The organism is Tepidicella baoligensis (assembly GCF_013432195.1).
Taxonomy (GTDB): domain Bacteria; phylum Pseudomonadota; class Gammaproteobacteria; order Burkholderiales; family Burkholderiaceae_C; genus Tepidicella; species Tepidicella baoligensis.
In genome coordinates this window covers 112,667-162,791 of record NZ_JACCDB010000005.1, presented here as the reverse complement: position 1 = coordinate 162,791, position 50,125 = coordinate 112,667, and the positions used below count along the sequence as shown (strand labels likewise).

The window sequence follows — 50,125 nt, the reverse complement described above, 5'->3', positions numbered from 1 at the left end:
TGGCTGCCCCCTATGCCGATGGGGCGCTCTCAACGCATGGGTAGGCCAGTCGGCTGTATCCAGCCCAGGTGGTAGCTGATAATCACGGCGATGAACAGCAACACGGACAGGCCGATGCGAACCGTCAGCGCTTTGGCCATGCGACGGGTCCGCCGCTCGTCACCGCTGGCAGAGTCCCCGCGCATCATGGCCACGAGGGCGCCGGCAAGTGACGCGATGATGAGCAGGAAGGCGACGATGATGAGCCATTTCATGGGGTGCATTATCCAATGAGCCGACAGCGGACGCGACGCGGGTTTTGGTGGATCACCCTGGCCGCTGTGGGGGCGATCGCGGTCACCTCGGCGCTCGGCTTCTGGCAACTCGGCCGCGCAGATGACAAGCGGGCGCTGTGGGCGCAGCGTGAGCAGCGCCAGGCTCAACCGCCGGTAGGCTGGGCGGAGCTGCAGCTTGCCGCTGCCGAAGGCGGGCTGGCCGGTCTGCACGATCGTCCGGTGGCGTTGCGTGGCCGCTGGATGCACGAGGCCACGGTGTTTTTGGACAACCGCACCATGGGTGGCCGGGTGGGTTTTGTGGTCGTGACGCCCTTGTTGCCGCTCGACGATGGCGCGGCGCTGTTGGTCCAGCGGGGCTGGGTGCCGCGCCGAATGGACGACCGCACCGCCTTGCCGCCTCTTGAGCAAGCAGACGGTGAAGTGGAGGTGCTCGGCCGATTGGCACCCCCGCCGTCCCGGTATTACGAGTTTGCCGGGGCGAATGAAGGCGCGATCCGGCAAAATATCGACCTGGATGCCTATGCGGCCGAATGGTCTCTGCGGTTGCTACCCGCTTCGGTACAGCAATTCCCTGCTCCCGAGGCCGATGAAGGTTTGTGGCGGGACTGGCCCGAAGTGGGCGGCGATGTGCACAAGCATTATGGCTATGCCTTTCAATGGTTCGGCCTGTCCTTCCTCATTCTGTTTCTTTATGTCTGGTTCCAAATCATCGTCCCCTGGCGCCGCCGTTGAGCCTACAGCGTCATCTGACGAGCCCCTGACCATGACCGTGCATTCCCTGCCCCGGCTCGGGCCGCAGGCTGCCCACGATGCCGAAGCGACTCGCCGCGGGCGCTGGAAAATGCTGCTGTTGCTGCTCATCTGTGCGTCCCCGGTCTTGGCGTCGTATGTCACGTTCTATGTCATACGGCCCGAAGGACGCGCCAATTACGGTGAGCTGATCGAGCCGCCGCGGGTGATGCCGGCTGTCAGTGCGACCAATGTGCATGGTCAAACCGTACCGCTCGTCACGCTGAAGGATCAGTGGTTGTTGCTGAGTGTGGCCGACAGCGCTTGCGATGCGCGCTGCGAGAGACACCTGTATCTGCAACGGCAGATACGCGAAAGCCTGGGCAAGGACAAGGATCGACTGGACTGGGTGTGGTTGCGCACGGGCAGCACCGAACTGTCCGATATCTTGCGCGAGGCGACCCGCGCTGCCGTCGTTCTGCATGTGGAGGAGGCCGACATCGCGGGCTGGCTGGCCCCGGAGCCGGGACAGCGGCTGGCTGATCATCTGTACGTGGTTGACCCGATGGGGCGCTGGATGATGCGCTTCCCCGTCGATGCCGACCCCTCGCGCATTCGCCGGGACCTGTCGCGTTTGCTGCGGGCATCGAGTTTCTGGGACCAACCGGGCCGTTGAGCATGGATACTCAGGCGCTCTATGATCTCTCGCCTTTGCTGTACCTCATGGCATTGGGCGTGCTGGTGGCGGCCGGTCCACTGTACTGGGTCTGGCTGCGTGGGCGGCGTGCACCCACGGCGACCCGACTGGCCCTGCTGACGGGCGTGACCTTGTTCCTGACCTTCGATCTGGTGCTGTTCGGGGCTTTTACGCGCCTGACCGATTCCGGTTTGGGTTGCCCGGATTGGCCGGGATGTTATGGCAAGGCCAGCCCGATCGGCGCGCGGGCCGAGATCGCCGCCGCCCAGGAGGCCATGCCGCTGGGGCCGGTGACATTCCCGAAAGCCTGGATCGAGATGATTCACCGCTACCTCGCCACGGGTGTGGGCGTGCTGATCCTGGTGCTGGCGGTTTTCAGTTGGCGCGAGCGGCAGCGTATCCAGCTTTCGGTGTTTTGGCCCATGGTGACGCTGTTCTGGGTGTGTTTGCAGGGGGCCTTCGGGGCGCTGACGGTGACGATGAAGCTGTTTCCCGCCATCGTGACCCTGCACCTCTTGGGCGGCATGGCGCTGCTGGCCTTGTTGCGCTTGCAGGCGGTGCGCTATCGGCAGGCCGGGCTCGGGTTCGAGGCCGCCGCGTCGGCGTACCTGCCGTTGCGGCCGGCCACTCGCCGCTGGTTGTGGGCCGTGTTTGCCGTGGTGTGGTTGCAAATGGCTTTGGGAGGCTGGGTCAGCACCAATTACGCCGTTTTGGCCTGCCGTGATTTCCCGACCTGCCAAGGCAGTTGGTGGCCCGATATGGACTTCGCCGCCGGTTTTCAGCTCTGGCGTGAGCTGGGCGTGCAACGCTCCGGCGAATCCATTCCCTTTCCCGCTCTGACCGCCATTCACTACACCCACCGGCTGGCCGCCTATGGGGTGTTGGCCATGCTGGCCTACCTGGCGTGGCGTTTCTGGCGCATCGAAGGTCGCGCCACCCATGCCCGCTGGTTGCTCGCGCTGGGCGGCTGGCAATTGTTGACGGGTTTGTCCAACGTGGTGTTGGAGTGGCCGCTGCTGGCCGCAGTGGCGCATACCGGCGGTGCGGCTGCCCTGGTGGTGGTCCTGACCGGATGGCTCACGGCGGCGTATCCCGCTGCCGACCGCCAGCCGGCCCACCAGACCGTCCTTCGCGAGCAATCGGCATGAGCAGTCCCCCCTTGTCCTTGTCCACGCCGCTGCCGCCCACCTGGCGGCAGTTCTATGCGCTCATGAAGCCGCGCGTGATCCAGCTGATCGTGTTTTGCGCGCTGATTGGTATGGTGCTGGCGGTGCCGGGCATCCCATCCTGGGAGCAGGTGCTGCAAGCCGCTGTGGCCTGCTTCGGTATCTGGCTGGTGGCGGGCGCCGCTGCGGCCTTCAATTGTGTGGTGGAGCAGCACATCGATGCGAAGATGAAACGTACCGCCTGGCGGCCCACGGCCAAGGGCGAGCTCACCAACACGCAGACGCTGACCTTTTCGGCCATTCTGTGCGCCATCGGTTCGGCGATTCTGTATGTCTGGGTGAATCCGCTCACCATGTGGTTGACATGCGCTACTTTTGTAGGCTACGCCATCATCTACACCGTGGTGCTCAAGCCGCTGACGCCGCAGAACATCGTGATCGGTGGGGCTTCGGGCGCCATGCCTCCGGTGCTGGGCTGGGCCGCCATGGCCAACACGGTGTCGGCCGAGGCGCTGGTGCTGTTCCTGATCATTTTCCTGTGGACGCCACCTCATTTCTGGGCGCTGGCGCTCTATCGGGTCGAGGACTATCGCCAGTCGGGTCTGCCGATGTTGCCGGTCACGCACGGTTCGGAGTTCACGCGGCTGCACATTTTCCTGTATACGTTGATTCTGTTCGCCGCGACCCTGATGCCCTTCATGCTGCGCATGAACGGCTGGTTCTACCTCGTCGTGGCGGTGGGTTTGGGGGTGGGCTTCAGTGCCCATGCCTGGGCCTTGTGGCGGGACTATTCCGATGCGCTCGCGCGCAAGACCTTTCGTTTTTCCCTGATCCACCTGTCGCTGCTGTTTGCGGCCATGCTGGTGGATCACTATCTGATGAGGGTGTGGTGATGACGGGTTTCTTTCAACGACGCCGCCGATGGCTGGCGGCTGCGGGCGCGGCCTTCTTGCTGAGTGGCCTGATGGGGTGCAGCGACCAGCCGGGCTTCGTGGGCATTGACATCACCGGGGCCGATTACGCCACCGGGTTCGATCTGGTCGATCACCATGGCCAGCGGCGTACCCTGGCCGATTTTCGGGGCAAGGTGGTGGTGGTTTTCTTCGGGTTCACGCAATGCCCGGACGTCTGCCCGACCTCGATGGCCGAAATGGCCCAGGCCAAGGCCCTGCTGGGTGATCAGGGCGATCGTTTCCAGGGCTTGTTCATCAGCGTCGATCCAGAGCGTGACACGCCCGAGATCATGCGCGAATACATGGCCAGTTTCGACCCCTCGTTCCTGGCGCTCTACACCGATCTGGAGCGTTTGCCAGAGTTGGCCCGTTCATTCAAGGTTTACTACAAAAAGGTCGATGGCCCCACGCCCACGAGCTACACGCTCGATCATTCGGCGGGCAGCTACGTCTATGACACACAAGGCCGTATTCGCCTGTATCACCGCTACAACAGTGGGGCCGAGGCCCTGGCCAGCGACGTGCGCCGCCTCCTGGCCGAGGCCGGGCGCTGAGTCGTTCGTCGACGCATCTGGCCTTCAAGCGCTCAGCTTGTCTTTTTCCGAGGTGAACGAGTCGGCGTAAAACTCCTCAGGGGGCAGGCCGGCGGCCGTGTAGTCGCGCTGGGCCGATTCGACGACGATGGGCGCGCCACAGGCATAGACCTGGTGGCCGGAGAGATCGGGGAAGTCCTCCAGCACGGCCCGATGGACGAAGCCGGTGCGGCCGGTCCAGCCATCTTCGGGCAGGGCGTCGGAGACGACGGGCACGTAACGCAGGTTCGACATGTCCGCGCACTGGGCGCGGATCCAGGCGTCTTCGTACAGATCGGCGGGACGGCGCCCGCCCCAGTACAGCACGGCCGGGCGCTGGATGTTCTTGAAACGCATGTGCTGGATCAAGGCCTTGATGGGGGCGAAGCCCGTACCCGAGGCGAGCAGGATCATGGGTTTGTCGCTGTCCTCCCGCAGGAAGAAGCTGCCGTAAGGCCCTTCGATGCGCAGGATGTCCTTTTCCTTCATGGAACCGAACACATGGTCGGTGAACTTGCCGCCAGGCATGTGGCGGATGTGCAGTTCCATGCTGGGAGCCTCGGCCTGCAAGTGGGGTGCAGTGGCCATGGAGTAGCTGCGGCGGCTGCCATCGCGCAGCAGGAACTCCACGTATTGCCCGGCGTGGTACTGGAAGGTGTCGTTGGCGGGCAGTTGCAGCTTGACGATCATCACGTCGTGGGAGACTTTATGCAGGCTGGTGACGCGCACCGGCATTTTCTTGATCGGGAAGGCGCCGGCTTCGGTGACCTGTTTCGATTCGAGGACGACGTCGCTGGTGGGGATGGCGCAGCAGGTGAGGATGAGGCCGGCGGCTTCCTCATCGGCGGAAAGCGCCTTGCTCTGATGTGGGCCATGTACCACGGAGCCTTCGAGCATCCTGCACTTGCAGGAGCCGCAGGCGCCGTCTTTGCAGCCATAGGGCAGGCCGATGCCTTGCCGGATGCCAGCGGTCAGAATGGCTTCGTCGGGGTTGACGGTGAAGGTGCGCCCGCTGGGCTGAACGGTGATCTGGAATGTCATACTTCGAAAGGGTGTGGCATTGGGGTGGTGGCAACCGGACGCCATGGGCCACCGGATCGACGCCCGATTCTCTCAAACTTGTGGAGGCACATGGTTGCAATGGGTGCTTTGCCCGCGCGATTTCGTCGCGAACGGGTGCTGATGGTGGGTTGCGGTGACGTGGGACTGCGCACGGCCCAGGTGCTGGGGCACGGGCGGCGCGTGCGTCTGCTGGCCCTGACCTCGTCGCCACAGCGGGTGGGCGAGCTGCGGGCCAGAGGCATCGTGCCCCTGCACGGCAATCTGGACGATGCGGCTACGCTGCGCCGCCTCAGCGGCATCGCCACCCGGGTGCTCCACCTGGCTCCCCCTCCGTCGGAGAACCTGGCCGACTGGCGCCAGGACCCCCGCACAAGGCACTTGACGCAGGCGCTCGCGTTGCGCAGCCGCCCGGTCAAGCTCGTGTACGGCTCGACGACCGGGGTGTACGGCGATTGCGGGGGAGCCTGGGTGGCGGAAACCCGGCCCACCCAGGCCACCACGCCACGGGCGTTGCGGCGCGTCGATGCCGAGGAGCGGCTGCGCTGGTGGGGCCGGGCGTTCGGTGTGGATGTGACCGTGCTGCGCATTCCCGGCATTTATGCCCCTGATCGAGCGGGCGGCCCGCGTGAGCGCTTGCTGCGGGGAACACCGGTGCTGCGGCCCGAGGACGACGTCTATACCAACCACATCCACGCCGATGATCTGGCCCGCGCTTGCGCCAAGGCGCTGTGGTGGAAGGCGCCTCAGCGGGTGGTCAACGTGAGCGATGACACCGACCTGAAGATGGGGGACTACTTCGACCTGGTGGCCGATCTGTACGGCCTGCCGCGCCCGCAGCGCATTCCCCGCGAGGGGGCGCAGCAGCACCTGTCGCTGATGGTGTTGAGCTTCATGAACGAGTCGCGCCGGCTGCGCAACGAGCGCATGAAGCGGGAGCTGGGGTTGCGGCTGCGCTACCCGACCGTTCGCGCAGGGCTCAGGGGCGACGCGGAACCGGGCTGAGCGGCTTCAGCGCACCGGACCCAGCGTGGTGATGAGCAGCCAGGCGGTGTAGCCCATGAAGCACAGCAGCAACAAGGCGCCCTCAGGACGGGAAATGCGGCCCGGCTGCCCGTGGCGACCATAGCCGAGTGCGAACAGCGCGAGGGTCAATACACCCATCACGGCCATGTCCCGATGCAGCACGGCTGGCTCTACGCTCAGAGGCTGGATGGCACTGGCCAGCCCGACCACGGCCAGGGTGTTGAACAGGTTGGAGCCCAGGATGTTGCCCATGGCGAGGTCGTGCTCGTTCTTGCGCGCTGCCGCGATGCAGGAAGCCAGTTCCGGCAGGGATGTGCCCACGGCCACCACCGTCAGCCCGATCACGAGTTCGCTCACACCCAAGCTTTCTGCAATGGTCACGGCCCCCCACACCAGCAGCCGGGAGCTGGCGATCAGCAGCACCAGTCCCACGGCCAACCACAGCCACGCCCGGCCGATGGGCATCGGGTGTGCGTCGAGTTCGGCCTCGGTTTCCTTGGACAGGGCGTCCTGTCCGTCGCGGATGCCCGCACGGATCGACCAGGCCATGAGGCCCGCAAACACCACCAGCAGGATGAACGCATCGATCCGGCTGATGGACAAGTCCCAGACCAGCACGAACGCCAGCAGGGTGATGGCGGTGAGGACCGGCAACTCCTTGCGCAGGATCTGCGATTGCACCACGATTGGGCTGATGAGCGCCGTCAGGCCCAGGATGAGGGCGATGTTGGCGATGTTGGAGCCGTAAGCGTTACCCAGTGCGATGCCGGGACTGCCTTCCATGGCCGACAGCACCGAAACCGCGAGTTCCGGCGCAGATGTCCCAAAGCCGATGATGACCACCCCGATGAGCAGCGGTGGCAGCGCGAAATGGCGGGCCACTGCGGCCGAGCCATCGATGAATTTGTCGGCCGACCAGACCAACACCGCAAGACCTGCCAGCACCGCCAGCAAGGGCAACCATAGGACCATGAAACGCCTGCCTTCGACTCAAGAGTGGGTACGCGAAAAAGGGCAACACCGGATCGATGTTGCCCTTTCGTATCTGGTGCCGGGGGCCGGACTCGAACCGGCACGGTGTGTTGCACCGGCAGATTTTGAATCTGCTGCGTCTACCAATTTCGCCACTCCGGCAGAGGAGTAAGCCAGAATTATGGCACAGTGTGACACGGGCTTTAGGCCGACCTCCCACCCGCATTCATTCTTCACGCACCGCCCCATGAGCAAGATCGCCGCCTCCTCGAAGAAGTCCAGCCCCCGCAAGAGCTACCCCACCATCGAGGCCGCCATAGGCCAGACACCGCTGGTGGCGCTGCAGCGCATCAACGCCGACGCCCACCGCGCGCGTGGCAATGTGGTGCTGGGCAAGTTGGAAGGCAACAACCCGGCCGGGTCGGTGAAGGACCGGCCGGCGCTGTCCATGATCCGGCGCGCCGAGGAGCGCGGCGAGATTCGGCCCGGCGACACGTTGATCGAGGCCACCTCGGGCAACACCGGCATCGCGCTGGCCATGGCCGCCGCCATCAAGGGTTACCGCATGGTGCTGATCATGCCGGAAGACCTGTCCATCGAGCGCGCCCAGACCATGAAGGCGTTTGGCGCCGAACTCATCCTCACGCCCAAGAGCGGTGGCATGGAATACGCCCGCGACCTGGCCGAGAAAATGGAAAAAGAAGGCAAGGGCAAGGTGCTCGACCAGTTCGCCAACCCGGACAATCCGCGCATCCACTACGAGACCACGGGGCCGGAACTGTGGCAACAGACGGGCGGGCAGATCACCCATTTCGTCAGTGCCATGGGCACCACCGGCACCATCACGGGCGTGTCGCGGTTCCTCAAGGAAAAGAACCCGGCCATCCGCATCATCGGTGCCCAGCCCAGCGAGGGGTCACGGATTCCAGGCATTCGCAAGTGGCCCCAGGAATACCTGCCGAAAATCTACGATCCGACCTATGTGGACGAGCTGGTGTACGTGAGCCAGGCCGATGCGGAAGAGATGTGCCGTCGCCTGGCCCGGGAAGAGGGCATTTTTGCCGGCATCTCGGCGGCCGGGGCGTGCTGGGTGGCGCAGCAGATCGCCGCGCAGGTGGAAAACGCCACCATCGTGTTTGTGGTGTGTGACCGGGGGGACCGGTATCTGTCCACGGGGGTGTTCCCCGCCTGAAAGGCGTGTGCAGCAAGCCATCGCCCCGAGGCTGGTGCAGGCAGTGCGCTCAGCCGCCGGAGCGGGGTTGGATGCAGGCCCGGTCTGCGGCCTGCAGGCCACTGCGCACGGCGCCTTCCAGCGTGGCTGGGTAAGGCCCTTCGATGTAGTCTCCTGCTGCCGTCAGCCCAGCCATGAGGTCTTGTCCTGGGCGTTGCAGACCGGGAGAACAGACGAAAGTGGCGCGTTTTTCTATCACCGTTTGCAGCAGCCGTGCATGGCGCAGCCCGAGCTGTTCCTGTGCTTGGGCCAGTACGGCAGCTTCCAGGTCGGGCCGATCCAGCCGGTATGCGCTGGCCACGAAGGCCAGCAGCGCTGTGTTTGGTTGCCCGGCCGGCCAGAGGGCTCCATCCAACTGGTTGCGGTGGAACACGTATTGCGCGGGCTCACCGGCATGGCGGCTGCGCAAAGCGAGCATGGGCTGTGGGCCGGGCCATCCCTGCTCCAGTTCGCCCTGAACATAGAGGGTGGCGATGGGTTCATGTCGGATGGCTCGGGCCCGGGTCAGCCAATCGGCTGGCACGCCAGCCACCCGCTGCAGCAAGTCACAGGCTTGCGGTGCCCCAGTGGCCACGATCACATGGTCCGCAGCATGGGTGAAGGCGGGTGTCGTCAGGTGCCAAGTGGTGCCCTGGCGCATCAGGCTGCGCACGCGCGAGCCGGTGTGCACGCTGGCGCCCTGGCGTTGCAGCCATTGGACCGCGGCATCCGGCAGGAGCCGGCCCAGATCGGCGCAGGGCAGCAGCAGGTCGGATGCGCGCCAAGGCGGCGTGCCCTGGCCCAGCAAAGCGTCGCGCAGCACGGTCAGGAACACCTGTCCGCTCGCCTCCCGGGCCGGGGTGTTGAGGGCCGCCACGCACAAGGGTTCGATCAGGTCTTCCATCACGCGCGGGGTGAGTCCCGCGCACAGGTCGGCGACGCTGGCCTGCGCGGGACACTCGAAGCCCTGGTGACGCCACCGTGCAGCGGCCAACAGAAACGACCATCGGTCACTCCACGACCAACCGCCTGCCTGGCAGACGGCCGCCAGGATGTCGAGTGGGGCAGGCCAGTGGCGTGCCCAGCGTGGCGTGGCCAGGCCCCCGCCGTCGGCAAAGCGCAGGTCCAGTGGCATGGGGCGCAGCACCTCCTGCAGAGGCACGCCCACGGTGCGCATCAGCGCCAGGGTTTGGCGGTAGGCACCGATCAGGATGTGCTGCCCGTTGTCCAGAGGCAGGACGTGACCGTCTGGATGGACGAGCTGGAGGCGCCGGGCACGTCCTCCCCACTGGCGTGACGCTTCGTACACGCTGACCCGTAGGCCCAGTTCGGTGGCTCGGACGGCAGCTGCCAATCCGGCCCAACCCCCGCCAATGATCGCCACTCGCCGGCTCACAGCCGTCCCAAGGCCTGCACTTTCCAGGCCAACCAGAACTTGCGCAGGGGCGTGAGGCTGACGCGCCGGCTCAGCACCAGCTGGGGCTCGGTGGCGATTTCGCGCAGCAAGGTGCGGTAGATGCTGGCCATCATCAGGCCCGGCTTCTGCGAGCGGCGGTCTGCGCCGGGCAGCAGGGTCAAGGCCTCGTCATAGCAGCCCAGGGCGCGTTCGATCTGAAAGCGCATGAGCGCCTCAAAGCGGCGGAAGAAGGTGTCGTCGCTGGTCTGCCCGCGTCGGAGCAGTTCATGGGCTTTGATGTCGAAGCGCTGCAGTTCGTTGACGGGCAGGTAGATGCGACCGCGCATGGCGTCTTCACCCACGTCGCGGATGATGTTGGTGAGCTGGAAAGCCAGCCCCAGCCGGTGGGCGTAGGCGGTGGTGGCCGGGTCGGTCTGGCCGAAGATGCGCGCGGCGACCTCACCCACCACGCCCGCCACCAAATGGCAATAACGTTGCAGGCTGGCGTAATCCAGGTAGCGGGTTTGCTCCAGATCCATCTGGCAGCCGTCGATCACCTGCATCAGGTGGGCGGATTCGATACCGTACACCGGCAGGTGCGGCCGCAGGGCGAGCAGGGCAGGGTGTTCAGGAGGGCCGTGGGCATCGTTGAAGCAGCGCAGCACCTGTTGGCGCCACCAGTTGAGCTTGGCCTGAGCGACCCCAGGGTCGTGTACCTCGTCCACCACATCGTCGATTTCGCGGCAGAAGGCGTAGAACGCCGTGATGGCCGCCCTTCGGGGGGGCGGCAGGAACAGAAACGCATAGTAAAAGCTGCTGCCCGAGGCCGCGGCTTTGTCTTGGGCGTAGGCTTCGGGTGTCATGCCCACTCCTTTCCCTGGGCCCAGACCTGCCGAAGACGCATGAAGCTCTGGAACAGCAGCGGCACCACGAACAGGGTGAGCACGGTGGACACGGCCAGCCCCCAGACGATGCTCGCCGCCACCGGTTCCCACAGCAGGCTCTGACCACCCAGCCCAAAGGCCAGCGACGAGAGCCCGCCTATCGTCGTCGAGCTGGTAATGAGCACGGGCACGACGCGCCGCCGGGCCGCATAGATGGTCGCGTGCATCACGCTCATGCCCTGCTTGAGCCGTTCGTTGGCCGCATCGATGAGCACGATGGCCGAGTTCACCGCAATACCGCTGAGCGCGATCACGCCGTAGAGGGTGTACAGCGACAGCGGGTTGCCCGAAATCGCGAGGCCGAAGGCCACGCCGGTGAAGGCCAGGGGGACTGAAACCAGAATCATCAATGGCTGGAAGTAGCTGCGGAATTGGGCCGCCAGTATCAGGTAAATCAGGCCCACTCCGAGCAGGAACAGCACGCCCATGGCGTTGAGGCTTTCTTCGATGTCCTCCAACTCGCCGGAGAAGTCCAGGTCGATGCCGGGGTGGTTCGCCCGAATGCGCTCCCAGCCGGCCTTGATCATGTCATTGGCGGCCTTGGTGTCGGTGATGTCTTTGTCGAGGTTGGCCTCCACGGTGATGGTGCGGCGCAGGTTGTAATGGCGGATGAACCCGCGGCCGGGCTGTACCTCCACATCGACCAGTTCGCCCAGTCGGGTGATCTGCCCATTGGGCAGGGCGACGGGCTCGTTGAGCAGTTCGGCCGGGTCTGCTCGCAGATCCAGCGCCGAGGCGCTGCGCACGCGCAGTTCGATCTTGTCGCCCTGGTCCCGGGTGAAGGCGACCGTCTCGCCGTCCACGGCCAGGCGCACCAGCCGCGCCACCTGCTGGGCATTGAGCCCCATGTCGCGCATGGCTTCGCGGTTGAGAGTGAGCTGCAGTTGGGGCCGGACCGGCAGGTTGTCGTCCTGGATGTCTTTCGTGCCGGGGATGGCCGCTACGAGTTCCTTGATGGCATTGGCCGCTTCCTGGATGCGGTCGAAGTCGTCGCCGCGCACCTTGATGCTGATGGCTTTGCCCGCCGGCGGGCCGCCAGAGAGCACGGTAAAGCTCTTGAGGCCGGGCGTGCTCATGGCCTCGATGTCGGCACGCATGGCTTCGACCACCTCCATCACCTCGCGGGCGTCGTCGGTGCGGGGGTTGAGCGAGACAAACACCAGGCCGTACTGGTCGCCATAGACCGGCTCGGTGTCGGTGAACTTCAGCCCTGCCGTGGAGGTGACGGCCCGGGCCTCGTGGCCTTCTTCGGCCGGGCCCACGCCCCGCAGGTGCCGACGTACTTCGCGTTCCACGGCCTCGGTGGCCGCCAGCGTTTCTTCCAGCGTGGCACTGGCGGGCATGTCCACGTTCACATAAAACGCGCGCACCGGATCGAACGCAAAGAACTGCACCCGAACGATGCCGGTGACCACCAGCGAGATGGCCAGCCCGATGATGCCCAAACCCACCAGGCCAAAACGCACGGGGCGGCGCAGCACGTAAGCCAGTGCCTGGGCATAGCGCAGGCGGATGGCGTGGTTGAAGGCGTTGCGCCAGCGCTGCACACGCGAGGGGTTGTCGAACCGCACGCCGATCACGCTCACATGCACCGGCATCATCCAGAACGCCTCGATGATGGAGATGAGCAGTGCCACCGTCACCACGAAAGGGATGACGAACATGAACTTGCCCACGATGCCGGGTAGCAGCATCAGCGGCAGAAAGGCCGCCAGCGTGGTGGCGATGGAGGCGATCACCGGCTTCCACACTTCGGCAATCCCGTCCAAACTGGCCTGCAGCACCTGCTGGCCACGCTCCATGCGGTAGTAAATGGCTTCCACCACCACCACGGCGTCGTCCACCAGCATCCCCAGCGCGATGACCACACCCAGCAGCACCGAGACGTTGACCGTGTAGTCCAGCGGGGCCAGCAAGGCAAAAGTGCCCATGAGCGAGAACGGGATCCCCAGGGCCACCAGCACGCCGATGCGCCAGCCCAGGAACAGCCAGCACACCGCCAGCACCAGCAGGATGCCGTACAGGGCGTTGGTCTGCATCACGTCGATGGCTTCGCGCGTGGGCACGGTCTGGTCATCGGTCAGCGCCAGCGTCAGCCCTTGCTGCGCGAGGATGGGGTTCTGCTCCTCGATGTAAGCACGCAAGCGGTCCACCAATTCCAGGGTGTTGACCCGGGCTTTTTTCGTGACCGCCATCGAGATGGTGGGGCGGCCGTCGGAGGAGGCGTATTGCGAGGCCGGCGCGCGCGCCTGCTCGATGCGGGCCACTTCGCCGAGCCGGGCGCCTGCCCCCGGGCGGCTGGCGGAGGCCACCGGCAGCGTGGCCAGGCTGGCCGGGTCCACTTGCACGCCGCGCAGACTGACCGACCAGGCCCCGTCCTGCGTCTTGAGGGTGCCGGCGGAGGTGTCGCGCCACCAGGCGCGCAGCGCGTCGGCCACGTCGGCTGCCGTGAGGTGGCGCGCGGCCAGGGCCGCCGGGTCGGGGCTGACGAGAATTTCCGGGTCGCGCAGGCCCGACGCAAACACCTGATCGATGCCGCTCATGCGCTCCAGGTCGGACTTGATGCGCCGGGCGTTGACGCGCAGGGTCTCGTCGTCGGCCTGCCCCATCAGGCGAATGGAGGCGGTCGGGAAACCGTTGGAGGTGGTGATTTCGAGGATGCGGGGTTCGCGGGCTTCGGCGGGCAGTTCGCTGGCCGCTTTGTTCTGGATCTCGCGCCGCAGATCGTTCATGCGCTTGTCGAAGGTGCGCTCGTTGATCTCGCGAAAGCGCACCAGCATGCTGGAGACGTTTTCGCGCGAGTTGGAGATGACGAAGCGCACGTCGGCCACGCCCTGGATGGCGTCTTCCAGCGGGTTGGTGATGAGCCGTTCGACGTCTTCCGCGCTGGCGCCGGGGAGCACCGTGGTGATGTTGACCCAGTTGAAGTTGATTTCCGGGTCTTGCTCGCGGGGCATCTGTAGGTAGCTCACCAGGCCGATCAGCATCACCACCACGAAGGCGATGTTGGCCAGCGGGTGGTTGGTCAGCAAGGCGCGCATGAATCGCATCGTGGGCTCCGCGTCAGTCGATGGATTGGCCATCGTTGAGCGCTGCCTGGCCGCGCACCACGATCAGCGTTTCGGCCGGCAGCGTCGTGGGTGCCGCACGGCCTTCCTGGGCCCCGGGCATGGGCACGAACCGCACCACACGGCCTTCTTGCACGAACACCCCCAGGGCATGGCCCCGCTTGACGATCAGGCTGGCCGGAATGTGCGGGGTCGGGTCCTGCCACAGCAGCAGACCGCTGGAGCCCGGTGGCCATGCGGTTGCCTCGGTGAAGCCCAGCCGCACGGTCTGGGTGCGGCTGCCGGTCTGCACGGTCCCCGCCACCCGCAGCAGCCGCACGGGATGGCGTTCGGTCTGACCCTGAGCCTGGAACTGGGGGGTCATGGCCCGGCGCAGGCCGGGCACGTCCGTGGGTGGGACACTGGCCTCCACCTCGGTCGGGCCTGCTTCGGCAAGCACCATGAGCGGCGCGCCGGGGGCCACGATTTCGCCCAGCTGTACCGTGCGCTGCACCACCGTGGCATTGAAGGGTGCCCGGATGGTGGTTTTCTCCAGTTGCCTCAGGGCCGAGGCCAGCTGCGTCTGGGCGGATGCCAGTTCGGCCCGTTGCAGGGCCACTTCGGTTTCACGCTGGGCCAGCGCCTCTTGAGAAAAAAAACCCTGGGCGACAAGTTCGCGAGCCCTGGCCAGTTGGGCCTCTGCGAGCCGCAGGCGTGCTTGAGCCGCCTGCACCGCCGTCTCGGCGCGCTGTACTCCAAGCTCGTAATCCTTGGGGTCGATCTGGACCAGCAGCGCCCCGCGCGTGACCGATGCCCCCACATCCACGGTCCAGCGCGTCACCGCGCCGCCCACTTCCGCCGTCAGTCGGGACTCATTACGAGCCAACACCTGAGCCGGGGCAGAGCGCTCGGGAAACAGCCAGACGCTGCCCAGACGCGCGGTCTGGACATCCGGTGCCTGGGCCCTGGCCGACCCCGGCCAGGGGGATGTCAGCGCAGCCGCCAGAAACAAACCGGTGAGGACAGGGTGCCGGAGATGGCGGGGTGTGAACCGGGTAAGCGCACGGATCATGGGCGATGGTGGGTGGGTGGTGCGGCAGCGGTGGATCCAACGGGCGGCGAGTGGCGCACCACACGCCAGAGCAGCAATGGCCCGTCGGCCAGGGTCAGGCGGGGTCGATGTAACCAGGTACGGCCGTGCAAAGTCTCGATTTTGTCAAGAATCCGCAATCCCCCCTGGATGACCAGCCTCAATTCCCACCCGACTCGGCCGGGCAGGCGGTGGGGCAGCGGGGCGCCTTGCATCATCAAGTGCCGGGCCTGGGCGCTCAGTGCTTGCACCATGGCCTCGGCGGCGGGGTAGGGCTGGCGCTGAGCCATCAACTGTGCAGGCTCCACGCCGTGGCGCTCCAGCGCATCGGCAGGCAGGTACAGGCGGCCACGCGGCAGGTCGATACTCAAATCCTGCCAGAAGTTGATCAGTTGCAAAGCGCTGCAAATCGCGTCACTTTGTTCGAGCGATATCTTGTCATCGACCCCGTACAAGTGCAGCAGCAGCCGCCCCACCGGATTGGCCGAGCGCGAGCAGTAGTCGAGCAGGGCGGGCATATCGGGATAGCGCAGGCCGGCCGCCGTGTGGCGCACGTCTTGCTCGAAGGCATCCAGCAAGGCGTGCAGCAGCGTAACAGGCAGCCGATGCTGCCGGATGACCCGCGCCAGCGGCTGAAAAATCTCTGGCCACTGTGAAGACGCCGCAGGCGTTGCAGGAGCGGATGCGCTCGCCTCCTCAGAAGCCCGCATCAATTCGGCGCGATAGGCGCGCAGACTGGCCAGCCGTTGCTCGGCAGGCGCGTCGCCCTCGTCGGCCAAATCATCGGCCGTCCGCGCGAAATGGTAAATGGCCGCGATCGGCGGGCGTAGATCCGGTGGGCACAGCCAGGAGGCGACAGGGAAATTTTCGTAATGATCGACGCCTTGCATGGGATTCACCGGTGCAGCGATTATGCCCGTCCCTCATATCGATCCCGTGTCGGCTCGGTGGCCCTTCTCAGAAGGCTTACAATACCCGGTTTGCTGCGCCTGCCTTCGGGTAGACGCATGGCATCGATGGTCCGCGCGGGTGGCGAAATTGGTAGACGCACCAGGTTTAGGTCCTGACGCCAGCAATGGTGTGGGGGTTCGAGTCCCCCCCCGCGCACCAGCAACTTGATACCCAAACCCCGAATTCCCAGTGGCAGCCGCTCGCTGCCCTGTGCCCCTACAGGAGAAAACCATGGCAGTGAACGTTGAGACCCTGGAAAAGCTGGAGCGCAAAATCACGCTCGAGCTGCCGGTGGAAGTCATTCAGAAGGAAGTGGAAAACCGCCTCAAGCGCCTGCAGCGCCAAGTCAAGATGGACGGTTTCCGTCCTGGCAAAGTGCCGCTCAATGTCGTGGCCCAGCGCTATGGTTACTCCGTGCACTATGAGGTCATGAACGACAAGGTCGGTGAGGCTTTCAACGCCGCTGCCCAGGAAGCCCGGCTGCGCATTGCCGGCACACCCCGCATCAACGAGAAGGAAGGTGCGCCTGAAGGCAAGGTGGCGTTCGAGGCCATTTTCGAGGTGTATCCCGAAGTCAAGATCGGGGACCTCGCCGAAGCTGAAGTCGAAAAGGTTTCCGCCGAAGTGAACGAAGCGGCCATCGACCGCACGCTCGACATCCTGCGCAAGCAGCGCCGCACCTTTGGCCAGCGCCCGGCCGACGAGGCCGCCCAAGACGGCGACCGCGTGACCATCGACTTCGAAGGCAAGATCGACGGCGAACCCTTCGAGGGCGGCAAAGCCACCGGTTTCCAATTCCTGCTCGGCGAAGGCCAGATGCTCAAGGAATTCGAAGATGCCGTGCGTGGCATGAAACCCGGTGAGTCCAAAACCTTCCCGCTGAGTTTCCCCGAGGATTACCACGGCAAGGACGTGGCCGGCAAGCAGGCCGATTTCCTGGTCACTCTGCACAAGGTGGAAGCCGCTCATCTGCCCGAGGTGAACGAGGCTTTCATCAAGTCTCTGGGCATTGCCGAGGGGACGGTGGAGGCCCTGCGGGCCGACATCAAGAAAAACCTGGAGCGTGAAGTCAAGTTCCGCGTGCAGGCCCGCAACAAGGCTGCCGTGATGGATGCGCTCGTGGCCAAGGCCGAGCTGGACCTGCCCAAAGCCAGCGTCGAGGCCGAAGTGCAGCGCCTGATCGAGGCTGCCCGCGCCGACCTCCAACAGCGTGGCGTCAAGGATGCCGACAAGGCCCCCATTCCGGCCGAACTGTTCCAGGAACAGGCCGAGCGCCGCGTGCGTCTGGGCCTGGTCGTCGCCGAATTGGTCAACGCCAACGGCCTGCATGCCAAGCCGGAGCAAATCGACGCCCATGTCAATGAGCTGGCCGCTTCCTACGAAAGTCCGGCCGATGTGGTGCGCTGGTACAAGAGCGACAACCGGCGCCTGGCCGAGATCGAGGCGATCGTGATCGAGAACAACGTCACCGAATTCGTGCTCTCCAAGGCCAAAGTCATCGACAAGACGCTCAGCTTCGAGGAGCTGATGGGGCAGGCCTGATCCGGTTGTGTCTGCCGGGGCGCTGGCTCTGGCGCCGGCCACACGGGGCGGAGCATTCCGCCCTTTTTTTGTCGCTGTCTCAAGGGGCGCACCCGCCTCGTCGACGCAGCTTTGCTGCATTGGTTACAGTAGCGTTGTTCAGCCTTTCAAACGGAGCACAAACAGATGAGCGCATTGGACGCACAGAACCTGGGCCTGGTGCCCATGGTGATCGAGCAATCGGGCCGTGGCGAGCGCGCCTACGACATCTACTCCCGCCTGCTCAAAGAGCGTGTGGTCTTTCTGGTGGGGCCGGTGAACGACCAGTCCGCCAACCTCGTGGTGGCCCAGTTGTTGTTTCTGGAGAGCGAAAACCCCGACAAAGACATCTCTCTTTACATCAATTCACCCGGTGGTTCGGTCAGTGCCGGCATGGCGATTTTCGACACCATGAACTTCATCAAGCCTGACGTCTCGACGCTGTGCGTGGGCATGGCGGCCAGCATGGGGGCTTTCTTGCTCGCAGCCGGCGCCAAGGGCAAGCGTTTTGCGCTGCCCAATTCGCGTGTGATGATCCATCAGCCCTTGGGCGGTGCACAGGGTCAGGCCACCGACATCGAGATCCATGCCCGCGAAATTCTGCGTCTGCGCGCCGATCTGAACCGTATCCTCAGCGAGCGTACCGGCCAGCCCTTGGAGAAGATCGAGCGCGATACCGAGCGCGACTACTTCATGGGCGCAGCAGAAGCTGCCGAGTACGGCCTGGTGGACAAAGTGATCGACAAACGCGGCGCTTGAACCCAGGTGGCTTGCCTGCCGTATCATCCCCTATCCGAACCTTTTTCCCGAGAACGTAGCAAGGCAATTCCACATGGCCGATAAAAAAGGCGCCTCCAGCGAAAAAACCCTGTACTGCTCTTTCTGCGGCAAGAGTCAGCACGAGGTCAAGAAGCTCATCGCAGGCCCCTCGGTGTTCATCTGCGACGAGTGCATCGACCTGTGCAACGACATCATCCGCGACGAGCTGCCGCCCACCACCGTGGGCAAGCAGGGTGACGGCGAAGCCCTGCCGACGCCGCTGGAAATCAAGCAGCACCTCGACCATTACGTGATTGGCCAGGAAGCGGCCAAGAAAACCCTGTCCGTGGCGGTGTACAACCACTACAAACGGTTGCGGCACAAGGACGCATCGAAAAAAGACGACGTCGAGCTGGCCAAGAGCAACATTTTGCTCATCGGCCCCACCGGTTCCGGCAAGACGCTGCTGGCCTCCACCTTGGCGCGCATGCTCAACGTGCCCTTCGTCATGGCCGACGCCACCACGCTGACCGAAGCCGGCTATGTGGGCGAGGATGTGGAAAACATCATCGCCAAGCTGTTGCAGGCTTGCAATTACGACCCGGAAAAAGCCCAGCAAGGCATCGTTTACATCGACGAAATCGACAAGATCACCCGCAAGTCCGAAAACCCCTCCATCACGCGCGACGTCTCGGGCGAAGGCGTCCAGCAGGCGCTGCTCAAGCTCATTGAAGGGACGCTGGCTTCGGTGCCTCCTCAGGGGGGGCGCAAGCACCCCAACCAGGACATGCTGCAGGTGGACACCTCCAACATCCTGTTCATTTGCGGTGGCGCCTTTGCGGGTCTGGAAAAGGTGATCGAGAGCCGCACCGAAGCGTCCGGCATTGGTTTTGGTGCCGCCGTCAAGAGCAAGCAGCAGCGCAGCCTGACCGAGGTATTCGCCGAGGTCGAGCCTGACGACCTGGTCCGTTTTGGCCTGATTCCCGAGCTGGTGGGTCGCCTGCCCGTCGTGACCGTGCTGGCCGAGCTGGGTGAGGACGCGCTGGTCGACATCCTTACTGAACCCAAAAACGCCGTGGTCAAGCAGTTTGCCCAACTGCTGCGCATGGAAGGTGTGGAATTGGAGGTGCGGCCGGCGGCGCTCAAGGCGATCGCGCGCAAGGCCATCAAGCGCAAAACCGGTGCCCGGGGGTTGCGTTCCATCCTGGAGCAGGCGCTCATGGACACGATGTTTGAACTTCCCAGCATACGAAATGTCGAAAAAGTGGTCGTGGACGAGTCCACCATCGAGGAGGGCAAACCCCCCTTGCTGGTGTATCGAGAAGCCGCCCGTCAGGCCTGACTTCCCGGGGTGAACGGCGCGTGGCGCCCCAACCCCTGTTGGCAAGCGGGTTGAACTGGCCGACTTCAGCCCCATTTGCCCGATTCAGATTGAGGTAAGAAGATGTCAGGACACCCCACTCTCTCCAGCCAGCCCGTGACGCTGCCCCTGTTGCCCCTGCGCGACGTGGTGGTGTTCCCACACATGGTGATTCCCCTGTTCGTGGGTCGCCCCAAGAGTATCAAGGCGCTCGAAGCCGCGATGGAGCACGAGCGCCGCATCATGCTGGTGGCGCAGAAGACGGCCGCCAAGGACGAACCCGCCGCCGACGACATGTTCGAGATGGGTTGTGTGGCCAGCATCCTGCAGATGCTCAAGCTGCCCGACGGTACCGTCAAGGTGCTGGTCGAAGGCGTGCAGCGTGCCAAAGTGCTTGGCGTACAGGAAGGTGAGACCCATTTTCATGCCGAGGTCATGCCCATCACGCATGAAGACGAGCTGGCGCAGGCCAACCCCACCGAGCTCGAAGCGCTGCGTCGCGCCGTGATGCAGCAGTTCGACCAGTACGTCAAGCTCAATAAAAAGATCCCTTCCGAAATCCTCACCTCGATCGCCAGCATCGACGATCCTGGCCGACTGGCCGATACGATTGCCGCGCATCTGCCACTCAAGCTGGAGGCCAAGCAGAGTGTGCTGGACCTCGACGTCGTCACGCAACGGCTGGAAAACCTGTTTGCCCAACTCGAGCGTGAGGTCGAGATCCTCAATGTGGACAAGCGCATCCGGGGCCGCGTCAAGCGCCAGATGGAGAAGAATCAGCGCGACTTCTACCTGAACGAGCAGGTCAAGGCCATTCAAAAGGAGCTGGGCGAGGGCGAAGAGGGCGCCGACATCGAGGAAATCGAAAAGAAGATCAAACAGGCCAAGATGCCCGCCGAAGCCCGCAAGAAGGCGGAAAGCGAGCTCAAGAAGCTCAAGCTGATGTCGCCCATGTCGGCCGAGGCCACGGTGGTGCGCAACTACATTGATGTGCTTACCAGCCTGCCCTGGAGCAAGAAGACCAAAATCAAGCACGACCTGGCCTTTGCCGAGCAAGTGCTCAACGAAGACCACTATGGGCTGGACAAGGTCAAAGACCGCATCCTGGAATATCTCGCGGTGCAGCAGCGCGTGGACAAGGTCAAGGCCCCCATTCTGTGCCTGGTGGGGCCGCCTGGCGTGGGCAAGACCTCGCTGGGGCAGTCGATCGCCAAGGCCACGGGCCGCAAATACGTGCGCATGGCACTGGGGGGCATGCGCGACGAGGCCGAAATTCGCGGTCACCGCCGTACTTACATCGGTGCCATGCCAGGCAAAGTCCTGCAAAGCCTGACCAAGGTCGGCACCAAGAACCCTCTGTTCTTGCTGGACGAAATCGACAAGTTGGGCATGGATTTCCGTGGCGACCCGTCGTCAGCCCTGCTGGAGGTGCTGGACCCGGAGCAGAACCACACCTTTGCCGACCACTACGTGGAGGTGGACTTCGACCTGTCGGACGTGATGTTCGTGGCGACGTCCAACTCCATGAACATTCCGCCCGCGCTGCTGGACCGCATGGAGGTGATCCGCCTCTCCGGTTACACCGAGGACGAGAAGACCCACATCGCGCTGCAGTATCTGCTGCCCAAGCAGTTCAAGAACAACGGCATCCAGGACGGTGAGCTGACCGTGACCGAGGACGCCGTGCGCGACGTGGTGCGTTACTACACCCGCGAGGCTGGCGTGCGCTCGCTGGAGCGCGAGCTGTCCAAGATCTGCCGCAAGGTGGTCAAGGGCCTGCTGCTCAAGAAGTACTCGCCGCCCGTGGTGGTGAACGCCGACAACCTGAGCGAATTCCTGGGCGTGCGCAAGTTCACCTACGGGCGTGCCGAGCAACAGAACCAGGTAGGTCAGGTCGTGGGCCTTGCGTGGACCGAGGTGGGTGGCGACCTGCTGACCATCGAGGCGGCCTTGATGCCGGGCAAGGGCAACGTCATCCGCACCGGCCAGCTCGGTGACGTGATGAAGGAGTCCGTGGAAGCGGCGCGCACCGTGGTGCGCAGCCGCGCGCGCAACCTGGGCATCAAGGACGAGGTGTTCGAGAAAAAGGACATCCACATCCACGTGCCTGATGGCGCCACGCCCAAGGACGGCCCCAGCGCGGGTGCGGCCATGACCACCGCCATGGTGTCGGCGTTGACCGGCATTCCGGTGCGTGCCGATGTGGCCATGACCGGCGAGATCACCCTGCGTGGCGAGGTGACGGCGATCGGGGGTCTCAAGGAGAAGCTGCTGGCGGCGCTGCGCGGCGGCATCAAGACGGTGATCATCCCCGAGGACAACGTCAAGGACTTGGCCGAGATTCCGGACAACGTCAAGCAAGGTCTGGAGATCGTTCCGGTGAAGTGGATCGATCAGGTACTGGAACTGGCCTTGGAGCGTCTGCCCGTACCGCTTGCTGAAGAGGAGTTGGCGTCGGCCTCAGCGGCGGAGCCGACCGTGGGCGCAACGGCGGAGACCATCAAGCACTGAGAAAATCTTTGCCGATTTTGACGAGGAGCTCTAAAAAACGGTATAGAATAATGGCTTCAGGCGATGCCAAGCACCATCGGCGGCAAAGCTTGAAACACGCGGGAATAGCTCAGTTGGTAGAGCGCAACCTTGCCAAGGTTGAGGTCGCGAGTTCGAACCTCGTTTCCCGCTCCAGTATCCTCAAAGGGAAGCCCGGGCTTCCCTTTTTTATCCGGTGTGAACCGGGTAAGCACCCCATAAGGCGCGGTAGCAAAGCGGTTATGCACCGGATTGCAAATCCGAGTAGGTCGGTTCGACTCCGGCCCGCGCCTCCAGTGCGCCAAGCCTCGCTTCGTGCAAGCGGGGCCATGCGGGAATAGCTCAGCTGGTAGAGCGCAACCTTGCCAAGGTTGAGGTCGCGAGTTCGAACCTCGTTTCCCGCTCCAGTATCCTGAAAGGGAAGCCCGGGCTTCCCTTTGAGGATACTGGCGCGGGAAACGAGGTTCGAACTCGCGACCTCAGCCTTGGCAAGGTTGCGCTCTACCAGCTGAGCTACTCCCGCATGGCCCCGTTTGCACGAAGCGAGGCTTGGCGCACTGGCGGCGCGGGCCGGAGTCGAACCGACCTACTCGGATTTGCAATCCGGTGCATAACCGCTTTGCTACCGCGCCTTCTGGGGTGCTTACCCGGTTCACCCCGGATAAAAACGGGAAGCCCGGGCTTCCCTTTTTTATCCGGTGTGAACCGGGTAAGCACCCCATAAGGCGCGGTAGCAAAGCGGTTATGCACCGGATTGCAAATCCGAGTAGGTCGGTTCGACTCCGGCCCGCGCCTCCAGTGCGCCAAGCCTCGCTTCGTGCAAGCGGGGCCATGCGGGAATAGCTCAGCNTGTGAACCGGGTAAGCACCCCATAAGGCGCGGTAGCAAAGCGGTTATGCACCGGATTGCAAATCCGAGTAGGTCGGTTCGACTCCGGCCCGCGCCTCCAGTGCGCCAAGCCTCGCTTCGTGCAAGCGGGGCCATGCGGGAATAGCTCAGCTGGTAGAGCGCAACCTTGCCAAGGTTGAGGTCGCGAGTTCGAACCTCGTTTCCCGCTCCATATCACCCAAAGGGGAAGCCATCGGCTTCCCTTTTTTGTATTGGGGCCCAACCCGCTCAGCAGGGTGGGCTGGCCGTTTCAGCGGGTGGCGACGGGCGTCTTGCTGCTGGCCTGGGCCGTGCGGGTGGTGGGTGCCGTTTTGCTCTGGGTTGTCGTGCGGTTGCCCTGTGGTGTCGGGGTGGCAGCCGCTGTGGCAGAGCCGCGCCCGTGCACCATCAACACCTGACCGATGCGGATTGGCTGGTTCGGGCGCAGGTTGTTCCAGGCCTGCAGGTTGGCTACGGTCACGCCATGGCGGCGGGCGATCGCCGACAGGGTGTCGCCAGCGCGGACCGTGACCCGCTGGGCGCGCGCCGCCACGGCTTCAGGGACCAGCAGGATCTGGCCGTTGTCGGCGATGTGCTCGGGCACGTCGTTGTCGAGCTTGCCTTGGCGCGGGACCAGGACCGTGGAGCCGGCGCGCAGCATCATGCGCGGCGGAATGCGGTTGACTTCGCGCAGTTGGGCTTCGGTGAGCTGGTGCTGTCGGGCCGCTTCCGCCGTGGTCATGTCGCGCGGGACACGCCAGGCGGTCCAGGTGGCGGTGGGACCGTTGTGCTGGCGCAGCCTTTCCTCGAACAGCGCGGCGTTGTCCCAGGGCAGCAGCACCGTGGAGGTGCCCGCGGCCATGATCACCGGTTTGTTGTGCGAGGGGTTGAGCTGGCGAAAGTCGGCCAGGCTGACGTCGGCGAGTTCGGCGATCAGGGCCACGTCCATGTCGCGGTCGATCGTGACGGTGTCGAAGAACGGGTGGTTGCCGACCTTGGGCAGGCGGACATTGAGGCGCTGCGGGTCGGCGATGATGTTCTTGACGGCCTGCAGCTTGGGCACGTAGTTGCGTGTCTCGTCGGGCATGCGCAGGTCCAGGTAGCCGGTGTCCAGACCGGCGGCGCGGTTGCGCTGGATGGCGCGCGAGACGTTGCCATTGCCCCAGTTGTAGGCGGCCAGGGCCAAGTGCCAGTCGCCGAACATGCGGTGCAGCCGTTCCAGGTAGTCGAGCGCTGCGCGGGTGGAGGCGAGCACGTCGCGCCTATCGTCGCGGAAGGCGTTCTGCTTGAGGTCGAAGTCGCGCCCGGTGGCAGGCATGAACTGCCACATGCCTGCCGCCCGGGCGTGGGAGACGGCCTGCGGGTTGAACGCGCTTTCGATGAAGGGCAGCAGCGCCAGTTCCTGGGGCATGCCACGGCGCTCCACCTCTTCGACGATGTGGAACAGGTATTTGCTGCCCCGGTCCACCATGCGCTGGATGTAGTCGGGCCGGTTGGCGTACCACTGTTCATGGTGACGCACCAGGTCGGTGTCCAGATCCGGGATGGCGAAGCCTCGGCGCATCCGATCCCACAGATCTTTCGGGGCCTCCAGGGTGGCGACGGCTGCGGGGGTCGGTGTGGGCGGGGCGGTGGTGATCGATTGGAGGGGGCCGTTCGGGATCACCGGGGCGGATTTCGTGGCTGGCCGAGTCGTGGTGATGGGGCGGGGGGCTTGCCCGTCGTCCGCGCTGGCCGAGGTGTCGCCGGGGGGCAGGCTGGCGCAGGCCCCGAGTATCAAGGGGCCCAGCAGCATGATGCCCAGGCGGGGGAGTGTCGTACGTGGCAAGGGTGGGGAAGGAGGGGGTGTCATGTGGACTGGATGAGATGCGGTCTGGTCAGCGAAAGCGGTCTTTCCAAGCTCGCAGGGCACCGAAGACGCCGGCGTCGTCCGCCGGCAGAGGGCCCTGTTGGCTGAGCGCGCTTCGCACCGAAGGTTCCCGGCTGCGCAAAAAGGGATTGATGGCCCGCTCCCGGTCGAGATGGCTGGGCAGGGTGGGGCGACCCGCATCGCGTTCGGCTTGGCACCAGCGGTGGTATTGGGCGAGCGCCTCGTTGTGGGGCTCCACCGCTTGGGCAAAGCGCAGGTTGGCCAGCGTGTATTCGTGGGTGCAACAGACGCGGGTGGGGCCCGGCAGGGCGGCCAGGCGATCGAGCGAAGCCAGCATCTGGGCCGGCGTGCCTTCGAACAGGCGGCCGCAGCCCCCGGAAAACAGCGTATCGCCGCAAAACAGCAACGGTTTTCCGTCCACGTCGGGGCAGAAGTAGGCGATGTGGCCGGCCGTGTGTCCAGGCACGTCGATGACGTCGAAGGTCAGGTCGAGCAGCGTGACCTGTTCGCCGCCGCTGAGTCGCTGCACGCCATCCGGCAGGGTTTCGTAGGCAGGTCCCCACGCCGGGGCACGGGTGCTGGCCATGAGTTCGGCCACGCCTCCCGTGTGGTCGGCATGGTGGTGGGTGATCAGGATGCCGGCCAAGGCCAGCCCCTGCGCTTGCAACCACGCCGTCACCGGGGCCGCATCCCCGGGGTCCACCACGAAGGCCTGTGTGCCGTCGTGCAGTGCCCAGATGTAGTTGTCTGTGAACGCGGCGATGGGGTGTAGGATGTGCATCCGACGATGATAAGGCGGTAAGGGCTGTGCTGGAACGTTTTCTCGATGCATTGTGGCTGGAGGATGGTCTGGCGGCCCATACCCTGGCGGCCTACCGAAGCGACTTGCAGCAGTTTGCGCACTGGCTGGCCGATACCGGCCCTGACGGTGCTCGGGCGGGCCAGCCCAAGCGGGAACTGCACCAAGCGACCGAAGCCGATGTGCTGGCCTACATGGCCTGGCGCCATGCGCGGGGCAAGGCTGCGTCGGCCAACCGGCGCCTGACGGTGTTGCGGCGCTATTTCCGCTGGGCGCTGCGGGAAGGGGTGGTACACGCCGATCCGACGCTCAAGCTGCTGCCTGCCAAGCGTTTGCAGCGTGTACCGAAAACCCTCACCCAGGCGCAGGTGGAGCAGCTGCTGCGCGCCCCCGATGTGAGCGAGCCCTTGGGCCTGCGGGACCGTGCCATGCTGGAGCTCATGTACGCCAGCGGGCTGCGGGTGAGTGAACTGGTCGGGCTGCGGCTGTACGAACTGAGCTTGGCCGATCAAGTGCTGCGTGTGCAGGGCAAGGGTGACAAGGAGCGTCTCGTGCCCTTCGGTGACGAGGCCTTGTATTGGCTTCGGCGCTATATGGACGAGTCCCGCCCGGTCATCCTGGCTGGGCGCTTGTCCGACGACCTGTTCGTCACCGCGCGCGGCCACGGGATGACGCGCGTGATGTTCTGGACTTTGGTGAAGAAGCATGCCCGTGCCGCGGGGGTCGAAGCCCCGCTCTCGCCGCATACCCTGCGACATGCCTTCGCCACGCACCTGCTGAACCACGGTGCCGATCTGCGGGCGGTGCAGCTGCTGCTGGGCCATGCGGACATCTCCACCACCACCATCTACACCCACGTGGCGCGCGAGCGGCTCAAGCAGTTGCATGCACGGCATCACCCGCGCGGCTGAGCCGTCGATCAGACGACCTGCTGCTGCAGAAAGTCCAGTTCGGCCTGCGAGAAGCCGGCCCGGCGCCGCGCCTCGTCGTTGAAGGGCGGCTTGAGGCGGGGCGCGCTGTGGCGTCGCGCCAGCACGCGGTAATGGGCCACCGGGTCCAGCCCTTCGCGTTCGCAGAGCCAGCGATACCAGTGGTTGCCGATGGCGACGTGCCTCACCTCGTCGTGCAGAATGATGTCGAGCAGGGCCACCGTCTGCAGGGCGGGTGCCGTGCCCGAACGACGCAGCTTGGCCTGGATCAGCGGGGTGGCGTCCAGCCCCCGGGCTTCCAGGGTGCGGGGCACCAGGGCCATGCGGGCGACGATGTCGTCGGCGGTTTTCTCGCACATCAGCCAGAGGCCGTCGTGGGCGGCGAAGTCGCCGTAGTCCCAGGGCTCGGGTCGTCCCAGATGGGGCAGGGTGCGCAGATGCGCGCGCAGCAGGCCAAAGTGGTAGGCCTCCTCGGCGGCCACGCGCAGCCAGTCGAGGTAGAAGGGGCGCGGCATCCCTGGGAAACGCCACACCGCGTCCAGCGCCAGGTTGATGGCGTTGAATTCGATGTGGCAGATCGAATGGATCAGCGCGGCGTGCCCTTCGGGGGTGAAGGGTGAGCGCGACGGCACGGTGGACGGATCGATCAACGGCGGGCGCACCGGGCGGCCGGGCAGGGCTGGGGGTGGCGCAAGCGGGGTCTCGGGGTCCAGGTGAAGGTCGCTGGCCTGGGCGTGCAAAGCCTCCACTTGGCGGCATTTGTCGTCGATATCAGGGCAGCACAGGGCCTGCAAGGCCGCCGCGCGCAGTTCGGGAGCGTGCATCCTACAATTCTACGGATGAGCACATACCAACTTGACGACGACGCACCGCAGGTGCACCCGAGCGCCTACGTGGCCGACAGCGCCCAGGTCATGGGGCGGGTGACGCTGGAAGCAGACGCCAGCGTGTGGTTCGGGGCCGTGTTGCGTGGCGACACAGAGCCCATCACCGTGGGACGGGGCAGCAACATCCAAGACGCCAGCGTGGTTCACGCCGACGTGGGTTATCCGGTGGTGATCGGTGAGCGGGTCACGGTCGGGCACCAGGTGATGCTGCACGGCTGCACCATTGGCGACGAATCGCTGATCGGCATTGGGGCCGTGGTGCTCAACGGCGCCCGCATCGGGAAACATTGCCTGGTCGGGGCGGGCTCACTGGTCACGGAAGGCAAGGTCTTTCCTGATGGCTCGTTGATCATGGGCAGCCCAGCCAGGGTGGTGCGCCAGCTCACCCCCGAGCAGATCGACGGGTTGCGTCGCAGCGCCGAGCACTACGTGGCCAACGCCCGTCGCTACCAGGCCGGGTTGAAGAAGTTGAGCTGAAGCCGTGTCTGAACTTCACAAGTTTCTGTTCAAAGACTTGCCTGTGCGTGGCATGCTGGTGCGTCTGACCGATGGCTGGCAGGAACTGTTGCGGCGCCATGCCCAGTCGGGCGGCTATCCACGCCCGGTGTCGGATCTGCTGGGCGAGATGTTGGCCGCCGCGGTGTTGATGCAAGGCAACATCAAGTTCAACGGCTCCCTGGTGCTGCAAGTGTTCGGCGATGGCCCGGTCAAGGTGGCGGTGGCCGAGGTGCAGCCGGACTTCACCTTCCGAGCCACGGCCACGGTGCTCGGTGAAGTCGCCGATGGCGTGCCGCTGAGCCACATGGTCAACGTGAACAACCAGGGACGCTGCGCCATCACCCTGGATCCGAAGGATCGGATGCCTGGCCAGCAACCCTACCAGGGCGTGGTGCCGTTGTTCGGCAGCCGGCACGAGAAGCTGGAGCGCATGAGCGACGTGCTGGAGCACTACATGTTGCAGAGCGAACAGCTCGATACCCGCTTGGTCCTGGCGGCCAACGAGCACATCGCTGCCGGCCTGTTGATCCAGCGCATCCCCACCACCGGGGAGGCCAACCTGTCCGGTACGGCCGCCGCCCAGGCGCGGGAAGATGCCATCGGCCGCAATGAGGACTACAACCGCATTGCCACGCTGGCGGCCAGCCTCAAGCGCGAGGAATTGCTCACCCTGGATGCCGACACCATTCTCCATCGCCTGTTCTGGCAGGAGCCGATTCAGCGTTTCGAACCACCCGAGGGCGTGCTGCGGCCCCGTTTTGGATGCACCTGCTCGCGCGAACGGGTGGCGGCCATGCTGGAAAGCCTGGGCGTGGCCGAGGTGGAGGGCATCCTGGCCGAGCAAGGGCAGGTGGAAATCGGCTGTGAATTCTGTGGTGCCCGCTACGTGTTCGACCCCGTGGACGCGGCGCAGATATTTCTGAGCCGCCAGGACCAGCCCCCGGCCTCGTCTCAGGTGCAGTGAGTCGGTGGCATCAGCCGGTTCGCTGCGCCAGCAATCGCTGGAACAGGCGGTGTTCGCAGTCGGGATCGGAGCAGGCATCGCAGCGCCACAGGGGGCGTTGGGGCGGCGGCGGTGTGGCTTCCATGCCCAGCAGGCGCCGCAGCGGTAGCCGGTGCGAGCCGTCCAGCGGATACAGCACCAGATGCGCCAGTCCACGGGCATGCAGGGTGGAGCGGAAGGCCTGCTCGGTGCGAGAAACGACCCGTGCCGAGCCCTCGCCAGCCAGCAAGATCAGCAGAACACCAGCCCGGGAGGATAGCTCGTCCAACGCCTCGGCCCATGATCCGGGGTCGGTCCAGCCGATCACCGAGTCGCGCCAGGGTGGAGGCAGATCTGCCACCAAGACAGGGGCTTGCTCGCCGAGCAGCCACCAGCACCGAGCGACCCTCATGGCGCACTGCGCTGGATCTGGACGAAGATCTCGTTGGGCTTGACCATGCCCAGGTCATGTCGGGCCAGCTCCTCGACCATGTCCAACCCTTCTTGAAGGTCGCGTACCTCGTTGGCCAGTTGCTCGTTGCGCTGCCGGGCCTGGGCGTTGGCCGCCTCCAGGGCCTGCAGGTCGGTGCGCCATTCACGCACCTGGGGAACGCTGCCGCGACCCCACCACAGCTGGGCATGCAACACCACGAGCAAGCCCACCAGCAAGGCAGCGACCCAGCGGGCGTTCATGGCGCAGCAGCCTGAGGCGGGGTTTCAGCCACTCAGCGCAGGTTGTAGAAGGCGTCGCGGCCGGGGTAGCTGGCCACGTCGCCCAGGTCTTCCTCGATGCGCAGGAGCTGGTTGTACTTGGCCATGCGGTCGGAGCGGCTCATGGAACCGGTCTTGATTTGACCGGCGTTCAGGCCCACGGCGATGTCGGCGATGGTGGAGTCTTCCGTCTCGCCCGAGCGGTGGCTGATGACAGCGGTGTAGCCGGCACGCTTGGCCATTTCGATGGCTTCGAAGGTTTCGGTGAGCGTGCCGATCTGGTTGATCTTGATGAGGATGGAGTTGGCGATGCCTTTTTGGATGCCTTCCTTCAGGATCTTGGTGTTGGTGACGAACAGGTCGTCGCCGACCAGTTGTACCTTTTGGCCCAGACGCTCGGTGAGGTGGGCCCAGCCGGCCCAGTCGCCTTCGTGCATGCCGTCTTCGATGCTGATGATGGGGTATTTATCGCACCAGGTGGCCAGGATGTTCGTCCACTCCTCGGCGGTCAGCACCAGGCCTTCGCCCTCCAGGTGGTACTTGCCGTCTTTGAAGAATTCGCTGGCGGCGCAGTCCAGGCCCAGGGCGATCTGCTCGCCGGCCACGTAACCGGCTTTGTCGATCGCTTCCAGGATGAGCTGGATGGCGGCCTCGTGGTTGGCCACGGAGGGAGCGAAGCCGCCTTCGTCGCCCACGGCAGTGCTCATGCCCTTGTCGTGAATGATCTTCTTGAGTGCATGAAACACCTCGGCACCCCAGCGGATGGCTTCGCGAAACGATGGGGCACCCACCGGCAGGATCATGAATTCCTGGATGTCCAGGTTGTTGTTCGCATGCGCCCCGCCGTTGATGACGTTCATCATCGGCACCGGCATCTGCATACGGGTGCTGCCGCCAAAGTAGCGGTACAGCGGCAGGCCAGCTTCTTCGGCGGCGGCGCGCGCCACGGCCATGGAGACGGCGAGCATGGCGTTGGCGCCCAGGCGGGATTTGTTGGCGGTGCCGTCCAGATCGACCAGGGTCTTGTCCAGAAAGGCCTGCTCGGAGGCGTCCAGGCCGAGCACGGCTTCGCTGATTTCGGTGTTGATGTGTTCGACGGCCTTGAGCACACCCTTGCCGAGGTAGCGGGACTTGTCGCCGTCGCGCAGCTCGATGGCCTCGCGGCTGCCGGTGGAGGCACCCGATGGCACGGCAGCGCGCCCCATGACGCCGCTTTCCAGCAGCACATCACACTCGACGGTGGGGTTGCCTCGGCTGTCCAGGATTTCGCGGCCGACGATGTCAACGATTGCGCTCATGGTGGTTACTTTCTCGAATCAACAAAATGGGGGTGAATCAGACGCCTTCGACGGCAAACATGCGGATCGTGCCGGCACCCCGGCGTACCTCACGGGCCTTGGTGTAGGTTTCCGAGTGGTAGTAGGCCTGGGCGGTGGCCAGGTCGGGGAAGCGCAGGATGACCACGCGCTGGGGGTTCCAGTCGCCTTCCAGCGGCACGACGCGGCCGCCACGGACCAGCACCTCGGCGCCGAATTCTTGCATGGCCCGGGTGCTCCATTCGCGGTAGGCCTTCATTTGTTCTTCGTTGGTGATGGTGACTTCCGCCACGATGTAAGCACTCATTGGAAATCGGTCTCCAGAAAGGGGTGTTGTTTGGTCACCCTGTCCAGCGCCACGAGGGTTTCGAGCAGGGGCTTCATGCGATGCAGCGGCACGGCGTTGGGGCCGTCAGACCAGGCCTCGGCCGGGCGGGGGTGGGTTTCCATGAACAGACCCGCCACGCCGACGGCGATGCCGGCACGGGCCAGTACGGGAATCATTTCGCGGGCGCCGCCACTGGCCGTACCCAGGCCGCCCGGTTTCTGGACCGAGTGGGTCACGTCGAACACCACCGGTGCGCCAGACTTGCGCATTTCGGCCAGGCTGGTCATGTCGGCCACCAGGTGGTTGTAGCCGAAGCTCACACCCCGTTCACAGGCCAGGAAACGGTCTTCCGACAGGCCCGCTTCGCGGGCGGCATCGCGGGCCTTATCGATCACGTTCTTCATGTCCCAGGGCGCGAGAAACTGCCCCTTCTTGATGTTCACCGGCTTGCCTGACTGGGCCACGGCGCGGATGAAGTCGGTTTGACGACACAGGAACGCCGGGGTCTGCAGCACGTCCACCACGCTGGCGACGATCGGTACCTGGGACGAGTCGTGGACGTCGGTGAGGACAGGCAGGCCCGTTTGGCGACGTACCTCGTCGAGGATTTTGAGTCCCGCTTCCAGCCCCACGCCGCGCTTGCTGCTGCCAGAGGAACGATTGGCCTTGTCGAACGAGCCCTTGAAGATCAGAGGGATGCCCAGCGGACGGCAAATGTCCTGGAGCTGGCCGGCAACGTCCAATGACATCTCCAGGCCTTCGATCGAGCAGGTGCCGGCGATCAGGAAGAAGGGGCGGTCGAGCCCCACGTCGAATCCGCAGAGTTGCATGTCAAGCTCCGCCAGGCCGCTTCGAGGAGGCCGAATGCCCCTCGGGGGGGCGCGAACGGGTGAGTGTCTGGGCCATGGGTGTTCAGCCCTTGCGTTGGTGCTGGTCCAACCCTGCCTTGACGAAGGCATTGAACAGCGGATGGCCGTCCCAAGGGGTGGACTTGAATTCAGGATGGAACTGTACCCCCATGTACCAGGGGTGTTGGTCGCGCGGCAGCTCCACGATTTCGGTCAGGTGCTCGCGCTGGGTGATGGCGGAAATCACCAACCCGGCTTCACGCAGGCGGTCCAGGTACTGGGTGTTGGCCTCGTAGCGGTGGCGGTGGCGCTCGGTGACCACCGGACCGTAAATCTCGAAGGCCAGCGTGCCCGGCTGCACGTCGGAGCTCTGGGCACCCAGGCGCATGGTCCCGCCCAGATCGGAGCTGGCGTCGCGCTTCTGGATCGAGCCATCGGCGTCCTGCCATTCGTCGATCAGCGCGATGACGGGGTGCGGCGTCTGCGGGTCGAACTCGGTGGAATTGGCGCCTTCGAGGCCGGCCACATGGCGGGCGAACTCGATGGTGGCCACCTGCATGCCCAGGCAGATGCCCAGGTACGGGACCCGGTGCTCGCGGGCATAGCGGGCAGCGGCGATCTTGCCTTCGATACCGCGCTTGCCGAAGCCGCCGGGCACGAGAATGGCGTCAAACGGTTCGAGGACCTGGGCCACATCCTGTGTTTCGAGCGTCTCGGAGTCGATGTAGGAAATTTCCGCTTTCACATGGTTTTTCATGCCCGCGTGGCGCAGGGCCTCGTTGAGCGACTTGTAGCTGTCCGACAGATCCACGTATTTGCCGACCATGGCGATGCGCACCGTGCCTTGCGGGTTCTGGACTTCATGCACGAGGTCGTCCCAGCGCTTGAGGTTGGCCGGGGGTGTGTTCAGGCGCAGCTTGTCACAGATCAGGCCGTCCAGGCCTTGCTCGTGGAGCACGCGGGGCACTTTGTAGATGGTGTCCACGTCGGGCATGGAGATCACCCCCCATAGCGCCACATTGGTGAACAGGCTGATCTTCTCGCGTTCCTCGTCGGGGATGACGCGGTCGGCGCGGCAGAGCAGCGCGTCGGGCTGGATGCCGATCTCGCGGAGTTTCTGCACCGTGTGCTGGGTGGGCTTGGTTTTCAGTTCTCCCGCGGCGGCGATCCAGGGCACGTAGGTCAGGTGGACAAAGGCCGCTTGGTTGGGGCCCAGGCGCAGGCTGAGCTGACGCACCGCTTCCAGGAAAGGCAGGGATTCGATATCGCCCACCGTGCCGCCGATTTCCACGATGGCCACGTCCACCGCATCCCCAGTGCCGACGCCGGCGCCCCGCTTGATGAAGGCCTGGATTTCGTTGGTCACGTGCGGGATCACCTGCACCGTTTTGCCCAGGTAATCACCACGGCGTTCCTTTTCCAGCACCGACTTGTAGATCTGTCCGGTGGTGAAGTTGTTGGCCTTCTTCATCCGGGTGGTGATGAAGCGCTCGTAGTGGCCCAGGTCCAGGTCGGTTTCGGCGCCGTCGTCGGTGACGAACACCTCCCCGTGCTGAAAGGGGCTCATGGTGCCCGGGTCCACGTTGAGGTAGGGGTCGAGCTTGATGAGGGTGACTTTGAGGCCGCGCGATTCGAGCAGCGCGGCCAGCGAGGCGGAGGCGATGCCCTTGCCCAGCGAGGACACCACGCCACCGGTCACGAATACGAATTTGGTCATGTCGCAGGCGGGCCGGCGCGGCCCGCGGGTGAGGAAATTCGGATTATAAAAGCCGGTGGTACATTTCCGCCCATGAACGACCTTGCCGGCAAACACATCGTCTTGGGCCTCTCAGGGGGCATCGCGTGCTACAAGTCGGCCGAGTTGTGCCGGTTGCTCACCAAGGCGGGCGCGACCGTGCAGGTGGTGATGAGCGAGGCGGCGACGCGATTCATCACCCCCATGACCATGCAGGCGCTCAGCAACCGACCGGTGGTGACCAGCCAGTGGGACGCACGGGAGCCCAACCACATGCCCCACATCAACCTGGGGCGCGAGGCCGATGCCCTATTGATCGCCCCGGCGAGTGCGAATCTCATGGCCCGGCTGGTGCAGGGGCGTGCCGACGACCTGCTGACGCTGATGTGCCTGGCCCGACCCTTGGAGCGCGTGGCGTTGCTGCTGGCGCCGGCCATGAACCGCGAGATGTGGGCCCATCCGGCCACACAGCGCAACGTGAGCCAATTGCAAGCCGACGGCGCCGTGGTGTTTCCGGTGGGGCAGGGCGACCAGGCCTGTGGTGAGGTGGGCGACGGCCGCATGCTCGAACCCCAAGAGTTGCTGGACTTGCTGGTGGCGCATTTCCAACCCAAGGTCCTGGCCGGGCATCGTGTACTGGTCACGGCCGGGCCTACGTTCGAGGCCATCGACCCGGTCCGGGGCATCACCAACCACTCCTCGGGCAAGATGGGCTTTGCCGTGGCCCGCGCTGCCCGAGAAGCAGGGGCGGAGGTGACGCTGGTGGCCGGTCCGGTGCATCTGCCCACACCATGGGGGGTGCGGCGCCTCAATGTTCAGTCTGCACTCGACATGCAGGCCGTCGTGCAAGCCGAGGTGGAACATGCCACGGTCTTCGTCGCCGCCGCCGCCGTGGCCGACTGGCGCCCGGCGACGGCTTACGACCAGAAGATCAAAAAGGACGGCAGCGGCCAACCGCCGGTGCTGTCTTTCGTGGAAAACCCTGACATCCTCGCCGGGGTCGCCGCCAGTGAGCGTGCCCAGCGCGGCGAGCTGTTTTGCGTCGGCTTTGCCGCCGAGAGCCATGACCTGGAGGCGCATGCCCAGGCCAAACGGGCGCGCAAGGGCGTGCCTTTGCTGGTGGGCAACATCGGCCCAGCCACCTTCGGCCAGGACGACAACGCGCTGCTGCTGGTGGACGAGCACGGGTGCCGCGCCGTGCCGCATGGTCCCAAACTGGCCTTGGCCCGACAGTTGGTTGCTGAGATTGCCCGTCGGCTTGGCCGAGTCGCCTGAGCCTTGGAGGGCTTTCGGCGCACGCCTGCACCTGCAGGCAAAGCGTCGTAAAGTCGGGTGTTCCGTGGCCTTGCGTCACCCCTTACAGGAGACCTCTCATGAGCAAGCTTCCGTTCGAACTGGATGTCCATGCACTCGTGCCGGGCCGTGGCACCGAAGCCGGCGCCACACGCCGCACCGCTTTGAAGGCGGCGCTGGGTGTGGGCTATGCGGCCGCGGCACTGCCCGTCATGGCGCAGACCGCCATCAAGACGCCTGCCGACGGCTTGACGGTCGGTGAATTTACCCTTCAAGTGGCCGGCCACGGCGTGCCGGTGTACCGGGCCGCCCCCGCCGGCAAGACCGGGCTGCCGGTGGTGCTCGTGATCTCCGAGATCTTCGGGGTGCATGAATACATCGCCGATACCGCACGCCGCTTTGCCCGGGCCGGCTATCTCGCCTTGGCCCCGGAGCTGTTCGATCGCCAGGGTGATCCCCAGAGCTATGGCGAGATTGCCCGCCTGATCGCCGAGGTCGTCTCCAAGGTGCCCGATGCGCAAGTGGCGGCCGATCTGGATGCCTGCATCGACTGGGCTGCCGCCAACGGTGGCGACGTGAACAAGGTGGGCGTGACCGGTTTCTGCTGGGGGGGGCGTCAGACCTGGCTGTATGCCGCGCATCAGCCCCGCATCAAGGCGGGGGTGGCCTGGTACGGGCGTCTCGTGGGTCAGAGCAACGATTTGCAGCCCCGGCATCCGGTGGATATCGCCAAGCAATTGCATGCACCGGTGCTCGGTTTGTATGGGGGGGCCGACGATGGCATCCCCTTGAGTACCGTCGAGCAGATGAAGGGGTTGCTGGCCCAGGGCAATGCCGCTTCCAGGGCGTCCGAGTTCGTGATCTACCCGGATGCACCTCACGCCTTCCATGCGGATTATCGGCCGACCTATCGCAAGGAGGCCGCCGAAGATGCCTGGAAGCGTTGCCTGGCCTGGTTCAAGCGGCACGGCGTCGCCTGATGTGCCCGACGCGGCAGGGCTTGACGCTTGGGTTACATTCGTTTGCAGGTAAACGACACATCCAACTTCATGACCTTGTTCGCGATTTTGCTCGGGACCATTGTGGCCGGAGTGGGCAGCGTCTGGCTGGCTGCCATGATCAGTCTCGGCGTGCTGGCCCGCTACACCCAGCACATGCTGAGCCTGGCGGCCGGGGCTTTGATGGCAACGGCCTTCATGCACCTTCTGCCAGAGGCGTTCGAGAGCGCCGCCGGTGCGCACGACCTGTTCGCCTTGCTGTTGGTGGGGCTGGTTTTCTTCTTCCTCCTCGACAAGGCAGAGCTCTGGCACCACGGGCATGAGCACCATCTCATGCCCGCACGGAGCCCGAACGGACATGTCCACCCTGTGCATGCGAGTGCCCATGCGCACGCTGACGGTCACCACCCTCATCACGGTCACGTTCATGGCGAGACCCGCTCCGGTGGATGGAGCGTGCTCGCTGGCGACAGCGTGCATGCTTTTGGGGATGGCATTCTGATCGCTTCGGCATTCCTGGCCGATGTCCGCCTGGGCGTGGTGGCAGCCCTGGCTGTGCTCGCGCACGAGGTTCCGCATCACATGGGCGACCTGGTGGTGCTGCGGCAGTCGTCCGGTACCCGGCGTGCGGCCATCGTCAAGGTGTCGCTGGCCGGTACCGTGACGGCCGTGGGCGGCCTGTTCGGCTACTGGCTGGTCAACCGGCTGGAGGACTATCTGCCCTATTTCCTCGTGCTGGCTTCGAGCAGCTTCGTGTACGTGGCGCTGGCGGATCTGATCCCGCAATTGCAAAAGCGTCTCACCTTGCGTGAGACGGCGGCGCAGGTGGCCTGGCTGGCGGCGGGCATCGGGCTGGTCGCTGCGGTCAGCAGTTTGGCGCATGCACACTGAAACCGCTGCTGCACAACCGGTGGACTATCCCCGTGCACAGGGCAGACCCGGGGTGTTGCACCATTCACTCCAACTGCCAGGAAACAAGGTGGTCCGTCCCAGGCCCGCCAGTTCCATGGCCAGCAGGTTGGGGACCGCCGTGACGCCGCTGCCACAGTGGTGTACCACGCCGCTGGGTTCACGGCCCGCGAGCAGGGTATCGAACTCGGCACGCAGTTGGGCGGCGGGTTTGAAACGCCCATCGGACAGGAAGTTGTCGCTGAACGGGCGGTTGAGTGCCCCGGGGATGTGACCCGCCACGGGGTCCAGTGGTTCGGTCTCGCCTCGGTAACGGGCAGGCGCACGCGCATCGATGATGGTTTGTTGGACTGCGCCAAGCTGGCATGCCAGGCCGCGGGCATCGATGGTGGGAGCGAGCGGGGTGCCCAGCGTGAAATCGCCGGGGGTGGGGGTGGCGGCTGGTTGACCGGTTTCGATGGCTCCGCCTGCCGCACGCCAGGCGGGCAGGCCGCCGTCCAGCACGGCCACGGGTTCGTGTCCGCACCATTTCAGCATCCACCACAGCCGACCGCAGTACTGCATGCCCTGCCGGTCATAGACCACGGCCTGCATGCCTGCACCGAACCCCTTGCTGCGCAGGCGATCGGCAAAGGCTTCGCGTGAGGGCAGCGGATGCCGTCCACCGGACGCAGCGTCGGCGCAGCCCGTGAGATCACTCAGGTCACGCTCCAGGTGCATGTGGACCGCGCCGGGGATGTGCGCCTCGGCGTACAGGGCGTCCCCGGCTTGCGGGTTCATCAGATCGGCGCTGCAGTCGAACACCATCAATGGCTGGCCGCTGGTTTGGAGCGCCATCAGCTGTTCAGCGGTGATGAGGGTGGTGTATGGTGTCATGCGTGTTCCTCCGCAGGCATTTTGGGGACGGCGCGTTCGCGCAGGAAGGTGGCGCCAATGCCACTGGCCACGATCACCGCCATGCCCAGCCAGCCAACGAGTGGGAGTTGGTCGCCGAAAACGAGGATGCTGTAGGCGCCGGCGAAAGCGATGCCAAAGTATTGCAGGTTGGCCACCAACAGGGTGGCCCCACTGGCGTAGGCGCGCGTCATGCACAGTTGCCCCAGGACGGCCAGCAGGCCGATGGGCAACAGCCACAGGGCGCTCGGCCAGCTCCAGGCGTTGAAACCGAACAGCGCCATGCCGGCCAGGCCGACCAGCGTGGCCCCGATGGAGAAATAAAACACCGTGCGGCTTTCCGGTTCCCCTGCACGGGCCAGTGCCGCCACTTGCAGATAGGCCAGCGCCGAGACCAGGCCCGACATCAGCCCTGACAGCCCGCCGAGCACCTGCTGCTCGTCGAAGGTGGGACGCAGCACCATGGCGACCCCGGCGAAGCCGGCCAGCACCGTGAGGAACAGCGGGCCCTGCTGGCGCACCGGAGCACTCGATTTTTGCAGCAGCAGTGCGCCGCCGAGCAGAAACGCCGCGATCCAGATGCTGCTCATGTAATTCAGCGTCATGGACGTGGCCAGCGGCAGCACCGAGATGGAATAGAACCAGGTGACCAGCGCCGTGACCCCGACCACACTGCGCCAGACATGCATCATGGGCACCTGGGTGCGCAGCGACACCCCGCGCGAGCGCGTGAGGAAGATCAGGAACACGACCCCGATCAGGCCGCGGTAGGCGACGATTTCGAAGCTGTTGAAGTGGTCGGAGGCGAACTTGATGCACACCCCCATCGTGGCGAAGAGAAACGAGCCCAATACCATCCAGAGGGCCTGGATGGTCTGGGCGCTGTGAGGGCGGGCGTGACCTGTGGCGATGGCTTATCCCCGCAGGTGTTCGCCCAAGCGGGCGCGGTACCACTCGTGAAAGTGCTGCATACCGTCTTCCATCGGGCTCTGGTAGGGGCCGACCTCGTTTGCACCGCGTTCAAGCAGGGCCTTGCGGCCGGCGTCCATGCGCTCGGCGATCTCATCGTCCTCGATGCAGGTTTCCATGTAGGCGGCGCGTTGCGCTTCCATGAATTCGGGTTCGAAGGCCACGATGTCTTCGGGGTAGTAGAACTCCACCATGTTCAAGGTCTTGTCCACACTGATGGGGTGCAGGGTGGATACGGTGAGCACATGCGGGTACCACTCCACCATGATGTGGGGGTAGTAAGTCAGCCACACGGCGCCCTGTTCGGGCAGTTCGCCGTTGCGGTACCGCATGAGCGCGTCGTGCCACTTCTGGTACACCGGGCTGCCGCTCTTGCCGAGCAGGTTCTGCACGCCCACGGTCTGTACCGAGTACTCGGGCTTGAACTCCCATTTCAGGTCGTCGCAGGTGACGAAGTTGCCCAGCCCGGGGTGGAAGGGCACGACGTGGTAGTCCTCCAGATAGACCTCGATGAAGGTCTTCCAGTTGTAGTTGCACTCGTGCAGTTCCACGTGGCCCAGCACCATGCCGTCGAAGTTGAGGGTGCTGCGCGGGCCCATGTGGGCCAGGTCGGCCTCGATGTCGCGGCCGTTGTCCTCGAACAGCAGGCCGTTCCATTCCCGCAGCGGGTAGCGCTGCAGGTTCAGGCAGGGGTCTTGAGCGAAATGGGGGGCACCGATCAGCTCGCCCAAGTTGCTCATGGCCGAGCCACCGCTGTAGGTCCAGCGGTGCAGCGGGCAGACGATGTTGCCGCCCGCGTGTCCGCTTTTGTTCTCACCCAGGTTGCCGCGGCCCTTGAGCATCACGGCCTGGCGATGACGGCAGACGTTGCTGACCAGTTCCACGCCTTGGGCGGTGCGCACCAGGGCCCGGCCTTCACCCTCCTGGGGCAAGGCAAAGTAGTCGCCCAGGTTGGGGACGGAGTTGGCATGCCCCACATAGCGGGGCCCGCGCTGAAAGATGGTCTCCAGTTCGCGCTGGAACAGCGCCTCGTCGAAATAGCTGGAAACGGGCAATTGGCTTGCGGCCTGCTGCAATTGAAGACTCAAATCAGACATGATGATCCTGACCTCAAGACTCCCCCTATGAAGGGGCAGGGAAGCGCTTTGATGAGACGAGTGAACGAATCAGCGCGGGAAGGGTGAAACAACTCCCATCGAGTTGAAAAAGGGACCGGGATTGTACCCCGGGGTTCCCGTCCGGGGTGAAAAATTGTGGTTCAGGCGATACGGTTGAACCACCACAGCGACAGACCGGCCGATATCAGGGCCAGCAGGGCGCCGACCAGGGCCAACAGGCCGGAAATTTCCGTCTCCTTTTTCTCCAGGGTCAGCCGTGAGCCGAGAGTCTGATAAACCTGACGCAGGTTCTCGGCCGTGCCCGCGTAAAAGTACTCGCCGTGGGTGCGCAAGGCCACTTCCTTGAGGGTTTCCTCGTCCAGCCGAACGCGCATCGACCAGCCTTCGAAGCCGATGGTTTCGCCTTCCACCGTGCCCACGCCCACAGTGTAGATTTTCACCCCGCGCTCGGCGGCCATCTGGGCGGCTTGCAGGGTGTCCACCCCGGTGGTGCGCTGGCCGTCGGTGAGCAGGATGATGGCGGCCGAGCTGTACGAGCCGGGTGGGACCGGCTGGCGAGGCGGGCGCTCGGCTTCCGATCGAGCGGCCGGTTGATCGAGGGATCGCCCCCGTTGTGGCATCTGACCGTAGAGGATGTCGGCGAGGTCGATGCCTTCGTCCGGGAAGATCTCGGCCAGCGAGACCACGATGGCGCTTCCAATGGCGGTGGCACGCTGGAGCTGGAAGCGGTCGATGGCGGCGACCAGGTCTTCGCGGTTCAGGGTCGGCTGTTGCACCACCTGGGCGGTGCCGGCGAAGGCCACGATGCCGACCTTGATGTGACGTGGCAATTCGGCCAGGAAGGCCTTGGCGGCGTTCTGCGCTGCGACCAAGCGGTTGGGCTCGACATCGGTGGCTCGCATGCTGCCGGACACGTCCATGGCCAGGATGATGGTTTGCTGGCTGTTGGGCAGCACGATCACGGCAAAGGGCCGGGCCGCGGCGAGGAGCATGGCCGTGAGCGCCAGCAGGAAAAGCACCGGCGGGACGTGGCGCCGCCAACCCCGACCACCCATGGCCTCCTTGACCAACGACAGGCTGGCGTAGCGCAACGCGGTCTGGCGCTTGCGCCGCAGCAGCAGCCCATACACCAGCACCAGGAGGGGCACGGCCAGCAGCAGCCAGAGCAACTGGGGCCATAAGAAGGTCAGCGGCAGGTTCATGCGGTCCTCACTCCGCAGGGGCGGCGCTTGCGCAGGGCAGACAGCCGCAGCAGGGCGGTGCCCAGGTCGTCGTCGGTCGAGAGTTCCAGCGTGTCCACGCCGGCGCGAACCAGGGCCTCGCGCAGCCGGGTTTCGCGCTCCGAGGCCAGACGCTGGAAGCGTTCGCGAAAACCCCGGTCATGGGTGTCCACCCAGAGGCGTTCGCCGGTTTCGGCGTCGTACAGGGGCAGCAGCCCCAGGTCGGGCAACTGCAGTTCCAGAGGGTCGAACAGGCGCACGGCCAGCACATCGTGTCGCATCGCCAACCGACCCAAGGGCTGTTCCCAGCCCGGGGCGCTGAGGAAGTCCGACACCACGAACACCGCGCTGCGCCGCCGCGCGAACTGACCGGCGGCGTGCAACCACTCGGCGAGTCGGGTGTCGCCCCGGGCGTCGGGCTGGGCATGCGCGCGCTGGGCTGCGACGAGGGCTTGCATCAGGCGCAACACCTGCTCGCGGCCGCCGCGTGTCGGCAGCATGCGTGCGGGGCCTGCGCCGTAGATGAGTGCCCCCACCCGGTTGCCGTGGCGCGTCAGCAGCCGGGCCAGCACGGCCACCCATTCCAGTTGCACTTGCTGCTTGCTTCGCTGTCCGGAGCCGAAGTGCAGCGAAGGGCTGGCGTCGATGACAAACCAGGCGGTGAGGTCGCGGTCTTCAAGGAACTGCCGCACGTGGGGGGACTGCAGGCGGGCCGTCACGTTCCAGTCGATGCGGCGCACGTCGTCATGGGGCTGGTATTCGCGCAGGTCGGCCAGGTCGAGCCCGCCGCCGCGCATCAGGGTACGGTGTTCGCCCTGGACCTGACCGTCCAGCCGGCGCAACACGGTCCACTCCAGGCGGTGGAGCAGGGCTTCGGCCTCGCGCGGAGGGTCATGCGTCGCCGTCTCTGGCGGTGCATGGGCTGCAGCCGTTTCGTTGGCCGCCTGTCGTCGCTTCCACCACCACATGGCCGGCTCCTCAGGCAACCTTGGCCATGGCCTCGTGGGCCAGCGGTTTGGGGGGCGCCGGAATGCGGCTCATGATGCGGTCGATCAGGGCATCGCTGCTCAGCCCCTCGGCCAGCCCCTCGTAGGAGAGGACCAGTCGGTGCCGCAGTACATCGGGCACGAGGTCGGCCATGTCTTCGGGCAGGGCGTAGGTGCGGCCACGCAGCAGGGCCAGCGCACGGGCCCCCTCGGTGAGCGAGATCGTCGCGCGCGGGCTGGCGCCGAAGGTGATGAAGCGCTGCAATTCACCCAGCCCATGATCCTGCGGTCGGCGGGTGGCCGATACCAGCTTGACCGCGTATTGCACCAGCGACGGGTCCACGTACACCTGGCGACATTGTTGTTGCAGGGCGGCGAGCTGTTCCGTGGTGGCCACGGCCGAGGCGTCGATGCGCGGGCCGATGACACGCTCGACGATGACGGCCTCCTCTTCGTCGCTGGGGTAGTCCACCAGCACCTTCATCATGAAACGGTCCACCTGGGCCTCGGGCAGCGGGTAGGTGCCCTCGGTCTCGATGGGGTTCTGCGTGGCCATGACCAGGAATGGCTCAGGCACCCGGTGGGTTTCGCCCGCGATGGTGACCTGCCGTTCCTGCATCACTTCCAGCAGGGCGCTCTGCACCTTGGCCGGGGCGCGGTTGATTTCGTCGGCCAGCAGCAGGTGGGTGAACACGGGGCCCAGCGTGGTGCTGAACTCTGAGGTCTTCTGGTTGTAGATGCGGGTGCCGATCAGGTCGGCCGGCACCAAGTCTGGGGTGAACTGGATGCGTTTGAAGCCTCCCTGGACGGCCTGGGCGAGCGTCTTGACGGTCAGCGTCTTGGCCAGGCCCGGCACGCCCTCGACCAACAGATGGCCCTGCGCCAGCATGGCCACCATCACCCGTTCCAGAAAGCGGTCCTGCCCGACGACGACGCGCTTGACCTCGTACAGGATGCGTTCCATCAGCTGGGCCTGGTCGGTGGGGGTGTTGCTCATGGGGCCTTTCGGGTCAGAACGGGGGCAGGCCGGCAGCCTGGGCGGCGTTTTCGATCGGCACGGCGAATCCGATGCCGACAAAGGTGCGCTGGCGATTCGGGTTGTAGATGGCGGTGACGATGCCCACCACCTCTCCGCTCATGGTGGCCAGGGGGCCGCCGGAGTTGCCCGGATTGGCGGCGGCATCGAACTGGATGAGGTTGTGCATGGTCACGCCGCCATCGGGCGAGGTAAAGGAGCGTTGCAGCCCCGACACCACTCCCGACGAGACCGAGGGCCCGATGCCGAACGGGTGGCCCACGGCCACCACCTGGTCGCCGGGGCGAAGGTCGGCGGTGGAGATCATGGTGGCGGGAATCAAATCGTCCGGCACCTCGTGGGCCTGGAGCACGGCCAAGTCGTTCTCGGCCTGCAGGCCGACCAGGCTGGCGGTCGAATCGGAGCCATCGAAAAAGTCCACCCGTATCGTGTCGGCGGTGGCCACCACGTGCAGATTGGTCAGGATCACGCCCCGGTCCACGATCACCACGCCAGTGCCGGTGCCATGCTCGACCAGCTCGCCGGAGTTGGGATGGCGTACCAGCGCCGTCACGCGCACCACCGATGGGATCACGGTCTCATAGGCGCGGGCGGCCGCCGAGGGCAGGGTATGGGTGTTGAGGGCGTGGAGCACGGCCTCGTCGATGGCGCGCTGCGTCAGCGGCGGGTGCGAGGGTGTTCGCCATCCTGTGGTCATCAGCAAAGCGGCCAGCAAGGCTGCCAGCGACCAAGGCAGAGCCCCCTGTCGCCACCGGGGCGACCAGCGTCCACCAAGCGCTTGCAAGCGGGACGACCATCCCGTGCCGACGGCTGCGCTGGGGGCGGTCCGTGGTGTTCGAGTGGGCCCGTTCGATTCCATCGAGCGGGCACTGCTGCTATAGATCGGGGGACGTTTCATCGCCGCAGGGCTCCGGTGTGGTGAGTCACATGTTGAACTCCCGAAACTGCAATCCATGAGGCATTGTCTCAGTTGTGCCCAAAAAATCCAGTGGAACCGCAAGTCCCCGGCCATTCGCCCGACAAGCGCGGTCTATGCCCACGGGGGCGGGGGTTCCGCCTAAAATGGAAGGTTACCCGCAGCCCATGTTGCCAAGCCGAATTGCTGACCACTGCCATGCCCAAACCCTCTGCCGCGCCCAAGGCCGCCGACCTGCCCGATACCTATGAAGCCGCCATGCAGGAGCTGGAGGCGCTCGTGTCCCGGTTGGAGGCGGGCCAACTGCCGTTGGAGGAGCTGCTCGTGCAGTATGAGCGCGGGGCCGCGCTGCTGAGCCTGTGCCGGGCCAAGCTGGACGCCGTCGAACAGCAAATTCAGGTGATGGACCATGGTGAACCCCGTCCCTGGACAGGAGCCGCCGGATGACGCATGAGCCGATAACGGCTTTCAAAGTCTGGGTGGCAGACGCTCTGTCCGCTGTCGAGTCTGCCCTGCAGGCGTGGTTGCCGCGCGATGCTCCGGCCGGCCTGGGAGACGCCATGCGCTATGCGGTGCTGGACGGCGGCAAGCGCCTGCGGCCCTTGCTGGCGCTGGGGGCTGCCGAGTCGGTGGGGGGTGGGCGGTCGGAGGCGGTGATGCGCGCGGCCTGTGCCGTCGAGCTGATCCATGCCTACTCCCTGGTGCATGACGATCTGCCCTGCATGGACAACGACGTGCTGCGGCGCGGCAAGCCCACGGTACACGTTCGGTACGGTCAGGCCCAGGCCCTGCTGGCAGGCGACGCCCTCCAAGCCCTGGCCTTCGAATGGCTGTTGGCCATCCCTGACGAGGCCCTGGCTGCACGCCTTGCGCGGCGGCTGGCTCAGGCAGCCGGGCACGCCGGCATGGCAGGCGGGCAGGCGATCGACCTGGCCGAAGTGGGGCAGGTGCTCACCCAGGCCCGTCTGGAAGAAATGCACCGCCGCAAGACGGGGGCGCTGCTGCTCGCCAGTGTGCAGATGGGGGCGCAGGCGGCCGGTGCCGACGAGCGCGCGCTGGCCGCGCTGACGGCCTATGGTGAGGCGCTGGGGCTGGCTTTCCAGGTCGTGGACGACGTGCTCGACGTGGTGGCGGATACCGCCACCCTGGGCAAGACCGCGGGCAAGGACGCTGCCGCTGACAAGCCCACCTTCGTTTCGTTGTTGGGGCTCGATGGCGCGCGTCGCTATGCCGACGCCTTGCTCAGCCGGGCACATCAGGCGCTGGGCACCGGCGCTCTGGCGCGGACCGATCGTTTGCAACATCTGGCGGACTGGGTGGTCCGCCGCACGCACTGACCGCCAGCAAGTGACCACACACAGGGAAGACGGCTCATGAACGGTTTGCTCGACACCATCCAATCTCCGGCCGACCTGCGGCGCCTGCCACGACAGCAACTGCGCCCGCTGGCCGACGAACTGCGCGAATTCCTGCTGCACAGCGTTGCCAAGACCGGCGGCCATCTCAGCTCCAACCTCGGCACCGTGGAGCTGACGGTGGCGTTGCACTATGTCTTCAACACCCCCCACGACCGCATCGTCTGGGACGTTGGCCACCAGACCTATCCGCACAAGATCCTGACCGGGCGGCGTGAGCGCATGAGTACCCTGCGCCAACTGGGTGGCATCAGCGGTTTTCCGGTGCGTACCGAAAGCGAGTACGACGCTTTCGGCACCGCGCACTCGTCCACCAGCATCTCGGCAGCGCTGGGCATGGCCGTGGCCGCCAAGCTCAAAGGGGAAGACCGGCACGCCATCGCCGTCATCGGCGACGGAGCCATGACCGCCGGCATGGCCTTCGAGGCACTGAACAACGCGGGGGTGGCCGATACCAAGCTGCTGGTCATCCTGAACGACAACGACATGTCGATCAGCCCCCCCGTGGGGGCGCTGAATCGCTACCTGGCGCAGTTGATGAGTGGTCGCTTCTACGCGGCAGCCAAGCAGATGGGCAAGCAGGTGCTGAGCGTGGCGCCGCCGCTGTTCGAACTGGCCAAGCGGCTGGAGGAGCAAGCCAAGGGCATGGTCGTGCCGGCCACGCTGTTCGAGAAATTTGGTTTCAATTACATCGGTCCCATCGACGGACACGATCTCGACTCGCTCATCCCGACATTGCAGAACATCCGCGAGCTCGACGGGCCGCAGTTCCTGCACGTGGTCACCCGCAAAGGGCAGGGCTACAAGCTGGCCGAGGCCGACCCCATCGCCTACCACGGCCCCGGCAAGTTCGATCCCAAGGTCGGTCTGCAACAGCCGGCGCAGGCTCCGAAGCCCACCTTCAGCCAGGTATTCGGCCAGTGGTTATGCGATATGGCCGAGCACGATCCGCGCCTCATCGGCATCACCCCCGCCATGCGCGAAGGCTCGGGCATGGTGGAGTTTCACCGCCGGTTCCCGGCGCGTTATCACGATGTGGGTATTGCCGAGCAGCATGCGGTCACTTTCGCCGCCGGTCTGGCCTGTGAGGGCCTCAAGCCGGTGGTGGCCATCTACTCGACCTTTTTGCAACGCGCTTATGACCAGATGATTCACGATGTGGCGTTGCAAAACCTGCCCGTGGTGTTTGCGCTCGACCGAGCGGGCATCGTCGGTGCCGATGGACCGACCCATGCGGGAGCCTACGACATCCCGTTTGTGCGTTGCATACCGAACATGGCCATGGCCTGTCCGGCGGACGAGGCCGAGTGCTACCGCCTGCTGTCCACCGCGTTTGCCCAGAACCATCCGGTGGCGGTTCGCTATCCGAGGGGCTCGGGTATCGGCGCCCCCTTGCCTCAAGATCTGGAGGGGCTGCCCTATGGCAAAGGCGAGGTGCGCCGCCAGGGCCGCCGCATCGCGATTCTCGCCTTCGGCACCTTGCTCTACCCGGCGCTGGAAGCCGCCGAAGGCCTGGATGCGACCGTGGCCAACATGCGTTGGGCCAAGCCGCTGGACGAAGATCTGGTGATGGAACTCGCCGCCAGCCACGACGCGCTCGTGACGCTGGAGGAGGGCGCCGTCTCCGCAGGGGCGGGGGCCGCGGTATTGGAGTGCCTGCAGTCGCGTGGATGCGAAAAGCGCGTGCTCATGCTCGGATTGCCCGACCGGTTCATCGAGCACGGCGATCCGGCCAAGCTGCTGTCCATGCTGGGGCTGGATGCCGCCGGCATCGCGGCGGCGATCCGTGATCGCTTCCACATTCAGGAGGCTCCTTCGCCAACGTTGAAAGTTGTGAATGCGGCTGAGTAAGCCTTTGATATTTTTTCAAACCCGGAAACGAAGAAACTAGGGTTTGTACGACCGCGGCGCTACGATCTGGGCGCCTACAATGCGCGGCACCCGGTCAGACATGACTGTCGAGCCGGCCCGTCATAATCTCATCCGTTCGGAGTTCATATATGGATCGTCGATCACTCATCAAGAATGCCGGTATTGCTGGTGTGTTGGCTGCGAGTGCAGCCCCGGCCATCGTCGGCGCTCAGCCAGCGGTTCGTTGGCGTGTGGCATCAAGTTTCCCGCGCTCCCTGGACACCATTTATGGCGGCGCTGAGGTGTTCGCGAAAATGGTTTCCGATGCCACCGGTGGTCGTTTCCAAATTTCGGTTCACCCTGGTGGTGAATTGATGCCTCCGTTCGGCGTGGTGGATGGTGTCCAAGCTGGCACGGTGGAGGCTGCACACACGTGCCCTTACTATTTCTTTGGCAAGGACGATACCTTTGCCATCGGTACCGCGATTCCTTTCGGCCTGAACAGCCGGCAGTTGACTGCTTGGTACTATGACGGCAACGGTCTCAAGCTGTTCCGCGAGTTCTACGATGCATACAACATCGTCAACTTCCCATGCGGTAACTCTGGCGCCCAAATGGGCGGTTGGTTCCGCAAGGAAATCAAGTCGCCTGCCGATCTCCAGGGCCTGAAGTTCCGTGTGGGGGGCTTTGCTGGGAAGGTGTTGAGCAAGCTTGGGGCCGTGCCTCAACTGATCCCGGGTGGTGAAATCTATCAAGCTCTCGAGCGTGGCACCATCGATGCCGTTGAATGGGTGGGCCCGTACGACGACGAGAAGCTCGGCTTCCAGCGCGTGGCGCCGTTCTACTACTACCCTGGTTGGTGGGAAGGCGGCGCGCAGATCGACCTTTACGTCAACAAAGCGGCCTACAACGCGCTTACGCCCGAGTACAAGGCCATCGTTGCCGCCGCCGCCTCACATGCGCACGTCAACATGCAAGCCATGTACGATGTGCGCAACCCTCAGGCCCTCAAGCGCCTGGTGGCTGGCGGTACCAAACTGGAGGCGTTCCCGCGCTCCGTCATGGATGCCGCTTTCCGTGCTTCCATGGAGCTGTACACCGAACTCAACGACACCAACCCGCGCTGGAAGAAGATCTACGAAGACTACGCGGCCTACCGGCGCGACGCCAACCTGTGGTTCCGCTTCACCGAAGCTCGCTTCGACAGCTACATGCAGGCCGCTCGCCTGTAAGCTTGCTCGCCATCGGTCACAAAAGAACGCCCCGCTGCCGTGCGGGGCGTTTTGTTGTTTCCGCTGTGGCAAACGAACTCTTTGCTTTCGAACGTGTCATGGATCGATCGGGTCTGTGAAGGTATGTACCTATGAAATTCCTCCTGCTTTTTTCGCGTGCGGTTGACACCCTCAACGGCGCGGTCGGCAAGTTGATGATGTGGTTTATCCTGGCGGCCACGCTGATCAGCGCGGGCAATGCCATCAGTCGCTACGCCTTCAGCGTCAGCTCCAACGCCTACCTCGAAATCCAGTGGTACCTCTTCGGTGCCGTGTTTCTGCTGGGTGGAGGCTACGCCTTTCTGCGCAATGCCCACGTCCGCATCGACGTCGTGGCCAGCCGGCTTTCGGCCCGTACGCGCAACTGGATCGACGTGATCGGCATCGTCGTTTTCCTGCTTCCCCTGTGCTACATGATCGCCAAGATGGGCTGGCCCGTGTTCGAGCGGGCCTGGCACAGTGGCGAGGCCTCCTCCAACGCCGGAGGCCTGATTCGCTGGCCGGCTTATCTGCTGATCCCCGTCGGCTTTGCACTGCTGGGCCTGCAGGGGTTGTCCGAACTGATCAAGCGCTTGCATTTCCTGTACGGGGGTGGGCCAGACCCGCTCGACCACACCGGGCCCAGCGAAACGGAGATACTGGCCAAGGAGATCGCCGAAACGGAAAAAGCCGCGAAGGCCGCCTCTAGCGGGGGACAGGCATCATGATCGAATGGCTCACCCACAATTTTGTGCCCCTGATGTTTGTGGGGCTTTTTCTGTTCCTCATCACGGGGTTCCCGGTGGCGTTCTCGCTCGCGGCCACGGGGCTTTTTTTCGGGCTCATCGGCATGGAGCTGGGCCTGTTTCCGGCCAGCTTGTTCAACGCCTTGCCGCTGCGGGTCTTCGGCATCATGCAGAACGAGACGCTGCTGGCCATCCCGTTCTTCACGATCATGGGCATCGTGCTGGAGCGCAGCCGCATGGCCGAAGACCTGCTGGAAACCATCGGTCAGGTGTTTGGGCCGGTGCGTGGCGGTTTGGGTGTGGCCGTGGTTTTGGTCGGAGCGTTGCTGGCCGCCACCACCGGCGTGGTGTCGGCTGCCGTGATCTCCATGGGTCTGATCTCCCTGCCGATCATGCTGCGCTATGGGTACAACCGTTCGATCGCCACCGGCACGATCACCGCGTCCGGCACCCTGGCGC

Annotated in this window: 47 protein-coding genes and 10 tRNA genes (1 of these 57 only partly in view); 30 read left to right on the top strand and 27 right to left on the bottom strand. The window is 65.0% G+C overall.

Annotated elements, in window-relative coordinates:
* Positions 1-29 precede the first annotated feature (29 nt).
* Positions 30-254, bottom strand: a complete 225-nt coding sequence (locus tag HZS63_RS07940) for a twin transmembrane helix small protein (protein WP_180683503.1) — start codon at positions 252-254, stop codon at positions 30-32.
* Between the two features lie 15 nt (positions 255-269).
* Here HZS63_RS07940 and HZS63_RS07935 point away from each other — a divergent pair, with 15 nt between their 5' ends.
* From HZS63_RS07935 to HZS63_RS07915, 5 genes are read left to right on the top strand one after another with little or no spacing between them, the layout of a single operon-like run.
* Positions 270-1,007 carry an SURF1 family protein gene (locus HZS63_RS07935; RefSeq protein ID WP_180683502.1) on the top strand — a complete coding sequence of 246 codons (738 nt, stop codon included), beginning with the start codon at positions 270-272 and terminating at the stop codon, positions 1,005-1,007.
* Positions 967-1,680: an SCO family protein gene (locus HZS63_RS07930; protein ID WP_180683501.1), complete on the top strand. Its 714-nt coding sequence runs from the start codon at positions 967-969 to the stop codon at positions 1,678-1,680. The genes HZS63_RS07935 and HZS63_RS07930 overlap by 41 nt, the downstream gene beginning before the upstream one ends.
* 2 nt (positions 1,681-1,682) lie before the next feature.
* Positions 1,683-2,849 carry a COX15/CtaA family protein gene (locus tag HZS63_RS07925; protein WP_180683500.1) on the top strand — a complete coding sequence of 389 codons (1,167 nt, stop codon included), beginning with the start codon at positions 1,683-1,685 and terminating at the stop codon, positions 2,847-2,849.
* Positions 2,846-3,760 (top strand): heme o synthase, encoded by a 915-nt coding sequence (cyoE, locus tag HZS63_RS07920; RefSeq protein ID WP_180683499.1) that lies wholly within the window; start codon positions 2,846-2,848, stop codon positions 3,758-3,760. The genes HZS63_RS07925 and cyoE overlap by 4 nt, the downstream gene beginning before the upstream one ends.
* Positions 3,760-4,374 carry an SCO family protein gene (locus HZS63_RS07915; protein WP_180683498.1) on the top strand — a complete coding sequence of 205 codons (615 nt, stop codon included), beginning with the start codon at positions 3,760-3,762 and terminating at the stop codon, positions 4,372-4,374. Before cyoE ends, HZS63_RS07915 begins: the two co-directional genes overlap by 1 nt.
* A gap of 24 nt (positions 4,375-4,398) precedes the next feature.
* On the opposite strand, the gene HZS63_RS07910 is transcribed toward HZS63_RS07915, so the two are convergent.
* Positions 4,399-5,433 (bottom strand): CDP-6-deoxy-delta-3,4-glucoseen reductase, encoded by a 1,035-nt coding sequence (locus tag HZS63_RS07910; RefSeq protein WP_180683497.1) that lies wholly within the window; start codon positions 5,431-5,433, stop codon positions 4,399-4,401.
* Between the two features lie 90 nt (positions 5,434-5,523).
* On the opposite strand from HZS63_RS07910, the gene HZS63_RS07905 reads away from it, so the two are divergent.
* On the top strand, positions 5,524-6,456 hold the full coding sequence (locus tag HZS63_RS07905; protein ID WP_180683496.1) for an SDR family oxidoreductase: 933 nt from the start codon (positions 5,524-5,526) through the stop codon (positions 6,454-6,456).
* 6 nt (positions 6,457-6,462) lie between these two features.
* Here the strand turns inward: HZS63_RS07905 and HZS63_RS07900 are convergent, their stop codons facing one another.
* Together HZS63_RS07900 and HZS63_RS07895 are read right to left on the bottom strand one after the other, a co-directional pair.
* Positions 6,463-7,449 carry a calcium/sodium antiporter gene (locus HZS63_RS07900; RefSeq protein ID WP_180683495.1) on the bottom strand — a complete coding sequence of 329 codons (987 nt, stop codon included), beginning with the start codon at positions 7,447-7,449 and terminating at the stop codon, positions 6,463-6,465.
* A gap of 74 nt (positions 7,450-7,523) precedes the next feature.
* Positions 7,524-7,611, bottom strand: a tRNA-Leu gene (locus tag HZS63_RS07895).
* 85 nt (positions 7,612-7,696) lie between these two features.
* On the opposite strand from HZS63_RS07895, the gene cysM reads away from it, so the two are divergent.
* The gene (cysM, locus tag HZS63_RS07890; protein ID WP_180683494.1) at positions 7,697-8,641 is read left to right on the top strand and encodes a cysteine synthase CysM; all 945 of its coding nucleotides are present in this window, start codon (positions 7,697-7,699) and stop codon (positions 8,639-8,641) included.
* 49 nt (positions 8,642-8,690) lie between these two features.
* On the opposite strand, the gene hpnE is transcribed toward cysM, so the two are convergent.
* The 5 genes from hpnE to hpnC are packed head-to-tail and all read right to left on the bottom strand — an operon-like array spanning position 8,691 to position 16,026.
* Positions 8,691-10,043 carry a hydroxysqualene dehydroxylase HpnE gene (gene hpnE / locus HZS63_RS07885; RefSeq protein ID WP_343039969.1) on the bottom strand — a complete coding sequence of 451 codons (1,353 nt, stop codon included), beginning with the start codon at positions 10,041-10,043 and terminating at the stop codon, positions 8,691-8,693.
* Positions 10,044-10,051: 8 nt separating this feature from the next.
* Positions 10,052-10,918, bottom strand: coding sequence for a presqualene diphosphate synthase HpnD (gene hpnD / locus HZS63_RS07880; RefSeq protein ID WP_180683492.1), 867 nt, complete (start codon positions 10,916-10,918; stop codon positions 10,052-10,054).
* On the bottom strand, positions 10,915-14,049 hold the full coding sequence (locus HZS63_RS07875; RefSeq protein ID WP_180683491.1) for an efflux RND transporter permease subunit: 3,135 nt from the start codon (positions 14,047-14,049) through the stop codon (positions 10,915-10,917). The genes hpnD and HZS63_RS07875 overlap by 4 nt, the downstream gene beginning before the upstream one ends.
* 13 nt (positions 14,050-14,062) lie before the next feature.
* Entirely contained in the window at positions 14,063-15,118 is a 1,056-nt protein-coding gene (locus HZS63_RS07870; protein WP_180683490.1) for an efflux RND transporter periplasmic adaptor subunit, read from the bottom strand.
* Positions 15,115-16,026, bottom strand: a complete 912-nt coding sequence (gene hpnC, locus HZS63_RS07865) for a squalene synthase HpnC (RefSeq protein WP_180683489.1) — start codon at positions 16,024-16,026, stop codon at positions 15,115-15,117. The genes HZS63_RS07870 and hpnC overlap by 4 nt, the downstream gene beginning before the upstream one ends.
* A 133-nt stretch (positions 16,027-16,159) precedes the next feature.
* On the opposite strand from hpnC, the gene HZS63_RS07860 reads away from it, so the two are divergent.
* The 8 genes from HZS63_RS07860 (at position 16,160) to HZS63_RS07825 (ending at position 22,702) form a co-directional block, all read left to right on the top strand.
* Positions 16,160-16,246: transfer RNA gene (locus HZS63_RS07860), tRNA-Leu, on the top strand.
* A 72-nt stretch (positions 16,247-16,318) separates the two neighbouring features.
* Positions 16,319-17,629 carry a trigger factor gene (tig, locus tag HZS63_RS07855; protein WP_180683488.1) on the top strand — a complete coding sequence of 437 codons (1,311 nt, stop codon included), beginning with the start codon at positions 16,319-16,321 and terminating at the stop codon, positions 17,627-17,629.
* A gap of 165 nt (positions 17,630-17,794) precedes the next feature.
* Complete coding sequence (clpP, locus tag HZS63_RS07850; RefSeq protein WP_180683487.1) at positions 17,795-18,406, top strand: ATP-dependent Clp endopeptidase proteolytic subunit ClpP; 612 nt, start codon at positions 17,795-17,797, stop codon at positions 18,404-18,406.
* A gap of 73 nt (positions 18,407-18,479) precedes the next feature.
* Positions 18,480-19,748: an ATP-dependent Clp protease ATP-binding subunit ClpX gene (gene clpX / locus HZS63_RS07845; RefSeq protein ID WP_180683486.1), complete on the top strand. Its 1,269-nt coding sequence runs from the start codon at positions 18,480-18,482 to the stop codon at positions 19,746-19,748.
* 102 nt (positions 19,749-19,850) lie between these two features.
* The gene (lon, locus tag HZS63_RS07840; RefSeq protein WP_180683485.1) at positions 19,851-22,277 is read left to right on the top strand and encodes an endopeptidase La; all 2,427 of its coding nucleotides are present in this window, start codon (positions 19,851-19,853) and stop codon (positions 22,275-22,277) included.
* A 98-nt stretch (positions 22,278-22,375) separates the two neighbouring features.
* Positions 22,376-22,451: transfer RNA gene (locus tag HZS63_RS07835), tRNA-Gly, on the top strand.
* A 66-nt stretch (positions 22,452-22,517) separates the two neighbouring features.
* Positions 22,518-22,591, top strand: a tRNA-Cys gene (locus HZS63_RS07830).
* A 35-nt stretch (positions 22,592-22,626) separates the two neighbouring features.
* Positions 22,627-22,702: transfer RNA gene (locus HZS63_RS07825), tRNA-Gly, on the top strand.
* A 40-nt stretch (positions 22,703-22,742) separates the two neighbouring features.
* Here the strand turns inward: HZS63_RS07825 and HZS63_RS07820 are convergent.
* Positions 22,743-22,818 (bottom strand) — tRNA-Gly (locus HZS63_RS07820).
* Between the two features lie 35 nt (positions 22,819-22,853).
* Positions 22,854-22,927, bottom strand: a tRNA-Cys gene (locus tag HZS63_RS07815).
* 92 nt (positions 22,928-23,019) lie between these two features.
* On the opposite strand from HZS63_RS07815, the gene HZS63_RS07810 reads away from it, so the two are divergent.
* The 3 genes from HZS63_RS07810 (at position 23,020) to HZS63_RS07800 (ending at position 23,355) form a co-directional block, all read left to right on the top strand.
* Positions 23,020-23,093 (top strand) — tRNA-Cys (locus HZS63_RS07810).
* 77 nt (positions 23,094-23,170) lie between these two features.
* A tRNA-Cys gene (locus tag HZS63_RS07805) sits at positions 23,171-23,244 on the top strand.
* A 35-nt stretch (positions 23,245-23,279) separates the two neighbouring features.
* Positions 23,280-23,355 (top strand) — tRNA-Gly (locus tag HZS63_RS07800).
* Between the two features lie 78 nt (positions 23,356-23,433).
* Here the strand turns inward: HZS63_RS07800 and HZS63_RS07795 are convergent.
* The gene (locus HZS63_RS07795; RefSeq protein WP_180683484.1) at positions 23,434-24,957 is read right to left on the bottom strand and encodes a transglycosylase SLT domain-containing protein; all 1,524 of its coding nucleotides are present in this window, start codon (positions 24,955-24,957) and stop codon (positions 23,434-23,436) included.
* Between the two features lie 82 nt (positions 24,958-25,039).
* Positions 25,040-25,813: a hydroxyacylglutathione hydrolase gene (gene gloB / locus HZS63_RS07790; protein WP_180683483.1), complete on the bottom strand. Its 774-nt coding sequence runs from the start codon at positions 25,811-25,813 to the stop codon at positions 25,040-25,042.
* Between the two features lie 26 nt (positions 25,814-25,839).
* On the opposite strand from gloB, the gene xerD reads away from it, so the two are divergent.
* A complete protein-coding gene (gene xerD / locus HZS63_RS07785; protein WP_180683482.1) occupies positions 25,840-26,742 on the top strand; it encodes a site-specific tyrosine recombinase XerD in 903 nt (300 codons plus the stop codon).
* A gap of 8 nt (positions 26,743-26,750) precedes the next feature.
* Here xerD and HZS63_RS07780 read toward each other — a convergent pair whose 3' ends face one another.
* Positions 26,751-27,584 (bottom strand): ferritin-like domain-containing protein, encoded by an 834-nt coding sequence (locus tag HZS63_RS07780; RefSeq protein ID WP_180683481.1) that lies wholly within the window; start codon positions 27,582-27,584, stop codon positions 26,751-26,753.
* A 15-nt stretch (positions 27,585-27,599) separates the two neighbouring features.
* On the opposite strand from HZS63_RS07780, the gene HZS63_RS07775 reads away from it, so the two are divergent.
* Together HZS63_RS07775 and hslO are read left to right on the top strand one after the other, a co-directional pair.
* Positions 27,600-28,124 (top strand): gamma carbonic anhydrase family protein, encoded by a 525-nt coding sequence (locus HZS63_RS07775; protein WP_180683480.1) that lies wholly within the window; start codon positions 27,600-27,602, stop codon positions 28,122-28,124.
* 4 nt (positions 28,125-28,128) lie between these two features.
* A complete protein-coding gene (hslO, locus tag HZS63_RS07770; protein WP_180683479.1) occupies positions 28,129-29,109 on the top strand; it encodes an Hsp33 family molecular chaperone HslO in 981 nt (326 codons plus the stop codon).
* A gap of 10 nt (positions 29,110-29,119) precedes the next feature.
* Here the strand turns inward: hslO and HZS63_RS07765 are convergent, their stop codons facing one another.
* The 6 genes from HZS63_RS07765 to pyrG form a co-directional block, all read right to left on the bottom strand.
* On the bottom strand, positions 29,120-29,539 hold the full coding sequence (locus HZS63_RS07765; RefSeq protein ID WP_180683478.1) for a hypothetical protein: 420 nt from the start codon (positions 29,537-29,539) through the stop codon (positions 29,120-29,122).
* Positions 29,536-29,820 (bottom strand): FtsB family cell division protein, encoded by a 285-nt coding sequence (locus HZS63_RS07760; protein WP_180683477.1) that lies wholly within the window; start codon positions 29,818-29,820, stop codon positions 29,536-29,538. The genes HZS63_RS07765 and HZS63_RS07760 overlap by 4 nt, the downstream gene beginning before the upstream one ends.
* A 32-nt stretch (positions 29,821-29,852) precedes the next feature.
* Positions 29,853-31,136, bottom strand: a complete 1,284-nt coding sequence (eno, locus tag HZS63_RS07755; protein WP_180683476.1) for a phosphopyruvate hydratase — start codon at positions 31,134-31,136, stop codon at positions 29,853-29,855.
* Positions 31,137-31,173: 37 nt separating this feature from the next.
* On the bottom strand, positions 31,174-31,461 hold the full coding sequence (locus HZS63_RS07750; protein WP_180683475.1) for a DUF1330 domain-containing protein: 288 nt from the start codon (positions 31,459-31,461) through the stop codon (positions 31,174-31,176).
* Complete coding sequence (gene kdsA / locus HZS63_RS07745; protein WP_180683474.1) at positions 31,458-32,312, bottom strand: 3-deoxy-8-phosphooctulonate synthase; 855 nt, start codon at positions 32,310-32,312, stop codon at positions 31,458-31,460. Before kdsA ends, HZS63_RS07750 begins: the two co-directional genes overlap by 4 nt.
* A gap of 82 nt (positions 32,313-32,394) precedes the next feature.
* On the bottom strand, positions 32,395-34,047 hold the full coding sequence (gene pyrG / locus HZS63_RS07740) for a CTP synthase (protein WP_180683473.1): 1,653 nt from the start codon (positions 34,045-34,047) through the stop codon (positions 32,395-32,397).
* Between the two features lie 72 nt (positions 34,048-34,119).
* On the opposite strand from pyrG, the gene coaBC reads away from it, so the two are divergent.
* The 3 genes from coaBC (at position 34,120) to HZS63_RS07725 (ending at position 37,247) form a co-directional block, all read left to right on the top strand.
* Complete coding sequence (gene coaBC / locus HZS63_RS07735) at positions 34,120-35,340, top strand: bifunctional phosphopantothenoylcysteine decarboxylase/phosphopantothenate--cysteine ligase CoaBC (RefSeq protein ID WP_180683472.1); 1,221 nt, start codon at positions 34,120-34,122, stop codon at positions 35,338-35,340.
* Positions 35,341-35,438: 98 nt separating this feature from the next.
* Positions 35,439-36,338, top strand: a complete 900-nt coding sequence (locus HZS63_RS07730; RefSeq protein WP_180683471.1) for a dienelactone hydrolase family protein — start codon at positions 35,439-35,441, stop codon at positions 36,336-36,338.
* A 69-nt stretch (positions 36,339-36,407) separates the two neighbouring features.
* Positions 36,408-37,247 carry a ZIP family metal transporter gene (locus HZS63_RS07725; protein ID WP_180683470.1) on the top strand — a complete coding sequence of 280 codons (840 nt, stop codon included), beginning with the start codon at positions 36,408-36,410 and terminating at the stop codon, positions 37,245-37,247.
* Between the two features lie 24 nt (positions 37,248-37,271).
* Here HZS63_RS07725 and HZS63_RS07720 read toward each other — a convergent pair whose 3' ends face one another.
* The 7 genes from HZS63_RS07720 to HZS63_RS07690 all read right to left on the bottom strand — a co-directional run bounded on the left by HZS63_RS07720 (position 37,272) and on the right by HZS63_RS07690 (position 44,185).
* Positions 37,272-38,141: a sulfurtransferase gene (locus HZS63_RS07720; protein WP_180683469.1), complete on the bottom strand. Its 870-nt coding sequence runs from the start codon at positions 38,139-38,141 to the stop codon at positions 37,272-37,274.
* Positions 38,138-39,031 (bottom strand): EamA family transporter, encoded by an 894-nt coding sequence (locus tag HZS63_RS07715; RefSeq protein ID WP_180683519.1) that lies wholly within the window; start codon positions 39,029-39,031, stop codon positions 38,138-38,140. Before HZS63_RS07715 ends, HZS63_RS07720 begins: the two co-directional genes overlap by 4 nt.
* A gap of 42 nt (positions 39,032-39,073) precedes the next feature.
* Complete coding sequence (locus HZS63_RS07710) at positions 39,074-40,225, bottom strand: aromatic ring-hydroxylating oxygenase subunit alpha (protein ID WP_180683468.1); 1,152 nt, start codon at positions 40,223-40,225, stop codon at positions 39,074-39,076.
* Positions 40,226-40,386: 161 nt separating this feature from the next.
* Positions 40,387-41,436, bottom strand: coding sequence for a VWA domain-containing protein (locus HZS63_RS07705; RefSeq protein WP_180683518.1), 1,050 nt, complete (start codon positions 41,434-41,436; stop codon positions 40,387-40,389).
* 8 nt (positions 41,437-41,444) lie between these two features.
* Positions 41,445-42,434 (bottom strand): DUF58 domain-containing protein, encoded by a 990-nt coding sequence (locus HZS63_RS07700; RefSeq protein WP_180683467.1) that lies wholly within the window; start codon positions 42,432-42,434, stop codon positions 41,445-41,447.
* A gap of 10 nt (positions 42,435-42,444) precedes the next feature.
* A complete protein-coding gene (locus tag HZS63_RS07695; protein WP_180683466.1) occupies positions 42,445-43,449 on the bottom strand; it encodes an AAA family ATPase in 1,005 nt (334 codons plus the stop codon).
* 13 nt (positions 43,450-43,462) lie between these two features.
* Complete coding sequence (locus HZS63_RS07690; protein ID WP_343039968.1) at positions 43,463-44,185, bottom strand: S1C family serine protease; 723 nt, start codon at positions 44,183-44,185, stop codon at positions 43,463-43,465.
* 417 nt (positions 44,186-44,602) lie between these two features.
* Between HZS63_RS07690 and xseB the strand changes: the two genes are divergently transcribed.
* From xseB to HZS63_RS07660, 6 genes are all read left to right on the top strand, one after another.
* Entirely contained in the window at positions 44,603-44,851 is a 249-nt protein-coding gene (gene xseB, locus HZS63_RS07685; RefSeq protein WP_180683464.1) for an exodeoxyribonuclease VII small subunit, read from the top strand.
* Complete coding sequence (locus HZS63_RS07680; RefSeq protein WP_180683463.1) at positions 44,848-45,741, top strand: polyprenyl synthetase family protein; 894 nt, start codon at positions 44,848-44,850, stop codon at positions 45,739-45,741. Before xseB ends, HZS63_RS07680 begins: the two co-directional genes overlap by 4 nt.
* A 36-nt stretch (positions 45,742-45,777) precedes the next feature.
* Positions 45,778-47,670 (top strand): 1-deoxy-D-xylulose-5-phosphate synthase, encoded by a 1,893-nt coding sequence (dxs, locus tag HZS63_RS07675; RefSeq protein ID WP_180683462.1) that lies wholly within the window; start codon positions 45,778-45,780, stop codon positions 47,668-47,670.
* Between the two features lie 149 nt (positions 47,671-47,819).
* Positions 47,820-48,902: a TRAP transporter substrate-binding protein gene (locus HZS63_RS07670; protein ID WP_180683461.1), complete on the top strand. Its 1,083-nt coding sequence runs from the start codon at positions 47,820-47,822 to the stop codon at positions 48,900-48,902.
* 131 nt (positions 48,903-49,033) lie between these two features.
* On the top strand, positions 49,034-49,648 hold the full coding sequence (locus HZS63_RS07665) for a TRAP transporter small permease subunit (protein ID WP_180683460.1): 615 nt from the start codon (positions 49,034-49,036) through the stop codon (positions 49,646-49,648).
* A protein-coding gene (locus HZS63_RS07660) for a TRAP transporter large permease (RefSeq protein WP_180683459.1) crosses the window boundary here: on the top strand, positions 49,645-50,125 show its 5' portion. 1,229 nt of this gene lie beyond the right edge of the window; 481 of the gene's 1,710 nt are visible here — the first part of the coding sequence; the start codon lies at positions 49,645-49,647; its stop codon lies beyond the right edge, outside the window. Before HZS63_RS07665 ends, HZS63_RS07660 begins: the two co-directional genes overlap by 4 nt.

What these genes read in the sequence shown, in the direction of transcription:
- HZS63_RS07940 (WP_180683503.1), bottom strand. Translation starts at nt 254, where the DNA reads ATGAAATGGCTCATCATCGTCGCCTTCCTGCTCATCATCGCGTCACTT.
- HZS63_RS07935 (WP_180683502.1), top strand. Translation starts at nt 270, where the DNA reads ATGAGCCGACAGCGGACGCGACGCGGGTTTTGGTGGATCACCCTGGCC.
- HZS63_RS07930 (WP_180683501.1), top strand. Translation starts at nt 967, where the DNA reads ATGTCTGGTTCCAAATCATCGTCCCCTGGCGCCGCCGTTGAGCCTACA.
- HZS63_RS07925 (WP_180683500.1), top strand. Translation starts at nt 1,683, where the DNA reads ATGGATACTCAGGCGCTCTATGATCTCTCGCCTTTGCTGTACCTCATG.
- cyoE (WP_180683499.1), top strand. Translation starts at nt 2,846, where the DNA reads ATGAGCAGTCCCCCCTTGTCCTTGTCCACGCCGCTGCCGCCCACCTGG.
- HZS63_RS07915 (WP_180683498.1), top strand. Translation starts at nt 3,760, where the DNA reads ATGACGGGTTTCTTTCAACGACGCCGCCGATGGCTGGCGGCTGCGGGC.
- HZS63_RS07910 (WP_180683497.1), bottom strand. Translation starts at nt 5,433, where the DNA reads ATGACATTCCAGATCACCGTTCAGCCCAGCGGGCGCACCTTCACCGTC.
- HZS63_RS07905 (WP_180683496.1), top strand. Translation starts at nt 5,524, where the DNA reads ATGGTTGCAATGGGTGCTTTGCCCGCGCGATTTCGTCGCGAACGGGTG.
- HZS63_RS07900 (WP_180683495.1), bottom strand. Translation starts at nt 7,449, where the DNA reads ATGGTCCTATGGTTGCCCTTGCTGGCGGTGCTGGCAGGTCTTGCGGTG.
- cysM (WP_180683494.1), top strand. Translation starts at nt 7,697, where the DNA reads ATGAGCAAGATCGCCGCCTCCTCGAAGAAGTCCAGCCCCCGCAAGAGC.
- hpnD (WP_180683492.1), bottom strand. Translation starts at nt 10,918, where the DNA reads ATGACACCCGAAGCCTACGCCCAAGACAAAGCCGCGGCCTCGGGCAGC.
- HZS63_RS07875 (WP_180683491.1), bottom strand. Translation starts at nt 14,049, where the DNA reads ATGCGATTCATGCGCGCCTTGCTGACCAACCACCCGCTGGCCAACATC.
- HZS63_RS07870 (WP_180683490.1), bottom strand. Translation starts at nt 15,118, where the DNA reads ATGATCCGTGCGCTTACCCGGTTCACACCCCGCCATCTCCGGCACCCT.
- hpnC (WP_180683489.1), bottom strand. Translation starts at nt 16,026, where the DNA reads ATGCAAGGCGTCGATCATTACGAAAATTTCCCTGTCGCCTCCTGGCTG.
- tig (WP_180683488.1), top strand. Translation starts at nt 16,319, where the DNA reads ATGGCAGTGAACGTTGAGACCCTGGAAAAGCTGGAGCGCAAAATCACG.
- clpP (WP_180683487.1), top strand. Translation starts at nt 17,795, where the DNA reads ATGAGCGCATTGGACGCACAGAACCTGGGCCTGGTGCCCATGGTGATC.
- clpX (WP_180683486.1), top strand. Translation starts at nt 18,480, where the DNA reads ATGGCCGATAAAAAAGGCGCCTCCAGCGAAAAAACCCTGTACTGCTCT.
- lon (WP_180683485.1), top strand. Translation starts at nt 19,851, where the DNA reads ATGTCAGGACACCCCACTCTCTCCAGCCAGCCCGTGACGCTGCCCCTG.
- HZS63_RS07795 (WP_180683484.1), bottom strand. Translation starts at nt 24,957, where the DNA reads ATGCTGCTGGGCCCCTTGATACTCGGGGCCTGCGCCAGCCTGCCCCCC.
- gloB (WP_180683483.1), bottom strand. Translation starts at nt 25,813, where the DNA reads ATGCACATCCTACACCCCATCGCCGCGTTCACAGACAACTACATCTGG.
- HZS63_RS07780 (WP_180683481.1), bottom strand. Translation starts at nt 27,584, where the DNA reads ATGCACGCTCCCGAACTGCGCGCGGCGGCCTTGCAGGCCCTGTGCTGC.
- HZS63_RS07775 (WP_180683480.1), top strand. Translation starts at nt 27,600, where the DNA reads ATGAGCACATACCAACTTGACGACGACGCACCGCAGGTGCACCCGAGC.
- HZS63_RS07765 (WP_180683478.1), bottom strand. Translation starts at nt 29,539, where the DNA reads ATGAGGGTCGCTCGGTGCTGGTGGCTGCTCGGCGAGCAAGCCCCTGTC.
- HZS63_RS07760 (WP_180683477.1), bottom strand. Translation starts at nt 29,820, where the DNA reads ATGAACGCCCGCTGGGTCGCTGCCTTGCTGGTGGGCTTGCTCGTGGTG.
- eno (WP_180683476.1), bottom strand. Translation starts at nt 31,136, where the DNA reads ATGAGCGCAATCGTTGACATCGTCGGCCGCGAAATCCTGGACAGCCGA.
- HZS63_RS07750 (WP_180683475.1), bottom strand. Translation starts at nt 31,461, where the DNA reads ATGAGTGCTTACATCGTGGCGGAAGTCACCATCACCAACGAAGAACAA.
- kdsA (WP_180683474.1), bottom strand. Translation starts at nt 32,312, where the DNA reads ATGCAACTCTGCGGATTCGACGTGGGGCTCGACCGCCCCTTCTTCCTG.
- pyrG (WP_180683473.1), bottom strand. Translation starts at nt 34,047, where the DNA reads ATGACCAAATTCGTATTCGTGACCGGTGGCGTGGTGTCCTCGCTGGGC.
- coaBC (WP_180683472.1), top strand. Translation starts at nt 34,120, where the DNA reads ATGAACGACCTTGCCGGCAAACACATCGTCTTGGGCCTCTCAGGGGGC.
- HZS63_RS07730 (WP_180683471.1), top strand. Translation starts at nt 35,439, where the DNA reads ATGAGCAAGCTTCCGTTCGAACTGGATGTCCATGCACTCGTGCCGGGC.
- HZS63_RS07725 (WP_180683470.1), top strand. Translation starts at nt 36,408, where the DNA reads ATGACCTTGTTCGCGATTTTGCTCGGGACCATTGTGGCCGGAGTGGGC.
- HZS63_RS07720 (WP_180683469.1), bottom strand. Translation starts at nt 38,141, where the DNA reads ATGACACCATACACCACCCTCATCACCGCTGAACAGCTGATGGCGCTC.
- HZS63_RS07710 (WP_180683468.1), bottom strand. Translation starts at nt 40,225, where the DNA reads ATGTCTGATTTGAGTCTTCAATTGCAGCAGGCCGCAAGCCAATTGCCC.
- HZS63_RS07700 (WP_180683467.1), bottom strand. Translation starts at nt 42,434, where the DNA reads ATGTGGTGGTGGAAGCGACGACAGGCGGCCAACGAAACGGCTGCAGCC.
- HZS63_RS07695 (WP_180683466.1), bottom strand. Translation starts at nt 43,449, where the DNA reads ATGAGCAACACCCCCACCGACCAGGCCCAGCTGATGGAACGCATCCTG.
- HZS63_RS07690 (WP_343039968.1), bottom strand. Translation starts at nt 44,185, where the DNA reads ATGACCACAGGATGGCGAACACCCTCGCACCCGCCGCTGACGCAGCGC.
- xseB (WP_180683464.1), top strand. Translation starts at nt 44,603, where the DNA reads ATGCCCAAACCCTCTGCCGCGCCCAAGGCCGCCGACCTGCCCGATACC.
- HZS63_RS07680 (WP_180683463.1), top strand. Translation starts at nt 44,848, where the DNA reads ATGACGCATGAGCCGATAACGGCTTTCAAAGTCTGGGTGGCAGACGCT.
- dxs (WP_180683462.1), top strand. Translation starts at nt 45,778, where the DNA reads ATGAACGGTTTGCTCGACACCATCCAATCTCCGGCCGACCTGCGGCGC.
- HZS63_RS07670 (WP_180683461.1), top strand. Translation starts at nt 47,820, where the DNA reads ATGGATCGTCGATCACTCATCAAGAATGCCGGTATTGCTGGTGTGTTG.
- HZS63_RS07665 (WP_180683460.1), top strand. Translation starts at nt 49,034, where the DNA reads ATGAAATTCCTCCTGCTTTTTTCGCGTGCGGTTGACACCCTCAACGGC.